We start from the raw sequence: 41244 nt of genomic DNA, 5'->3' as shown, positions 1-41244 counted from the left end.
ACATTTCTTCATGTTATTTGTACCTGTAACTGGTTTGTGGATGAGTTCTATTGGTATCGTTGGTTTAGCTTTTAACCTCCGTGCTTACGATTTCGTATCACAAGAGTTAAGAGCGGCAGAAGATCCTGAATTTGAAACTTTTTATACCAAAAACATCCTATTAAACGAAGGGTTGCGCGCATGGATGGCGCCTCAAGATCAACCCCATGAAAAATTTGTATTCCCTGAGGAGGTACTTCCACGTGGTAACGCTCTCTAATTCTATTGGCGGTCGTGACCTAGAGTCAACTGGATTTGCTTGGTGGTCTGGTAATGCTAGACTAATCAACTTATCAGGTAAACTATTAGGTGCTCACGTTGCGCACGCAGGTTTGATCGTGTTCTGGGCAGGAGCAATGACTATATTTGAAACTGCTCACTTCATACCTGAAAAGCCCATGTATGAACAAGGCTTCATCCTTTTACCTCACATTGCAACTTTAGGTTGGGGTGTTGGTGCAGGTGGTGAAGTAACAGATACTTTTCCTTTCTTTGTAGTAGGTGTTTTACACATCATCTCTTCTGCCGTTCTTGGATTGGGTGGACTTTATCATGCTTTGCGTGGCCCTGAAGTTTTAGAAGAATATTCTAGTTTCTTTGGCTATGACTGGAAAGATAAAAACCAAATGACTAATATTATTGGTTATCACTTAATCCTTTTAGGAATTGGTGCTTTATTGCTCGTATTTAAAGCCATGTTTTTTGGTGGTGTTTACGATACTTGGGCTCCGGGTGGTGGTGATGTTCGTGTCATTACTAACCCAACTTTAAACCCTGCCATTATCTTTGGTTATTTAATCAAAGCTCCCTTTGGTGGTGAAGGCTGGATCGTTAGTGTCAACAATATGGAAGACATTATCGGCGGTCATATTTGGGTTGGTTTAACCTGTATTTTCGGTGGTATTTGGCACATCTTAACCAAACCTTTCGCTTGGGCTCGTCGAGCTTTAATTTGGTCTGGTGAAGCATATCTTTCTTATAGTTTAGGTGCTTTATCCTTAATGGGATTCATTGCTTCTACTATGGTTTGGTACAATAACACTGCATACCCTAGTGAATTTTATGGTCCTACTGGTGCGGAAGCATCTCAAGCTCAAGCCTTAACTTATTTAATCCGTGACCAACGCTTAGGTGCGAACGTAGGTACTGCTCAAGGGCCTACTGGTTTAGGTAAATACTTAATGCGTTCTCCTACTGGTGAAATCATCTTCGGTGGTGAAACCATGCGTTTTTGGGATTTCAGAGGTCCTTGGTTAGAGCCTCTCCGTGGTCCTAATGGTTTAGATTTAGATAAAGTCAGAAACGATATTCAACCTTGGCAAGTACGTCGTGCTGCTGAATACATGACTCATGCTCCTTTAGGTTCTTTAAACTCTGTAGGTGGCGTTATCACTGACGTAAACTCTTTTAACTATGTATCACCTCGTGCATGGTTAGCAACTTCTCACTTCACTTTAGGTTTCTTCTTCTTAGTCGGTCATTTATGGCACGCTGGAAGAGCTCGTGCTGCTGCTGGTGGTTTCGAGAAAGGAATTGATCGTGAAACTGAGCCAACTTTATCAATGCCTGATTTAGACTAATATTTTAGCTTCTTTGGTTATGTATTGATAAATAATAAGCCTCTGCCTTAATTGGTGGGGGCTTTATTTTGTTTCTATCCTTAATGAATAAGTCACAATTGCTCCTAATAAACAACAAAAAGCGAGAATATATAATAGGTTAGAAACTCCTAAATCATCTTTGATTATCGGTAACAAAAATGTTCCTAAAACCGCACCTAATTTAGCAACTGCTGCCGCAAAACCAGCACCACTAGCACGAATAGAAGAGGGGAAAACTTCTCCTGAAAGTAAAAAAGTAGTAGAATTAGGACCAGCATTCATCAATAAATTATAGATAAAAAAACCACTTAAAACTAAAATAAAATTAGGATGTTGATTAATGTTTGGATCGCCAGAAATTGCTAATAATGATAAACCCAAAGCCATTCCGATAAAACCAGTAATTTGTAAAGAAATTCTCCCGACTTTATCTACTAATAAAACAGCGATAATAAATCCGATAATTAAGAATATATCAACTATAGCCGAACCCTGAGCAGATTGTATTTGACGGGGAATAAAATTATCTTCATTATTAAAGGCTAAAAGAGCGATAATTGTAGGAGTAAAAATACCAATACCATAGGTAGCAATATCTTGTAAAAACCAAGGAAAAGATGCAAATAAAGTATTTTTTAAATATTGTTTTGAAAATAAAGAACCATAATTAAGAGTATTTATAGAAGATTTTTGTTCACTTTCTGAAGTAATAATTATATCCGATTCTAACAGTTCTCTAGCGGCTAATTCAGCATTTTTATAATCTTCTTTAGCAATATAATAAACTGGACTTTCTAATAAAAATTGTAACCGTAAAAAGCCCACAAAAATAGCTAAAATCAAGCCAATTCCTAACATTAAACGCCAACTATATTGAGTAACAATAAAATCAGAATTCGGGAAAGCATTTGTTAAACCACTAATTACCGCAATACCTGTTAAAGCACCCAATAAAGCACCAAATCCTTGAAAAGCAAATGCACCGATGACCATTTTTCCTCGTAATCGAGAAGGAACATTTTCGGTGATATATGCCACGCTGATGGGATAATCTGCACCGATGGCAACACCCACTAAAAAGCGGAAAAAAATTAATGATGTGACATTCCAAGCTAAAGCAGTTCCAGCACTAGAAATTACAAAAAGAATTATATCAACTAATAACATCTTCTGTCGTCCGATTTTATCCGTAATTGCACCTAAAGTTAATGAACCTATCAAAGAACCTACAATAGCAGCTACAGCGATCGCACCGATTTGAGGAGAAGTTAAATTAAAATCTTTTTCCAAGAAAGGTAAAGCGATACCAATAATAAAAAAATCGAAACCATCAAGGGCAATTAATCCTGCGGATAATATCCATAATAAACCCATAGAGCGAGTTAATTTTGAGTTGTCTAATTGATTTTGAAAATTACTCATTTTTAAATTAATACTAAATTTTAATCCCTAATTATTGTGTTTTCTTTCATCTAATTTTAAACGAATTTCAGCGTAATATTCTCTAGTAATCGGATAGAAATAAGCTAGAATTATTCCAGCAAATAAAATAACCGCAGGTAAAGGTGCAACAACCAGACGAATTGCCCATAATGCACTTTCTGGTTGAATGGGAATAGCCTCTCCTTCTATGGGTTTTATAAATCCAGAAGCCTCTAAAGCAATACCTACTAAAAATAAACCAAATGCTAAACCAAATTTTTGTAATAACACCATAAATCCATAAAAAAGTCCTTCTCGTCTTTCCCCAGTATTTAATTCATCTAAATCGATAACATCTGGAATCATTGACCAAGGAATTAAATAAGCAACAGAAACACCACATCCAGCTAACATTGCTAAAGCATAGAGTAAAAAAGTTTGTCCAGGTTGTACTAAAAATAAACCAATTTGAGCTATAATCCAAATAGTTGAACCAAGAAAATAAACAATTTTTTTATCTAGTTTATTACTAATTTTTTGCCACACAAATAACATTATTAATGCTGTACCTTGCACGGCGATCGCAACTCTAGGAAACTGAGCATCAGGTAATCCCATCCAATTAACTACAAAGTAAAGAAGAATAGAAGCCGTTAATTGTACTGCTAACCATGAACATAAATAAATACCTACTACATAAAGAAAAGGTTTATTCTGAAAAACAATTTTTAACTGTTCAAAAAAAGGAATAGTAGATGAAGAATTATCGTCAGGATTTATAGTTAATTCTTGTAATAAATGAGGTTCAGTTTTAGCAATAATTAAACTTATTGAAATGATAGAAATAAATAAAGCAACTAATAGATACATTGCGGCGGAAAAAGTATCTTCTCCTGAAGTTGAGTTTACTAAATTTATTAAACCAAATATAACTAAAATCGTAGCAATAGTAATTAAAATATAGGCGGTATTTTTTCGTTGTTTATAGTTTAATAAAGGTTGATAACCTCTCTCTTTAACAATTAAAGGACACCAGAATAATGGTAAAGTAGAAAAGATGGTAGATATTATGCCTAAAACTAAATATTTTTCTTGATTATTTCCTTGATAAACTTGAAAAATTGCTCCAGCTAAAATTAAAGATAAAATACTTGCACCAATGGAAAAACTAAAGCGAAAACTATTTAAGCTAGTACGTTCATTATAATTCTGAGTTAACTCTGGTGTTAAGGCTTGATAAGGTAAATTTACGGCTGTATAAAAAAGATTAAAAACGATGCCAATAATGAGATAATAAATAAATAAAAGAGTATTATTTAAAGAAGAATTATCACTAAAATTAGGTACAATCCACTGTAAAAAAAACGTGACTCCAAAAGGTATCGCCGCTATGATTATCCAAGGAATTCGCCTTCCCCATTTAGTTTGAGTGCGATCGCTAAAAACCCCTATAAGAGGATCATTAATGGCATCAGCAATTTTACCTACAAATAAAATACTACCAGCAACTGCAGGGCTTAAACCAGCAACATTAGTAAAAAAAGGCATGAGGAAGAATACTAAGATATTAGCAGTTAAAGCAGGGCCAATATCTCCAGCACCAAAAGCCAGTTTTGTGGTTAAATTCAGTTTTTCAGAAAGTTGATTTGATGACATAGAAAAATTTTATCTAATTGGTAATGTTTTAATTTATTATTTAAAAATATAGAATTAACTATAGCAATCCTAGGGCGTGTCATCAATTAAGCCAGATTACCATTAAAGCTAAATAAATACCTCCTAGAAAATTTTTTTCTTTTATCGCCCTATATTGTTTTTATCTGACAAAAAGTTCTCAATTAGATGTCTTGTCTGATATAAATGTTTATGATATTGTCGCTGGTGTTTTTTATTCTTTTTCAGAATTATAACTATTGCTTTACTTTCTTTTTCTAGTTTTCTAATTACTTACTCATCAGCATGATAACCTTAATTCTCTAATAAAGTAGCTCTTTTGACATGATAAGATAGATCCTAATGAAGATCCACTTTATCTAGTATTTCTGTTTATGCCTAGTGAGTATTACATTCTCCATTGTTAATTATTCGATGAATTTTTCTCATTTTAGTTACCGATATTTTCTGCACATTACTATTCTTTTCCTCTTCACTATTACCCTTACTTTTATTGGCGATGGCCTAAATTTTCCTCTCCCTTGGCTTTTAATTCCCGTATTGGTAGGTATAGCATGGACTTTGATTAATCAAAAACATCAATGTTTACCAAAATCTTTCAGCTTAATAGGACAAGCTATACTAGCCATTCTTACCGCAAGTCGTTTCTCTTTTGACACTTTTACCACCGCACAAAGTTATTTTTTTCCGTTACTAATGTGTATCGTAGTTACTGCTAGTTTTAGCGTCTTAAATGGTTATTTAATCTACAAATTCGCCGATATTGACTTATCTAGTAGCTTTTTAGGCTCAATTCCGGGAGCTGGGGCAAGTTTCGTTGCCATGAGTGAAGATATGGGAGGAGACACCATGGCTGTAGCGGTTCTACAATATTCAAGAATTTTAATTGTCTCGGTCATTGTACCAATTATTGCCCATTTTTATAAAACACCAACTCCATTAATTCCCGTTAATATTGCGACTCAAAGTCTTAACTTATTACCATCTCTACCCCTGCCTATAAATTTAATTATCATCAGTTTATGTGCTTATATTGGTATTCAAATCGGAAAAATTATTAAATTACCATCAAACTTGTTTTTAGCACCTTTCTTGAGCTGTTTACTACTATTTTGTTTTTTTCCTTATGAAATTACTCTACCCACATCAATTTTTCAAGGGGGCTTACTTTTATTAGGATTATCCATCGGCGTTAAATTTGAAATTCAAGCCTTACAAAAATTACTAAAAGCTGTATTATTACAAATAGTCTTAGTCTTAATTTTGATTGCGGTTTGTTTCTTTTGTGGTTATGGTTTTCATTTAATTACTCAAGTAGATACATTGACAGCTTTTTTAGGTTCAACACCAGGGGGATTAAGTTCTGTAATGGCTACGGTAATTCAGTTAGAGGGCAATTTCAGCTTTGTTTTAGCAATGCAAATGACAAGGATGTTATTAATTTTAATGTTAAGTCCTTTTTTTGCGACATCATTACTGAAAAAGGAAGAAAATCAGCATATTTAAAACCCTAAAAAAGTGAAACCTGCCATGGATGTTTAGGCAGGGTATTTAGGATTTATTGAATTTAGATTCAAGAATTTATTTGACTTACTAATTGTTGACAAATAACCAAAATGGAATGGTTAAGATTGAATAGAGCAAGGCGGTACAGACTCTAATCTTGACTTTGAGAAGAGGTGTTTTTTGCCCCTTTTGTACCTATATCAACAATATAAATTATCTTTTTTATTTTGCCTACTAAAAATTTAATTTCGTAATATTTGTTAATTTTAGTTAATAATTAGTAATAATCTAAGAAAAAATTGTTAAATATTAATTGTACATTGTTACTGATTAAATGAATTATTCTCAAAATCCTTTATTTTTAATTGTTGATGGACATTCTTTGGCTTATCGTGCATATTATGCTTTAGGTAAGGCTAAAAAAGGCCCTTTACGCACATCGAAAGGTATTCCCACCAGTGTTTGTTTTGGTTTTCTCAATTCTTTATTACAAATTATTACGGATTATCAACCTCAATTAATTGCCATTGCTTTTGATTTAAAACAGCCAACTTTTCGTCATGATGCTGATAGTAATTATAAATCTGACAGACAGGAAACTCCTTCGGATTTTATCGAAGATGTCTATAATTTACAGGAATTACTTACGAGTTTAAATATTAAAATTGTTACCGCTATAGGATATGAAGCGGATGATGTTATCGGCACGTTAGCAACTCAAGCAGTTACAGAAAATTATCAAGTTAAGATTTTGAGTGGAGATAGAGATTTATTTCAACTTGTTAATGATGAGCAACAAGTCACAGTTTTATATTTAGAAAGAAGTTTAGGTAAATATGAAATTTATGATGAGGAAGCAGTATTTACAAAAATGAAAGTAAAACCTCATCAAATTGTTGATTATAAAGCCTTATGTGGAGATAAATCTGACTGTATTCCGGGTGTTTTGGGTATTGGGGAAAAAATAGCTAGTAATTTGTTTGCTGAATATGATAGTTTAACGGATATTTATAATAACTTAGATAAAATAAAAGGGGGGATTCAAAATAAGTTAATTAAAGGAAAACAAGAGGCTTTACATTCTCAATATTTAGCTCAAATTATTACAGATATTGGCTTAAATATATCTTTAGAAGATTTTAAATTAACAGGTTTTAATAATCAAAAAGTTATTCCTTTATTAGAAAACTTAGAATTACATAGTTTTGTTAAACAACTGAATAAAATTCAAGAAAAGTTAGGCGGAAACTTATTAACTATACCTATAGAAAATAATGAAAATAATGATCAACAGTTATCTTTATTTTCTGCCATTATCAATAATAATAAAATCACTCCTTTTATTGTAGATACTATAACTAAATTAGAGGAATTTATTAAGATTATTAAACAAGTAAAAATAACTGCTTGGGATACAGAAACAGATTCTTTAAATACTCAACAAGCTAATTTAATTGGTATTGGTTGTGCTTGGGGAAAAAATAGAGATAATGTTGCTTATATTCCTATAAAACATTCTCAAGGAAAACAACTAAGTTTAGAAGAAATTAAACTAAAGTTACAACCAATATTAGAAAATTCAGGGTATCCAAAAACTTTACAAAATGCTAAATTTGATCGTCTAGTTTTATTAACTCATGGTATTAATCTTCAAGGAGTTGTATTTGATACAATGTTGGCTAGTTATGTTTTACAACCAGAAGAAAGTCATAAGTTAAGCAGTTTATGTTATCAATATTCTACTAATTTTATTGCTCAAGATTATGACGATTTAAACTTAGATAAAAAAGAAAGTATCGATGATTTAACCATAGAAAAAGTCGCCGAATATTGTGGTTTAGATGTTTTAGCAACTTTCGAGTTAACAAAAATTTTAAGCAAAAAGTTAGGGGAAATTCCCGCTTTAAAATCAGTATTTGAATTAGAATTAAAACTAGAGCCTATTTTAGCAAAAATGCAAGAAAAAGGGGTAATAATTGATCAAGAATATTTACAACAATTAGCCAAAGAAATTGATAATGAATTGATTAATATTGAAAAAAGTGTTTATGAAGAGGTAGGGGAATTTAATCTGGCTTCTCCTAAACAATTAAGTGAGTTATTATTTGAGGAATTAGGATTAGACAAAAGAAAATCTACTAAGACAAAAACTGGTTATTCGACTAATCAAAATATTTTAGAAAAACTTAAAGGAGATCATCCCATAATTGAATCTATTTTACAACATCGAACGTTAGCAAAATTAAAGTCAACTTATGTAGATTCTTTACCAACTTTAATTAATCCTAAAACTAATAGAATTCATACTAATTATAATCAAACTGTCACCGCAACTGGGAGGCTTTCTTCCTCTAATCCTAACTTACAAAATATACCTATTCGCACGGCATTTTCTCGACAAATTCGTAAAGGTTTTATTCCTCAAAAAAATTGGCAATTTTTAGCCGCAGATTATTCTCAAATAGAGTTAAGAATCTTAGCACATTTAAGTCAAGAGCCTATTTTAATTTCTGCTTATCAAAATCATCAAGATATTCATACTGTCACCGCTCAATTATTATTAAATAAACAAGACGTTACCGCCGAAGAAAGAAATTTAGGTAAGACTATTAATTTCGGTATAATTTACGGTATGGGAGCACAAAAATTTGCTAGAGAAAGTAACCTAAGTGTGGCAGAAGCTCAAAAATTTATTAGTATTTATCGAGAAAAATATGCTCAGGTTTTTAATTATTTAGAAACCATGAAAAAAGAAGCCTTAGTTAATACTTATGTCACCACAATTTTAGGTAGAAGACGTTATTTTAATTTTAATGATCATAATTTAGATAAACTTAAAGGTGAGGATATTAATAGTATTGATTTATCTAGTTTAAAATTTAATAATTATACTTCACAGTTATTAAGAGCGGCTGCTAATGCACCAATTCAAGGCTCAAGTGCAGATATTATTAAATTAGCAATGATAAAAGTAGATGAAATTTTAACTAATTATCAAGGTAAATTATTAATGCAAGTGCATGATGAATTAGTGTTTGAATTACCCTTAGAAGAAATTGCTGAATTAAGCAGTAAAATTAAAGAAATAATGGAAAATATTATCACATTAAAAGTACCTTTAATTGTTGACATTCACTCAGGTAATAACTGGATGGAAGCAAAATAATATAATTTTACTTAAGTATTAAAAAATTGCTATTTTTTCACATTAAAACCCAGAGTATTTTATTTACTCAAAAAAATGTAGGCAAGCGCTATTTTAAAGCATTTTAAATCTGGTTTTTTGATGAATATTATAATTATAAAACAAATTATAAACTATTAACCTTCCTTTCTCTCCCCCAGAATTGGGGGCAGGGGGGCGATTTTCTCCATAGAAGGCAGAGGGGATTTTCTCCATAGAAGGTAGGAGGGCAATTTTCTCACTAGAAGGTAGAGGGGATTCGGTATAACGAGAAAAAATTGAAAGATATATTAACATTAAATTCTCTCGCCATAGAAATGCCTTTATCTGAAATTTACGAAAGTGTTTTGTCTTAGTCTTAGTTTCAAAAATCTATCTTTAATAATTGATAATTACTTAATCTTTAATGATGCAAAAATTTTGATAAGTTAGATACAACGCCAAAAATTAACTAAAAAACGAGGCATAATTTATGAATCAACCTAAAGATGTACAAATTGGCAGTATTGGTTTAAATACAAGAGTTTTTCGCTCTCGTACATGGGATCGCTTAAAATTTGAGGTAGAATATGGTTTAAGTAGAGGTACTACGGCTAATTCTTTTATTATTGAAGGTGATAAAATAGCTTTAATTGATCCTCCGGGGGAATCTTTTACTGATATTTTCCTTAGTGCATTAGATCAAAGAATTCCTTTAAATAAAATTGATTATGTTATTTTAGGTCATGTTAATCCTAATCGTTGTACTACTATAAATAGTTTATTAAAAAAAGCTCCAAATATAACTTTTATTACCTCTAATACTGGGGCAAAATCTTTACAAACAATCTTTAATAATACTTATTTTGAAACAATTACAACAAATAGTTTAAATATTATTTCAGTCAAAAATGACTATGAATTAGATTTAGGAAAAGGACATATTTTAGAATTAATTACAACACCTAATCCTCGTTATCCTGATCAACTTTTAACCTTTGATAATAATAGTAAAATTTTCTATACTGATAAGTTATTTTCTGCCCATGTTTGTGGTGATCAAATATTAGATGAAGGTTGGAAAATTTATCAAGAAGATAGACGTTATTATTTTGATTGCGTTATTGCACCCTATGGCACACAAATTGTTAAAGCTATAGAAAAAATCCAACCAAAAAATGCTCATATTTATGCTACTTCCCATGGCCCTTTGGTAAGATATGGTTTAACAGAATTAACGGGTTTATATAGTCAATGGTTAGAAACGGTGGCAAATCAAAGCCTCAATGTTGCCTTAATTTACGCCTCAGCTTACGGTAATACCGCTATTTTAGCTAATGCCATCGCTCGTGGTATAACGAAAGCAGGAGTTAGGATAGAATCTATTAACGCTGAATTTGCCAAGAGTGAAGAAATTAAAACAGCAATTCAACAATGTGATGGCTTTATATTCGGATCACCGACATTAGGAGGACACGCCCCCACTCAAATTCAAAGTGCTTTGGGAATCGCTTTAGCCAACGCCGATAGTAACAAATTAGCTGGAGTTTTCGGTTCATTTGGTTGGAGTGGAGAAGCCATAGATCTGTTAGAATCTAAATTCAAAGATGGTGGTTATCGCTTCGGTTTTGATACCATCAGAGTTAAATTTAAGCCCACTGAGGAGATATTAAAGACTTGTGAGGAAGCAGGTACAGATTTTGCTCAAGCCTTGAAAAAACGTAAAAAAGCCCTTAAACCAAAAGAATCTGCGGATAATTCTTTAAGCGCTCGCACAGAACAAGCATTAGGTCGTATTGTAGGTTCTCTATGTATTGTCACCACTAAACGACATGATTTAAAAGGCGCAATGGTGGCTTCTTGGGTTTCTCAAGCAACCTTTAATCCTCCCGGTTTTACTGTGGCAGTGGCGAAAGAAAGAGCCATTGAATCTTTGTTACCTATAGGTAGTCAATTTGTCTTAAATATCCTCGAAGAAGGTAAACACATCGAATTAATGAAACATTTTCTTAAACCTTTTGCCCCGGGGGAAGATCGTTTTGCTAATATTGAATCTCAATCTTCTGAAAATGGTTGCCCTATTTTATCCTCTGCTTTGGCTTATATTGAATGTGAAGTCAGTAAACGTCTTGAATGTGGTGATCATTGGGTAATTTATGCGATCGCCAAAAATGGGAAACTATTATCAGATAATGGGATAACCGCCGTACATTATCGTAAATCAGGCACTCATTATTAATCGAGAGGGAAAAATAAATACTTTTATACTGTCATAGAAAACAGTGAATAAATTATGAATAATAAATAGATAAAAGATAATGTTCGCTTTTGTAACAAATAAAAGAATGGGGAACTTTACCCAGATTTATGATTAAAGAAAGAGGTGTTTAACCCTTATCGTCAGAATTAGATATTGGAGATAATAAAAGAAAATTGAAGATTATTACGATAAAAATGATTTAAGATTGGCAAAACTTGTTAATTTGTTATCGATATTCCGTATTAATCCTCAATTTGTCATTATTTTTGAGTAGGAATAAATCAAAATGGAATATGTCTATTTTCTCTCTAATGCTAGTGTTACTTTGAGGATTGTAAATTATTTTGAAACAATGCCATTTCTTTCTTCTGCTTCGTTGACGGTTATTCATCAAATTAATGGTTGGATAGTAAGAATAAGAATACCTTTCTTTTTGTCATGTCAAGAAGATGCTAACGTTAAAGCCTTTTTATCAGAATTAGGCACAAAATTTAATGTTCACATGAAGCTACAAATGGTATTTTGGAATTTAGATATGGGTGAATCAGTGATAAATGTAATGAGAAATTATCAAGTAGTTATTGTTTCTTACGGAAAACCTAATTTTAATCGCATTCAGAATTTTCGAGAAGAATTTAGTCGTGGTTTAGGATACCAGCCTGAAACTTTAGCTTAATTTTGTGTTGATTTATCGTCATAATAAAACTAAGTTAACTTTTTAAATCTTTTTATTATCGTGAGAAATATTAGTCTTCATCCAGATACTATCGCCGAAATTAAAGATAAGGTTGAATTAGTTGATGTAGTCTCCGACTATGTGGTATTGCAAAAAAAAGGTCAGGATTTATTAGGGTTATGTCCTTTCCACGATGAAAAAACCCCTAGCTTTAGCGTAAGTCCAAGCAAACAACTTTACTATTGCTTTGGTTGCGGTGCAGGGGGTGGGGCAATCAAATTTTTAATGGAAATAAACAAACAATCCTTTAAAGACGTGGTATTAGATTTAGCTTCACGCTATCAAGTACCCATCAAAACCTTAGCCGAGGAAGATCAACAAAAAATCCAAAAACAAATTTCAACGGGGGAACAACTCTATGAAATTTTAGCCGTTGCCACCAGCTTTTATCAACACAGCCTAGCTCAAGAAGAAGGTACTAACGCCCTAAAATACCTCAAAGACCAGCGCAACCTATCCTCTGACAATATAGAAAAATTTAAACTTGGTTATGCCCCTGATGGGTGGGATACCCTATATCATTACTTAGTAGAAGTCAAACATTATCCCGTCACCCTAGTTGAACAAACAGGATTAATCAGAAAAAGAACCAAAGGAGAGGGCTATATTGATTATTTCCGTAATCGCTTAATGATACCCATCCAAGATGCTAATGGTAAAATTATCGCTTTTGGTGCTAGAAGTTTAGATGGGAATGAACCCAAATACTTAAATTCCCCCGATACCCCCTTATTCTCCAAAAGTCAAACTTTGTATGGCTTAAATTTTGCCAAAAAAACTATTGCTCAAGAAGATAAAGTTATCGTAGTTGAAGGTTACTTTGATGCGATCGCCCTTCACGAGAATGGGGTAAGTAATGCAGTAGCGGTGTTGGGAACGGCATTGACGCAGAAACATATAAAATTATTATCTCGCTATAGTGAATCAAAAACAATAATAGTAAACTTTGATGCAGACATAGCGGGGGTAAAAGCCACAGAAAGAGTAATAAAAGAAGTAGAAAGTTTAGTATATAGTGGACAAATAAATCTAAAAGTTTTAACGATTCCTAATGGGAAAGATGCCGATGAATTTCTTAAATCATCCCCAGATTCCATAACCAAATATAGAGAGTTAATAAAAAATTCACCCCTGTGGTTAGACTGGGAAATTGAACAAATCATCAATAATAGAAACTTACAAAATAGTAGTGATTATAATTTAGCTTTTCAATCAATTTTAAAATTACTAACTAAAATCAGTAACGAGTCAACCAAAGACTTTTATCTAACACGGTGTGCTGAAACTCTAAGTACTAAAAGAAGTCAGTACTCAGGGCTAAATTCTCAAGAGTTTAAATCTATTCGTCAGAATTTACAATTTTCCCTTAAAAAAAATTATCATAATCCATATAATAATAAAAAATCTTCTAAAGTTGATGGTAAATCATCCCAAAATAAAGAAGTAGAAAAAGCTGAATTTTTGTTATTATTAATTTATCTTCATTGTCCTGATTATCGAGAAATTATTGTTAATGAGTTAGATGATAAAGATTTAGTTTTTAGTATTAAATATTATCGTTTTCTATGGCAAGAAATTAATTTAGTATTAGAGAATTTAACGGAAAATAACACTCATAATAATTTGTTAATAACGGTACAAGAAAATATAGTTAGTCATCCTGATTTAGCGGAAAAATTAACTAATATCTTTCATCTTAGTGAAAATGATGAACAAATTTTATTTCAACCAGCAGATTATATTCAAAGACAAATTGCCCTTTTACAGACAATTAAACTAGAAAAATATAATCAATATTGTCAACAACAAATGTCACAATTAAATCAAGAAAAAGACTTGATAAAAATGACTTATTACTATGAAGAATTTAAAGCAACAGAGGCAAAATTATACGAACTTAATCCCCAAAGAATACAGTAATAATTAAGTAGGTAAAATTAATTGTATATTTACTGTATCAAAGGCAATAGTTAAGAGTTTGAGACTATTTTTTTAGATCAAACTCAGATGATTTAAGTTAGTTTATGATAGCCTTTTTACTTACAGAAAATCTTTTAATGTAGAATTAGACTTAGGAGTAATGATTATATAAAAATTCTAACATGAGTACAGTAACAGATAACGATTTAAGAGAGTTAAAAGATTTAATTAACTCCAAATTTGAGCAAGTCAATGACAAGTTAAACGACTTAAAAGTAGAGGTAGCCATATTAAAAGAAGGGCAAAACGGTATAAATAAGACACTAGATAATTTAAACTTTATTGCTAGAACTGTAATTGGCGGAGTTGTTCTAGCGTTACTAGCTGGTTTAGGAAAAATACTTTATCCTAATCTTCTCAATTAACTTATTCTTAATCAAACCTCATACTAATATCTAACCAAGGAGATCTTGTTATAGTAGCACTTGTTGAAATATAATCAACTCCTGTTGCGGCAATTTCCTGAATGTTCTCAAGGGTAACATTACCAGAGGCTTCTATTTTAATCAAAGGATTTTCTTTTCTAATCAATTCCACTGCCTTCCTCATGGCTTTTATATCCATGTTATCTAACATAATAATCTCTATGTGATTGGCGATCGCTTCTTTAACTTCCTTTAAGTTAGTAGTTTCTACTTCGATAGTTAAAGGATAAGGCATTGTTTGGCGAATTAATTTGACGGCTTGAGAAATACCTCCTGCGCCTTGAATGTGATTATCTTTTATCATTACTGCATCATCTAAACCCAGACGATGATTAATGGCGCCACCTACTTGAGAAGCATATTTTTCTAAAATTCTTAATCCGGGAGTTGTTTTACGAGTATCAACCAATTTAGCAGGATAATCTTCTATGGCTTCCACATATTTTCTTGCCATAGTTGCAATGCCACTTAAACGCATCACCAAATTAAGTGCAACTCTTTCCCCTGTGAGTAAAGCTGATATTTTGCCTTCTATTTCCATAATTTTGGTATTTTTTGGCAATTTTTCTCCTTCTAAAGCCAAATTATGCCATTTTATCTGATTATCTAATAACTTAAATACTCTTTCAGCTATGGATAATCCTGCCATAACTCCTTCTTCTTTTATCAACCAATAGGCTTTTCCTTTTTGGCTATCTTCAGGAAAAATACAGTCCGTAGTGCGATCGCCTCTACCAATATCTTCTAAAAGCCAATCACGCAATAAATTATCTAAAATTAATGGAGAAGGAAGAGGAATTTTTATCATCAGTAAATTAAGTTAAAAAGAAAATTTTTAGAAGTAAAAAAGGACAAAAATTATAAGTTTTTATGTGTAGAAAAAAGATAAAAAAAAGTCCCCAAAGTTGGGGATTTAAAGCATAAATTTAGAAAACAGTAATTAAACAACTACGGTTTTTTTGTTGGTAGAACTTAATTCACCTTTAGCATATTTTTTCGCAAAATCATCAAGACTAACTTGTTTAATTTTACTAGCATTTCCAGCAGTCCAGAATTGTTGATAACGCTCTAAACATACTTGTTTCATGTATTTGATAGAGGGTTTCAAGAAGTGACGAGGATCGAAGTTAGAAGTATCTTTAAATGCCGCTTCACGAATAGCTGCGGTAATAGCTAAACGGTTATCAGTATCAATGTTTACTTTACGAACACCACTTTTAATGCCTTTTTGGATTTCTTCTACAGGTACGCCGTAGGTTTCACGAATAGTTCCACCGTATTTATTGATCATTTCTAACCATTCTTGAGGTACAGAAGAAGAACCGTGCATTACCAAGTGAGTATTAGGTAATTTAGCGTGGATTTCTTCGATACGACTAATAGCAAGAATTTCACCTGTAGGCTTACGAGTAAATTTATAAGCACCATGACTTGTACCAATAGCAACAGCTAGAGCATCAACTTGAGTTCTTTCTACAAATTCTACCGCTTCATCAGGATCTGTTAAAAGCTGAGAATGATCTAGTTTACCTTCAAAACCGTGACCATCTTCGGCTTCACCCATACCAGTTTCGAGAGAACCTAAACACCCTAATTCACCTTCAACACTAGCACCTACAGCGTGAGCGACTTCCACTACTTTTGCAGTAACGTTAACGTTATATTCAAAGGTAGCAGGGCTTTTAGCATCTTCTTGTAATGAACCATCCATCATAACGCTAGTAAAACCGTTACGGATAGCTGAATAACAAGTAGCAGGGCTATTACCATGATCTTGGTGCATAGCAATGGGGATATGAGGATAGGTTTCTGCTGCTGCTAAAATAAGGTGACGGAGGAAGTTTTCTCCTGCATAACTACGAGCGCCACGAGATGCTTGTAAAATTACGGGGCTATCGGTTTCGTTAGCCGCATCCATAATGGACAAAATTTGTTCTAAGTTATTGACGTTAAATGCTGGGATACCGTAATCATGTTCTGCGGCATGATCTAACAATAACCTCATGGGAACTAAAGCCATAAATATCTCCTTGATTCTTGATTTATTTTAAAATTTTCTTTGTTAAGAATCTTAACTCATTATGGTTCAATATTGGGATATTTTTTATGTCTTGATTCAAGATTAAATTACTTTTTATTTTTGTTTTCTTTCTTTGTTACCTCTTCTTCCATCCATATTTTCTGAAAATTGTTGTCTTTGTTGTGGTGTTAAAATTTCTCTTGCTTCTAACATACTTTCAAAGCGTAAATTATTCATTTTTTCTTGCATAGTACTAATTTTCTGATGTTGCGATCTCAAGTTATTTTGTGAGTCATTATTTTTGAGCATCGTTGACATCTTATCTCTTTCCACCGTAATTTGTTCTCTAAGACTGGTCATTTGAGGTTGATATTTATTACAGATAGATTCCATTTGCTTTTGTTGTTCAGCAGTAAGATTGAGTCTTTCCATAAGGCGATCGCCATTACCTCTTCCTCTTCCTTCTCCTCGTGGTTGTCTTGGACTTGGAGTCGTATTATTTTGAGAGATTTCTGTGGGAAAAGAAACAGAATTAATTTGAGGTTTTTCGGTGGCTAGAGCATTAAAACTAATACCGACAGTGGTTAAAGTAGCGAAAGCGAGAAGGTATTTCATGATGGATTTTCTCCTAATATTTTTAAAAATGAATTGAAAATAAGTTTGATAGTTAATTGTTTTCATCTCCAACAGTAGTAACATACTGAAACTCGATTTCTTGAGCCATTGAACCATACCAACTATTAACCATAAAGGTTTCTAAGTCTTCGGTTTTTGTAGCTATTTGGGGAGATGATTTTTGATTGACATTAAATACATAAGCACTGATAATCAATAAACTGGTAATCAGAGTGCTAGGTAATAACCAACCCCAAGAAAGAAACCTTAAGGATGATCTAAATCTTGCTTTGTGGGAAGAATATATTAAGGGTGTAGCAATTACTCTCATAATCAATTCTTCACAAGGTTTTGTTTCTTTTGGAGTCTTGGGGCAATAAGTTTTCAAAAAATCCACTAATTCTTCATCTTCATTAGAGGTAGTTTTCTTCATAAATTAACTCCTTGTAATTCCAAAAATTGACGTAAACTTTTTCGGGCGGTAAATAATCTTGATTTAACTGTACCTAGGGGAATAGAAAGAATTTCGGCAACTTCCTTTTGAGGCATATCTTCCAAATCATGTAATACTACTACTGCACGATGTTCGAGATTTAGATTTTGCAAAGCTGATTGTATCAACTCCTGATAATGCAATTGTAATAAATCTGTTTGATGGTGATTGCGAGATTTCTGCTTTACTAGATCTGTTTGAGCTACTTGACGATGATGATCTCGCTTACGAGCTAAACTATGATCTGAAGCCACATTCCAACAAATACGATAAAGCCATGTGGAAAAGTATTTTGCCTCCCGTAACTTAGGTAATGCTTTCCAAGTTTTTTAAAATACCTCCTGTTGTAAATCATCGAGTAATTCGCTACCGCATAATTGATATAAAGTAGCCCTAACTTTGTGTTGATACCGTTGGTAAAGTAAACGAAAAGAATTTTCATCGCCCTTTTGGCATTTTCGCACTAACTCCAAATCAGTCATCTCACCATGATTATTAGCTAAGACTTTCATCACCTTTATTTTTTGCTGATACACTCTTTTAGACGTTGAAGGGGTGCAAAAGGTTCATTTTTTAGAAAAAGTAAAGTTTTTCTAAATTCTAGTATTAAGCTTTTTAATAGGGAATAACTGGCGAATGATTAGTTTTTTCATCCCTGATACCTAATACCTCAAATTAACAATTAATTCTATTGCTATGTAGTAGTAATTAATGCTTATGATTTCATTAAAACACTTTTATATTTGAGATAAATTTCTAATCCAGAGATAGATTGTTTAAATTCTGAAGGAGCTTCAAATTGTGATTCAGGATAATGCTCTCGAAGATCTTGAATAATTAAATAAAAATGAAACCATTGAGTTAATATTTCTAAAAGCCTTTGGAATTGTAAATAAGAATTTTGATGTTTTTGTTTAAGAGCGATATATTGAAGCATTCTAGCATAATCTTCATAGCTAGTTTTTTCTATGGGTAATTCGATAATTTTTCCTAGTTGCTGAAATTTTTTTTCATTAGCTTTTACTAAAATTACAATATCTTGAAAATCTCTTAAATCTCTACCTAGTAAATATTCTACCATATCAGAAATAACTCGTAAAAGAGAAAAATCTTCAAGTTGATATTTTTTAAATAAGAAAATTAGTCTTAATCCTAACTCATCTTGACGGGCAACAGTTTTTAATGTATCAGCATAAATATTAATAGCATTTTTTCCTTCTTCAGTAGAAATATCAGGTAAAATTTGTGCTAATTTCGCTTCTAATAAAGTGATAAATTTTGCTGGAGATAATTGTTTTTCGAGAAGAGTTAAAACATAATTATAAAATTCTTGTTGCTTACTACTACGATAAGATAATTCTATTTGTTCGATAGTTAGAAAACTATTTTTTGCTTCTACTGCCACACGAAATAAAGCGACATAATTTCTTAAACCCTTATATTCTCCTACTTCCTTAGCGAATAAGTTACTAACTTTGACAAAATCGAGAAAGTCTGATTCTGTAAATTTATCACTATCTAATGCTCTTGCAATGGGTGCTAATAATTTGATTTCTGCCAATACTGCTTGATGATGATCTATCACTTCTTGAGGTATTTTATCATGTTCTTTATGAATGATAGATTCAATTTTTTCTAACATACTTCTGTCACCCCATAGTGGTTTATTCCACCAAGGTTCAAGATTTTTTTGTGATTTACTATTTTCCATCACACTCTAATTATTGATATTTACATTGCTTATTATCTCAATTATAAGTCAAAAAGACCAATTATAATGATTCAGTTATTCTTATATAATCTTGATATTTAAAGTAGATAGATTCTCCGGGTATATTTTCAATAAATTTAGGAGAAACTCGATATTTATGACTAGGATATTCGTGTCTAATTTCTAAGATTGTTAAATAATGTTTATGCCACTTATTAACATTTTCTATTAATTGCTGAAAACGATAAATATTATTTTCATAGCGAGATAATAAAGCAATATATTGAATAATTTTTGCATAGGTAATAAATTGGGTTTCAGTATGAGGAATTCCAATTAATTGCCCTAATTTATCTAATTCTTCATAATTAACTTTTACCATCAAAACTAAGGCTTTTAAGTTACTTAAGTCTTGTTTTTTTAGTTGTTTAAGAATAATATTAATGGTATTAAAAATTGTATAATCAGAAATGTGATATTTTTTAAATAAAAGTAATAAACTTAATCCTATAGGATCTTCTTCAATGGCATTTAAAGCACTTTGATATGATAATAGAGCTTTTTTTGTAGGCTCATTATGAATTATTTTACAAAGTTTTTCAATTTCTATGGTCACAAGTTGTTTAAAAAGTATCGGATCTGAATTAGTATTTAATTGTTCTTCAATTAAGTTATATAAATCTACTTGAGTTTTCCCTTGAAAATCTAACTCAATTCTATTAATAGTCCTAAAATGATGAATATTTTTACTGGCAAAAATAAAAATTTTAATGAATGTTTGTAAACCTTTATAGTCATCTAAATTATTGTCTATTTTATGTTTAATACTCATAAATAATAGAAATTCAGCAGAATATTGCTCATTATCTAGCATTCGTAAAGTTGGTACAATTCTCTCTAATTCTTCTAATTCTGTATCATGTAATGACAATGCTAATTCAGGCACTTGTTGTGGATTTAATACCCCTAAAATTCGTTCGATAAAACTTACTCCTCCGAAAAGAGGGCGATTCCACCAAGGTTTTGATTCAGAAGGAAAATTATTGATCATTACTAAATTATAAGGACGATACAAGACATTGCTTAAATTAAGATGAAATTATAACATTTTCAGGAAATGGAAGATAGTTAATATATTTCTTCTTTTTGGGCAATGCCATTCAACCGATAATTATTTATGCACCAACAGCTTCTTTAGCGGCGTACATAACTTCAAGAGTAATTTCATTGAAACCTCTTTCTCTAGCAAATTTTTCTGTATTTCGTTTAACCTTACCACGAACAAAACCGGGTACTTTATTTAATTCTCCCTGTGCTTCTTTCTGCCAATTTAAGCCAGAATCCGCCGATATACCTTTGGTTATAACTTCTTTTGTGTCGTGACCGCCGAAGATTTCTAATAAATGATCTTCCATACCTAAAGTAAAGGAATTATACACTAAATCAGTGATTTGGTTCGTACCTTCATAGCCTAAAAATGGTTTATAACCGATGGGGAAGTTTTGAATATGAATCGGTGCCGCAATTACTCCGCAGGGAATACTTAAACGTTTGCCTACATGACGCTCCATCTGTGTTCCAAATATTGCTCCCGGTTCAAGTTTGGCGATCGCATCGGCAATTTCACCGTTATCTTCACTAATTAAAACGTTGTCGCAATATTCGCTAACTTCTTGTTTAAACCAATCAGCATCATATTTACAATAAGTACCAGCTAAGACGACATGAATACCCATTTCTCTCGTCAAAATTTTTGTCATAGCGGCAGCGTGAGTATTATCACCAAAAACTACAGCTTTTTTACCTGTTAAATTCTGACAGTCGATGGAGCGAGAAAACCATGCAGCTTCGGATACATAAAGGGTTTGATGTTCGATAATAGCTTCATAATCAACATTACCACCTTGAGAGTTAATAACTTCCTGAATTTTACGAATACAACGGGCGGTTTCTACGACACCCATAGGAGTTATATCCACATAATCCATAGCAAATTCTTTTTGTAGATACTTAGCCGTCATTAAACCTAATTCACGGTAAGGAACAAGGTTAAACCATGCTTGAGGAATTTTTTTCAAGTCATGAACCGAAGCACCATCAGGAATGATAAGGTTAATTTCAATACCTAAATCTGCCATTAATTTTTTTAACTCTCGGCAGTCGTGATTATTATGAAAACCTAAAGTAGAAATACCGATAATATTCACCGAGGGATTCTGAGTTTTTTGTGTAACGATGTCACCTTTTTTTTGAGCTTTGGCAATATAGTATTGTATAATCTGCTCTAAAGTACGATCAGCGGCTTGTAATTCATTAACACGATAATGGTTAACATCAGCTAATAAAACATCTCCTTGAGAATCAATTTGAGCTCTTGCGACAAAATTTTCTAAATCTTCCTGTAAAATACTAGATGTACAAGTAGGGGTAAGTACAATTAAATCTGGATTTTCTTCCTTATCCTTTCTTACAATATTATCAACAACTTTCTCTTGAGAGCCTCTTGCCAATACATTGCGATCAACTACACTGGTAGTAACAGGGGTAAAATTTCTTTCTCTTTCCAACATTGAGCGCATCACGTTAAAATAATCATCCCCTAGGGGTGCGTGCATAATAGCATGAACATTTTTGAAAGAACTAGCAATTCTGAGAGTGCCAATATGTGCGGGGCCAGCATACATCCAGTAAGCTAATTTCATAGAATCATATCTCCGTAAGTGAGCAAAAAAAATCTTCTTTTTTCTAGTGTGCTATTTTCTTTGACTTCCAGAGATTTTCAGTTACAAATATTCACTTTACAAAACTTAAAATAGTCAGGTTTCAGGCTTTAAAGAATGAGTTTATAGACTATTCAATAAATTTCTTGCAGAAGTCGAGTAATGAGTAATGAGTAATAAGTAATAAGTAATAAGTAATAAGTAATAAGTAAAGTTTTCCATCCTAAAATAGATTTTACTTTTTATTTTGCAAGAGGTATAAATATTCCTAATTACTATCTCACCAAAAATTTTATAGTCACTGAGTTTAGTTATTTGGTTGCTTCTAAATAAATATATTCTAAAGTAATATTCTTTTTTGTAATAGAAGTTAAATTGATGTCACTAAAAAGGTTAATAATTTCTCCTAATTCTAATGATTTATCTATTAAAAATACTAATTCTCCTTGATAATAACGATGATTAAAACCTAGTTTTTTTCCTTGTAAAATTGCTTTTTCTTTTTCATCTGTTTCGATAAAAACAAGCTCTTTCGCAGGGATTATTTGTTTTAATTGACTTAAACTACCTTCTAAGATGATTTTTCCATCTTTTATTATTCCTATGCAATCGCACAACTTTTCAGCTTCATCGAGGAAATGAGTAGTTAATAAAATAGTAATTCCTTGATGTTTTAAACTTAAAATTAATTGCCAAATTTCGTAACGAGATTCGATGTCTAAACCTGTACTGGGTTCATCTAAAATAAGTAATAAAGGAGAATGTATTAAAGCCATGGCAATATTAAGCCTTCTTTGCATACCACCACTTAAATTTGCCACAGTTACGTCTTTTTTTTCTAATAAGTTAACAGCCTTTAAATTTTGATAAATAGCAGTTTTTAAAAGAGTACTTTTTAAGCCATAAATTTTACCAAAAAAATCTAAATTTTCCGCACAAGTAAGCTGATTATAAAGTAAATTTTCTTGAGGTGCAACTCCTAATAAATATTTTGATTTTTGACTTAGTTTATAATTATTAATTAATATTTCCCCTGAATCATAAGTTAATAAACCACAAATAAGATTAATCGTCGTAGTTTTTCCTGCACCATTACTTCCTAATAAACCATAAATTTCTCCTGAATTAATGTTTAAATTAAAGTCATTTAAAACCTTATTTTTGCCATAAAATTTAGTCAAGTTATTTATATTTAACATAATTCCTGATATTATCTATATTTATCCTAATTTATTACTAGATAATTGAAGATTAAAAAATAAATTTGTAAATGTTACCATAGTTGAATAGTAAAAACTGACTATTAATATTACATAAAACCTCTTATTAAGATTGTTTAAGAAGTCTAATTTCTTCTGTTAACTCTACAATGCGTTTAGCTTGACTTCGTAAAGTTAATTGCGTGGCTACCCTTGTTAATAATTCTGGTTTTTTAAAAGGTTTAGTGACGTAATCAGAAGCACCAAGACTATACCCTTGTTTTAAGTGATGTTCTTCTTGACTAGCAGTAAGGAAAATAACGGGAATACCTTGATAATCAGGATTGGATTTGATTTTTTCACATACTTCTAAACCACTCATATCAGGCATCATCAAGTCTAAGAGAATTAAATCAGGGGTTAAGACATTTAATTTTTCTAAAGCATCTTTTCCGCTTAAAGCGACACTGGTTTGATAATTTTCAGCTTGTAAAATATAGGATAATAATTTTAAATTTTGTTTCAAGTCATCTACGATTAAGATAACTGATTCTTTTGTCTTAATTAATTCTGATGAATACATATCTATGTTAGATTTTAATTTATATACTCTTAGAAATCTTCAAAAAAATCATCTGTAGCAGTATTTAATAAATTTTCTCTGATTTCCTGCCAATGGATTTTAGTAATGATGGAGTCTTGTTTAATTTTACCTTGATTAAGCCAGACAATTCTAGTGGCAAAATCTTTTAACCAGTTTAAATCATGATTTACTACAATCATTGTTATGGCTAAATTTTCACTGAGATTAATTAATTTTTCCTTTAACCAATTAGCTTTACCCGTATCTAAAGCTGACGTTGGTTCATCTAATAGTAATATTAAAGGTTGCATTATTATACCACGAGCGATGGCGACTAACTGTCTTTGTCCGAGAGAAAGTTCTAACTCTTGACGTTGTAACCATGAATCAGGAATAGATAATTCATTTAAACACCATGATAATCGTTGAGTAATTTCTGTAGCAGCTAATTTTTGCAATTGTAAAGGATAAGTTAAAGCACATTGTACCGTCATTCCGAGTAATTTAGGTTCTTGAGGTACTAAAACTATTTTTGTTCTTAATTCTAAGGGATTGATGACATTAATGGATTTTTGTTGAAAAAAAAATTTACCTTGATTAGGAGAATGTAAATAATTCAATAATTTTAATAAAGTCGTTTTTCCTGCACCACTACTGCCAAGAATGCCTAATCTTTCTCCTTTTGACATTGAAAGAGAAATATTTTCAAGTAATGGGATTTGATGGTTATGAGTCCATAAACTGACATTTTCTAATCTTAAAATAGTCTGAGAATCTAAATTTGAGTTTAGCATCTTATAGATTAATATATAATTATTTTGATTTCGGTAATTTTCGCCGAATTTGTTATTATAAAAACTTTAAGGTAAGAGTGAGTTTATCATGGGATATGTAAATGTTTTTTCTAAACTAGATCAAGATATATCAATTCAAATAAAAAGTTTACAAGCAAAACAACAAGAATTAATTGAAAAGAAAAAAAACTTATTAGCTACTAAACAAAAAATTCAAGGTTTTCTTTCCGATGCCCAAGAAATTAAAAAAACTTTAGAATTTGAGCCAGATTTAATTAAGTCTTTACATATGGAATTAAATAAGATTTTTACCTCTAATATACCTATCAAGAAAGAAGAAAATATTGCAGCTAATCTTGAATATTCTAACGAAAACATTAACAATAATAAAGTAGTAAATAACTCCAGTAATCTTCCTCCTGAAGAAGAATCTCTTAAAATTTTTAAATTTATTGACTCCCAAGGTAAAAATACTTCATTTTAAATAATTTGACAGTTGACAATTTTGACCTTTTTATGGTTATTTTTTCTATTATCTATTATTTTTTTATTGTTGATATTTTATTTATGAATCAAGAAAATTTAATTCCCGTTGTGGTTAATGGTGCGGCGGGAAAAATGGGCAAAGAAGTTATTAAAGCCATCGCCTCTTGTGATGATATGATATTAGTCGGTGCAGTAGATCAAAATCCTGCTTTATTAGGGGAAGATATAGGATTAGTGGCTGGTTGTGGAGAGTTAGAAATTCCTATCCTTAATGATTTACAAAGCGTGTTAGTGTTGGCTACTCAACATAAAATACAAGGGGTTATGGTAGATTTTACTCATCCTGATAGTGTTTACGAAAACGTCAGAAGTGCCATTGCTTATGGAATACGACCTGTAGTCGGTACAACTGGACTATCATCTGAGCAAATTCAAGACTTAGCTGATTTTGCTGATAAAGCCACTACTGGAGTATTAATTATTCCTAACTTTTCTATTGGTATGGTGTTGATGCAACAAGCGGCTATTCAAGCTGCCCAATATTTTGATCATGTAGAGATACTTGAATTACATCATAATCAAAAAGCTGATGCCCCTAGTGGCACTGCCATTAAAACCGCTCAGATGTTATCAGATTTAGGTAAAAGTTACAATCCTCCCTTAGTAAAAGAAACGGAAAATTTAGCAGGTGCTAGAGGAAGTATTTGCGGTGATAACATTCGTATTCATAGTGTACGTTTACCCGGTTTAATTGCCCATCAAGAAGTGATTTTTGGGGCACAAGGAGAAATTTATACCTTACGTCATGATACCAGTGATCGCTCTTGTTATATGCAAGGAGTATTGTTGTCTATTCGTAAAATTGTGGAATTAAAATCCTTGGTTTACGGCTTAGAAAAAATACTGTAAAATAGTTGGGATTCTTAATTTCTAATTCCTCCTTTCTTTTCTAATTATTAATTTTTAATTTCTATCCACCATTCTCCTAAATTCATAACATCTTGATGAATATCTTTTAATTGTTTCAAATATTCATCAGGGGAAAGAAAAGGTTTATTTTCCTCTAGTTTTTTAAGTCTTATTTGTGCTAATAACCAAGGTTTAGAAATCCCATCAATGCTTTCAATATATTTTGCTAAATTTTCACTATTTGTCATAGAAAATGTTTATTTAATTCTTTTTAATTAATTAGTTTATGTTAGATATTCTATCTTTTTTTATTCCTCTAAATTTACCTATTGTTTATAGTCAAAATATCACTCAAAATAGTGAGATAATTAGTGAAGATAATAATACTTTACGCCCTTTACAAGGAAAATTAAATAAAATACCAGTATTTAACAGTAATAGTCCAGAATTAGTATTAGGAGAAGGAATCTTACTTTCTACTTTTCCTCAAGATAACAAAACTTATCCCGAAGCACACTTAAATTTTGCTTTTCAAGGAAGATTTGATATTTTTGCCCATCATGTAGCAAAACCACCGACAGAAGATGATCAAAGAACTTTATATTTAGGAATCATTATACATAATCCTAACGCCGAAACTGTAACTATTAAAACTTTTGAAGCGGCAAGTTATTTAAGTCAACCCGATGCACCTTTTATCACTTTACCCTCGAAAATAGAAGGAAGTAATATATATGCAGGGCCAGGTAGTCGAGTTATGGGAGATATTTTGCAAGGAAAACGTCAAGAAATTTTCCCTCCGGAAATCATAATTGGGGCAGGGGAAAGTAAAATGTTACTAAATTTGCCAATTCCAGTACAAACTTTAACACCGCCTATTAACGGACGTTCTACTTATATGAGATTATATAGTAGCGGTAAAGTATATTTAGCTAGTTTAGCGATGTATCAAGACACCGAAAACAATCCCCCTACTCTGTCTCAATGGCAACAACTTTTAGAAAATCAACCGTTATCATTTCCCCGTGACAAGGCGCCAACTCCACCAGAAGCATCAGGAAACAGAATTTATGGTAGAGTCGCAGGAGTTTCTGAGGGTAATTTATGGAAAACTGACTTAACGGATTCTTCTTCAAAGGAAATTCTAACTATTCCTAACTCTGGGGAGGCTTTTTCTTACGGTTTGAGTACTTTAATTGGTGGTACACTAGGAATAAATCAAATTCAAACAGCACCTATGTTAGTAAGATACCCAGATACTGCTTACAGTGCCCACGGTAATTATGGAGTACAATATAGCTTAACTTTACCTTTGTTTAATTCTAGTAAGGATAGTAAAACTGTTAATATAGCCATTTCTACTCCCATAAAACAAGATACCCTCGGAGTAAATTTTTTCAATCCACTGCCTACACAAACTTTTTTTCGAGGTTTAGTACAAGTAAAATATAATGGTGAAAATAATATTCCTCGTCTAAAATATTTTCATTTAGTGCAAAAAAGAGGAGAAAAAGGCGAAAATTTAGTTAGTATAATCATGCCTTCTCAGTCAAAAAAATTAATATCTGTTGATTTTCTTTATCCTCCCGATGCCACTCCTCCACAAATTTTGACAGTTACTACTGAATAACTTACTTTTAATTTAAGGTATTAGGTGTCGAGGATGTTTAATTCTTCAAAAGGTTGTTTAATCCAATAATCTTTCGAGGTTATACTGTGATAAAAAGTAGCTTGATATTGACTATGAGATTTTTGCCATATCACTGCGGTATCAACTTTTACTTTCCATGTGTCTTCTAACATTTTTTTGATGATTGTCATCGTTACTCCCGTATCTAATAAATCATCTACTAATAAAACGGTATTTTCAGGAGAGTTAATATAAGATAAATTTCCCGATAAAAATTGTTGTTGTTGATTATCTTTTGAATAACTTTGAGTCACTATTACAGATAAAGGTAATTGTAATCTTCGAGAGAGATAATCTCCTAAATAAAACCCCCCTCTAGCAATGGCAATTATCTGAGAATAAGATTTTTGATTTTTAATAATAGCAGTAGCAACTACTTCACAATATTCTCGAAATTGTTGCCATGTAAATTTTAACTCTTTTTTATTTTCATCAATTTCTGTCATAATCAAATAGTTATCATTTTTTTAGTATAAACTAAAGTTTAAAGGTAATAATGATATTAAAATAGTTTTTTGTCAATAACTACTTAATTTTTAAAACTTATATCTTTTGTAAAGTTTTCTTTATCTTTTAACTTTTTTCTTCTTTTTATTAATCATAAACTTTAATGGATATTATTAACGAATGAAAACAACAGAAAAGTCTCAATTAGTCAAAAATAATAATAATGTCAAACTAATTTTGATAATCATAGGTTTATTAATATCTGTTTACTTAGGTTTAATAATAGTTAGTAAAATTAATGTCAATATTTTATGGTTTAAAGAAGTTAATTACTTAGAAATTTTTTGGAAAACTTCTTTTACTAAGTTATTTTTATGGCTAATTACTTTTCTTATTTGTATTTCTTTTTTATCTGTTAATTTTATAATTGCTAATCAACAAAAAAAACAACAGAAAAACTTTAGAGTTAATGATAAATTATTAAAAGATAAACAATATTCTCAATCCCCTGAATTAAAATTAAAATATTTATTCCCAATTATTATTAGTTTTTCCCTCTTAATTAGTATTAGTATTATTTACTATACGAAAATAATTAATAAAATTTATTATGTTTCCCTTGATTTACCAAATTTAGCATCGAATATTCCTAAACCTTTTCAATTAAATAATTTACCTGAGATAACTAATAATATTTTTCAAGAAAGTTGGGTAATTATTGTAATTATTATTTTTGTTACTTTATTAATCTTGAAAACTGAGTTATGGTTAAAAATTATTGCTGTTTATTATAGTTTTTTATTTGCTTTTATTTTATCTGGATATTGGGGAACTTTTTTACAATATATTCATAGTATTCCTTTTAATGATCAAGATCCCATTTTTTACAAAGATTTAAGTTTTTATATTTTTAAGATACCTTTTTTACAAATAATTAGTTTATTATTACAAGGTTTATTTATTTATACTATTGTCGCTGTAACATTAATTTATTTGTTATCTAATAATAGTATTTCTGACGGTAAATTTAAAGGATTTTCTCGTTATCAATTACAACATTTATATGGTTTAGCTGCATTATTAATGATCATTTTAGCAGCGATTCATTGGTTAAATCGTTATCTACTTTTATTATCTCCTGAAGGAGTAGTTTATGGTGCAAGTTTTACGGATATTTATATTAGTTTACCCAGAGAAACCATCGCTAGTATTTATGCTTTAATAATGGCAATTTGGTTATTAATTAAGTCAATTACTGGTTCAGGAAAAAAAAACAGATATAATTTTAAAAATAATAATAAAACTATTTTATCTTTTTCAGTTATCCCTTTTATTTTATATTTTAGTTTATATTCTTTAGGACTTTTATTAGGTGTTTTGGTGCAAACAATGATTGTACAACCTAACGAATTAGCTTTAGAGAAACCTTATATTATTCATAATATCAAAGAAACGAGAACAGCTTTTAATTTAGACAAAATTGAAGTAAAAACCTTTAACCCTGAAGGTAATTTAACCATTGAAGATATAGAAAAAAATTATCTTACTATTAATAATATTCGTCTTTGGGATACTCGCCCCATTTTACAGGCTAACCGTCAATTACAACAAATTCGCCCTTATTATGTATTCTTTGATGCTGACATTGATCGCTATAATATCGAAATTAAAAGAGATTCAGGAGAAAGTCAAGGAATAAATAAACAAGTAATTATTGCAGGAAGGGAATTAGATTCTCAATTATTACCATCTCAAGCACAAACTTGGGTAAACCAACATTTAGTTTATACTCATGGTTATGGTTTCACCATGTCTCCCGTTAACCGTGTGGCAGAAGGTGGCTTACCCTACTATTTTATCAAAGATATTGGCACACCAGAAGATCCAGGGGCATTAAAAACTACTTCCGAAGGAGTAAGAAATAGTATTCCTATTTATCGCCCTCGAATTTATTATGGAGAGGTTACAAATGATTATGTGATGACAAATACAAAAGTTTCTGAGTTTGATTTTCCTAGCGGAGAAGAAAATGTTTATCACACCTATGACGGAGAAGGTGGTATTTATCTTAATTCTTTTGGGCGTAAATTGTTATTTTCTCTGTATTTAAAAGATTGGCGAATGTTGTTAACTAATAACTTTACTTCAGAAAGTCGTATTTTATTCCGTCGCAATCTTAGAGAAAGATTAAGTGCCATAACACCTTTTTTATATTACGACAGGGATGCTTATTTAGTGGCAGCAAAAGGGAGTAACGAAGAATCGAATCATTTATATTGGTTAATAGATGGTTATACTATATCAGATCATTTTCCTTATTCAGATTCCGGTGATAATAATTTTAACTATATCCGTAACTCTGTCAAAGCGTTAATTAATGCCGAAGATGGTGACGTTACCTTTTATATTAGCGATGAAAATGATCCTATCATCAAGGTATGGAAAAAAATCTTCCCCAATTTATTCCAGCCATTAAATGCGATGCCCAAAGATATTAAACAACATATTCGCTATCCTGTAGATTTTTTTAATACTCAATCCGAGAGACTATTAACTTATCATGTAACTGATCCTCAAGTATTATACAACAGAGAAGATCAATGGCAAGTACCAGAAGAAATATTGGGAAATGAAATACTTTCTATGCAACCCTATTATTTAATTATGAAATTGCCTATTGCACAGCAAGAAGAGTTTATCTTATTACACCCTTATACTCCCGTATCTCGCCCGAATTTAATTGCATGGTTAGCGGCAAGATCTGATGATGAAAATTATGGCAAACTGTTGTTGTATCAATTTCCTAAACAAAGATTAGTTTATGGTCCTGATCAAATACAAGCCTTAATTAATCAAGATCCTATCATATCAGGTCAAATCTCTTTGTGGGATCGCCAAGGTTCAAAAGCAATACAAGGGCATTTATTAGTGATACCGATAGAAGAATCTTTATTATATGTAGAGCCAGTATATATTGAAGCCGATAAAAATAGTGTACCAACTTTAGCAAGGGTAATCGTGGTTTATGAAAATAAAATTGTCATGGCAGAAACTTTAAGAAAAGCCTTGGATAATATTTTTAGTGATGGTAAACCTGATGATTCTCCGATTATTCGTTTTTTGGAAAATTCTTCCATTAATTAGGTTTAAAATAGATAATTTATTTTAGTGAGGTTAATTTTATGATGGGTTTAAGTTTAAGATTTCAGTCAGTTGCTTCTAAACTTCGGATACTTAATTTTAATGCTAAGGATTTAAACGAAGAGTATTTATTTCAAGTCATTAAACAATATTTACCTAAAGAGTTAGACAAAGCCATTCAAAAACGCTGTGATTTGACGGATTCTGCTACTTTATGGGAAATTCTTGGTATTGATGGGGTTATTCTTTTAGAAAATCAAGAAGGTAATTTAATTCGTGTGGGTGTTTCTTTAGTAGATAATGAAAATAAAGCTAGAAACCTTCTCTATGATACAAAAAGAAAAGAAGGGGTTTTAATTCGTCAGGCTTTAAACATCTCACAATATTGGATTTTTCTTGTCAAATGGAAAGATTTTCCTGAAGAGGAGGAATGGATTGATATTCTTTATGATGAAATTGATAATTCTGCCAATCCTTCCGATTGTCGCTTAATTATCCTTTAAATGTTTAATTCTTCACCTAAACAATTTGGATTTATGAGTACTGCTATACCATCGGAATAAGGCTTTACCTAATAATTGAGAATCATGACGCACATAACTACTGTCTAAATCTTGACTCATGACATTACCTTGTACTATTCTTCTACCTAGTTTAACTACTTCTTCTCGATCAAGATATACTGGATGACAGTGTTTTGCTGCATATTTTCTTAATATCTCTTGTGATGGCGATCGCCCTTGTACTAAAATAGCATCAAATATTTTACCACCACAAACATGATCAATAGCGCGAATATGATCACTAACAGTAAAACCATCGGTTTCGCCTTTTTGAGTCATAATATTACAAACATAAATTTTAGGAGCAGAACTTTTAATAATAGCTTCTCGAATTTCAGGAATTAATAAATTAGGAATAATGCTAGTATAAAGGCTACCCGGTCCTAAGATGATATATTGTGCTTGTTGAATAGCTTTAATTACCGCAGGAGTAGCTGGAGGATTAGGGGGATTGCAACCAACCTCAATAATTTTTCCGCCGACTTCAGGAATATTAGACTCTCCCTCAACAATTTTTCCGTCGGCAAATTTTGCCCATAAACTGACATCAGAAAGAGTAGCAGGTAAAACTTTACCTTTAATAGCTAATACTTTTGAACTAGCATCGATAGCACCTTCTAAACTTCCTGTAATGTCATTTAAAGCCGTTAAAAATAAATTACCAAAACTATGGCCATTTAAGCCTTCTCCTGCGGTAAAACGATATTGGAATAATTCCGTTAATAACTTTTCTTCATCAGCCAAAGCAGCGATACAATTACGAATATCTCCCGGAGGTAACATTCCCATTTCTCGGCGTATTCTACCTGAAGAACCACCGTCATCGGCTACAGTAACTACAGCAGTAATATTAGCACTATAATATTTAATTCCTCGTAATAAAGTTGATAAACCTGTGCCACCGCCGATGGCAACTACTTTTGTACCACGATTGAGACGACGATAATTCCAAAGAACGTCAATAAGTTCTTCTTCATTATCAGGCTTTAAAACTTCAGTAATTGAGCCAAAAGTGCGAGTTTGTCCCCAATATAATAAAAATAAACCTAAAATGATCACCACAGGACCAGAAATATAATTAGGGATATTGTTAGTAATTTTATTCAGAAGAGCAATAATAAAATCCAGAAAACGGTAAATAGGAGTCAATTTAGTCCAAATAGCGATACCTAAAACCGTAAATATAATGCCAATCACGCTAGTCAGTAACCATCTTTTAACGAGAATACCAGGGGATAACCATTTATATAAGTGATTGACTCTTTTTCGACCTTTTGGATTGTTAACCATAGTTTAAGGATTATAACTATTAATTCCTGATATGCTAATAGATTATAATTTATCTTCACTCATATCTAACCTCAGTGAATCATAAAATTTTTAGTGGAATAGGGAGATAGGAGACAGGAGAAAGGGGATAATAGAAAGAATTGTTTTAAACATTAGTTAAATTGATTCTCAGGAATATTTTACTAAATTTAATTTTTGAGGATGAATAAAATTTTGTTAGCTATAACGATACAAACCCTTTCAAAATAAGATTTTTTACAGTTTACTAAGGGAAATTTAGCACAAAGAAAAGAGAAAATAGTTTAAGAATTAATTACTCCCTTGACGGTATCGACAAAAAGTTGATGATCAACTATGGGTTTAGAAATGTAACCATCAGCGCCACTTTCCGCTAAAAAATTTTCTTTATCTCCTTGCATAGCATGAGCAGTTACAAGGAAAATTGGAATATGTTTAGTTTTGTTATCAGCTTTTAAAAGTTGAGTGATTTTGATACCATCAACGGCTTTTCCTTCGTAGTAGCTATTACCTAAAGAAACATCCATTAAAATAACATTAACATTACCAGATTGTGCGATGGTGATTACTTCATCAACGTTTTCTGTACCTTTTACCTCAAATCCTCCCCTTTTTGTGAGAATTTTAGAAAAAACTTTCATATTAATAGGATCATCTTCAACAATTAAAACTGTACTCATGTATGGCTTAAATAAACTTTCTCATTATGTTTGATAGACTGAAAAAAGTCAACTATAGGACGAGGATAATTAACCCCTAATTGTATTTTAAGTTGTTTTTGTTCTTGGGGTGATAATTTCCAAGGTTGGTGAATTTTCTCTCCTTTGATAGCTGAAATTTCGGGCAACCAATGACGCAAATAATCCCCGTGATAGTCATAATCTAAAGATTGTTTAGGGATATTAAAATAACGAAAACCTCTGGCATCATTACCAATTCCTGCGGTATAATTCCAATTTCCCCAGTTGCTACACACATCATAGTCGATTAATAAAGATTCAAACCATTGTGCCCCCATTTGCCAATTTATGCCTAAATTTTTGGTTAAAAAACTAGCTACATTTTGTCTGCCACGATTAGACATAAAACCTGTGGTTTTTAATTCTCTCATGTTAGCATCTATTAAAGGATAACCTGTTTGTCGCTCGCACCATGTTTCAAATATTGACCAATTTTCTTGCCAAGGTAAAGAAATATTTTGTAAACCAGATTTATAAAAAATTTTATTGCCGTATTTAACTGCGATAAAACGGAAAAAATCTCGCCATAATAACTCAAAAATTAACCAATAAGTGGAGTCATTTTTAACTCTTTCTTGTTCATATTTTTTTACTTCTTCATAAATATAACGAGGAGATAAACAACCATGGGCTAACCAAGGAGAAAACTTAGAAGAATAGTCACTACCTAACATTCCATTACGGGTTTTTTTATATTCTTTTAAACAGTCTTTTTCCCAAAAATAATTTTTTAATCTATTAATACCTTCTATTTCTCCACCTTTAAAATTTAAAACCGATTTTTGACTAGCTTCATATTCTTCTAAACCTAAGTTTTGCAGAGTAGGAATATCTCCTATATTAATATTAGGAATAGAGGGTAATTTTTCAGGAGTTTTTAATGTAGAATATACCTCACTTTTTTTTTCAATTTCTTTTCTAAAGTTAGTAAATAAGTCAGGAATTTCTGCTATTTCGTAAGGCAATTGTTGAGGGTGATATAAAGTTGACTGCCACACAGATTTTACTTTAATTTTTGCTTGAGTTAATGCTTTAACTAACTTTCTCTCAACCTTAATTTCTTCGGCGGTAGCTTCTTGGGAAAAACAAACTAAATCAATTTGATAGTTAATAGCAATATCAGGGATAATTTCTTCAGGTATTCCTTTTCTAAGGATTAAATTACTACCTATTGTTTGCAAAGATTTCCTTAAATCTGTTACTGCTTCTAATAAAAATTTTGCTCTAAATTTACCTGTTTTTGGAAAGCCGAAAGATGTAGTTTGAAATTGTCTTTCATCAAAACAATAAATTGGTATAATCATCTCAGGATTTTCCTCTATCGCATCAATTAAAATTTCTTGATCATGAATTCTTAAATCATTACGAAACCAGATTAAAATTTTAGTCATTTTACTTTGTAATTCTTTTTAATAACGATTTTTTCTTTTTTATTATAATCTACTCAAAACCGCTTTGTGATAAGATTATTTTTATTTATATTATTTTGTTAGACTATTTTTAATAAAAGTTTAGCAACTTAATTTATTTTTTCATTAATCCTTATTTGTTTATTTTGTGAACAATGTTCACTTTATTTTTATGTTAGAAAAAACCATAGATTTTTTTCATGAATCAGTTTTGCCCCAAGAAATTATTAATAGTTTAAGTATTGTTGATAATGGTCATTATTTAGATGCAACTTTAGGTGGAGGAGGTCACACTAATCTTATTTTAGCTCATAATAATACTATTAAAGTTACTGCTATTGATCTTGATATTCAAGCCATTAATTTTACTCAAAAAAAGTTAAAAAATTATGAAGATAGAATCAATTTTTGGCGAGGAAATTTTGCAGATTATCAACCTTTAAATATCGAATTTGACGGTATTATAGCAGATTTAGGTGTTAGTTCACCTCAATTAGATCAGGCAGAAAGAGGTTTCAGTTTTCGTCATGATGGTGATTTAGATATGCGCATGGATACCAGTCAATCTCTGATGGCAAAAGATATTGTTAATCGTTGGCAAGAAAAACCTCTAGCTGATTTAATTTATCTTTACGGTGAAGAAAGGTTATCCCGTCGCATCGCTAAAATTATCATTGAAAAACGTCCTTTTTCTACTACTCGTCAATTAGCTGAAGCTATTGCATCTTGTGTACCTAGTAAGTATCGTCATGGTAAAATACATTCTGCTACTCGAACTTTTCAGGCGTTACGAATTAAAGTTAACGAAGAATTAGCTTCTTTAGAAAAATTTTTACAAATAGCTCCGAATTGGCTAAAATCAGAGGGCAAAATTGCGGTAATTAGTTTTCATAGTTTAGAAGATCGTATCGTTAAAAATCAATTTCGAGATCATCCTAATCTAAAAATTATCACGAAAAAACCTATTATACCTAGTATAGAAGAACAAAGATTAAATCCTCGCTCAAGATCAGCAAAATTAAGAGTTGCAGAAAAAATTTGAGAAAATTAATCAGAATATTAACATTATTATAAATTGACTTTAGGCTGTATAAACTAATTTATTAGAATAAAAAGTTGTTAAGTTTTAAGTATTAGGGATTAGGGTGAAAATTATCAATCAAGATTAAATCTTGAAACAAATTAAAATCTCTATTCAAATTAAGTAATAAAAATATTAAACTTTCTAAAAATTAACTAAAAAAAACCGAAGTAATTTGATGTTTATTTAAAATCACTTAACCTAAATTTTAATACATAATAACTTCAATGTTTTTTGATCATCTTTTCCTTATCTAACATTCAAATTACTATAGGAAATTATGATTATTTTAATTGTAACTGTTTATATTATTGAGAAAAGTAAACAATTATAAATTAAATTGATCAACTTAAAATTTATGATAGATAATTAACAGTAAATAATTTACTACTTTTTTATGATTTTCTCTTTTTTATCGGTTAAAAAATTAACTGCTTTAGGTTTAAGTCTTTTTACTTTAACTGCTTTAGATATTCCTAAAGTATATTCTGCGGAAAATATTTTTGCTGTTTATACTCCTTTCATTGCCTCCTTGAGAGTTGAATCTTTAGAACAATTTGTCAAAGATGGTACAGTAAATCAAAATTTAGGGCGTTATTTATCTTTTGCTAAAGTTAATGATGAGCAAAAAGCGGAATTTAGAAAAGTCTTAAGTACGCCTGTAACTGTCGATCCTGTATTACTTTCCAGAGTTCTCAACACAGAAGAAGCCGTAAGATTACTTAACTATTTTGGCAGTGTAATTAACATTAGAGGAGGAAGTAATGGGAAATATATATTGCGTGGTGCATTGATTAAGGCGGCAATGGAAAAAGATGGTTTAAGTTTAATGAATGTAATTCGTAACTTAGCTGTAGATGTACAAATTAATATTCCCCAAGCACTTAAGTATAGTGAGCAAATTGCTTTAGTAGTGGAAGCTAGTGAGTTATTTGCCCAAGAAATAGCCAATTTAGCTACAAAAGAAGCAAAAAGTGCTGAAGCGGTTGGTTTTTCTCAATTAGCGGATATTCGACAAACAGGAAAAATTGCTGTTACTAATACGACTTTAAATTTATATGATACTAAAAGAAACAGACGATTTTACGTTAAAATATATCATCCAAAAGAGTTACAACAAAATAATCCTGTAATTATACTTTCTCATGGTTTGAGTTCCCGTCCTGAAGATTTTGCTAATATAGCTAACCATTTAGCTTCTTATGGTTATTTGGTGGCAATGCCTCAACATATTGGCAGTGATATTATACAAACGGAAAATTTTATTGCTGGTATGAGTCGTCAGATTTTTTATGTGGAAGAATTTATTAATCGCCCTTTAGATATTACATTCACGTTGGATGAATTAACTCGTTTAAATCCTAGTCAATTTGGGGGAAAACTGAATTTAGATAGTGTGGGAGTTGCAGGACATTCTTTTGGAGGTTATGCAGCTTTAGCGGTAGGTGGTGCTAAGATTGACTTCAATAATTTAGAAAGAAACTGTAATTTAGCAGTAGGAAATCTTAATACGGCACTTCTACTACAATGTCGCGCTTTAAATTTACCTAGAAAAGATTATGATTTCCGTGATGCCCGTGTCAAAGCGGTTTATACTGTTAACCCCGTTAATGCTTCTATTTTTGGTGCAAACGGTTTAAATGAAGTTAAAATACCAACTTTTTTCGCTGCTGGTAGTTACGATCCAGCTACGCCTTTTGTCTTTGAACAAGCTCGTACATTTCCTTATCTTAATAGTCAAAATACTTATTTTCAGCTACAAGAAGGACAAGCTCACGTTGATTTTTCTCAATTAGATGCTGGTATTAGTGATATGATTCAAACCGTAGGAAATTTAACTTTACCTTCTCCTTATCTATTAGAAGATTATACTAACTCTATGGCATTGGCTTTTTTCAAAGTTCATCTCAGTAATGATGAGAATTATCGAGTTTATCTTCAATCTAGTTTCGGAAAATATTTAAGTGAAGGACAAGAATTTAAAACTCATGTTATTACTTATAAATCTGTACCTGAATTAAGAGAAAAATATGAGGACTTTATTCGACGCAATTATAGTCTTCTTTTTGACCAAATACTCTCTAAAAATTAAAATTATTATGGGCTATATTTAGCCCTTTCAAGTATTTTTAATCTTAAATCGTAATAATTTCTTCTTCTCGAAAATGGGTTTTAAATTTTTTACTAAATTGTACTAAATAAGGAAAATTCGCACTTAACGGCCTTCCTTCCCATTCTGTGATGATTTCAATTAATTCTCCTTCTAAACCCTTTATATCAAAGGCTTCTTTTTTGTGTTCTGGGTGATGATAAACTATTACAGATTCTTCTACTTTAATGCGATCGCCAACTTTCATAGTTAAAATTAATAAGTTTTTATAAAAATACGATATAAGCCCAAAGGCAACTTTATTATTTTTGCATATAGAGTCATATCTGCAAACTATTAACTTTAATAATATTTGTGTCAAATTTTGTTTTGAAGAATTTTAAAGTTAAATTAAGAGTTTTTTTGTTCTTATAACTAATTAGTCATTTAAGAATTAATCAAAGATTTTTCTTGTCGGCGATAATTATTTAATTGTTTTTGATATTGCCAATAAGGATTTATAAGTATCAAAATTAAAGGGAAACCAGTACTTATAATTAGTAATAAAAGAAAAGAATTAGTATTTATAAAACTGAAATTAATCCCTAAACTAATACCAAAAATAGCCGTTAATAACGCTAAGATAAAAGTAGTGATTTTTGAACAATTTTTTTCACCATAAAACTTGATCATCATTCCTGCAATACAAGTTATTATTAAACTAGCTATAAAACCGATAATTAGATCTAAATCTGTACTTAAACCGACAAATCCCACAATTATAATCAGTGAAGATATTGCACCAACAGCTTTTATAAACCAGTCTATTTTAGCAAAACTTGCACCATATCCGCCAATACTTCCAACGATTAATCCTAAAATAAAAGTTAACCAATTAATGATATTAGGGGTAAAATTAACCATAATTCCACTTAACCAACCGCAAATTAATGCAGTAAAAAAAAGTAAAATTAAAGAACCATATAATAAGTTTTTACTCTTAATAGAAGCCGTTTCAAGTCTTAAAGGTAAAATATGATTTTTTTCACCAGAATTAGCTTTGATAACTAATTTTCTTTTATAAATTTTATGGGCTTTTAACTTGTTAGTATTTATGATTATTTGACATTCAATCTGATTTCCTTCAAATTTTTTAGGTTTAAAGGTAATCCAAGGATGATTATGGTCTAACATAATATCATATTTAGAAGGTAAAACTTCCCATTTTCCTAATAAATTTGTGTCCGTAATGGGGTTAATAATAGTAATATTTTGAGTTATTATTTCTCCATAATTATGAGCTTTTAAATCTAATAAATTAGGCGTAAATTTAACATCTGGATTTCTAATAATATCAATATTTTTAATGACATCTAAGGCAGTAATAGCGTCAAGATAACGATGTTGAGGGTTAATTGCTACTATATTTTCTAGCCATTCAATCCATGTTAAACTCATTTGATTAGAAATCAATCCTAATAAATTAAAAGTGCCATCTTGACCTATTAAATTATTAATTTGATCATTTTTTGTGTCAGTAATTAAACAAGCTAAAGTTACTCCAAAACTATAAAGATCACTATTTTTTGTCGGATCTTTTCCTCGTTTTTGTTCTGGGGGAATAAATCCTTTATTTATATTCATTTGTGAGTAAAAAGGACAATTAAGATTTTCTAATTTTGCAAATCCAAAGTTAATTAAATAAACTTGAAAGTTACTATCAATTAATAAATTATTTAAACAAATTTGATTATGAAAAATAGGAAAATTTTGTTCTTGTAAATAAATAAAAATATCAAGAGTAGAAATAACAATTTTTTTGATTTCTTCCCAAGTCAATTTATTAATTAAAGTAACAGGTTGAGTTTGAGGATATTCTTGTACTAAACAAAAACCATTTATAGACTCAAAACAATCTAAATGACGTGGAATTCCCTCATGATTTAAAGATTGTAATAAAGTTAATATTTGTTGATAATCTATATTTTTAGTAGTTTCAGAAAAAGGTAAAGGTGAAATTAAATCCGTTAAAATAACCTGTTGATTGTTGAAATTATTTTGAGCAAGATAATTAATATAAATACCTTCTTCATGGCTTCCTAATTCTTTGATAATATGATATTTTTCTAATAAATTAGAGCTTTGATAATTTTTCATAAAATTTGTACAATACTTAATTTAAAATTAATTCTTATTTTCTGATTATAGGTTTGATTTAAAATCCTTGATACTTTCTTCTTTTTTTCTACAAAAATCTCTTATGAGTTTATCCAATTTTCGGTGGATTTAAAATAAGACTTCTGGCGTTGCTGAATTAAAGTATGATTTTTAGATAAGGTGATGCCGAAGGCACGCTACGCGCACGTATCTTTATTACTCTCTTAAATTATCACAGAGGCGTGCTGTGTACCAGAGCCGACGAGCGATCGCTCGTAACTTG

The 41244-nt window shown here is 30.9% G+C and carries 35 protein-coding genes and 2 pseudogenes; 15 read left to right on the top strand and 22 right to left on the bottom strand.

All coding sequences use genetic code 11. The features are described 5' to 3' along the window. Positions 1-259 (top strand): annotated as a pseudogene (locus tag ACEW8E_RS05925) (photosystem II D2 protein (photosystem q(a) protein)); the annotation flags it as partial. After that, positions 243-1619: a photosystem II reaction center protein CP43 gene (gene psbC / locus ACEW8E_RS05920; protein WP_373479412.1), complete on the top strand. Its 1377-nt coding sequence runs from the start codon at positions 243-245 to the stop codon at positions 1617-1619. The pseudogene ACEW8E_RS05925 and the gene psbC, both read left to right, overlap by 17 nt. Positions 1620-1682: 63 nt before the next feature. Here the strand turns inward: psbC and ACEW8E_RS05915 are convergent, their stop codons facing one another. Together ACEW8E_RS05915 and ACEW8E_RS05910 are read right to left on the bottom strand one after the other, a co-directional pair. Continuing rightward, positions 1683-3062: an MFS transporter gene (locus ACEW8E_RS05915; protein WP_373479411.1), complete on the bottom strand. Its 1380-nt coding sequence runs from the start codon at positions 3060-3062 to the stop codon at positions 1683-1685. Positions 3063-3089: 27 nt separating this feature from the next. Next, the gene (locus ACEW8E_RS05910; protein WP_373479410.1) at positions 3090-4718 is read right to left on the bottom strand and encodes an MFS transporter; all 1629 of its coding nucleotides are present in this window, start codon (positions 4716-4718) and stop codon (positions 3090-3092) included. Between the two features lie 432 nt (positions 4719-5150). Between ACEW8E_RS05910 and ACEW8E_RS05905 the strand changes: the two genes are divergently transcribed. Then, entirely contained in the window at positions 5151-6242 is a 1092-nt protein-coding gene (locus ACEW8E_RS05905; protein ID WP_373479409.1) for an AbrB family transcriptional regulator, read from the top strand. A gap of 334 nt (positions 6243-6576) precedes the next feature. Then, positions 6577-9408: a DNA polymerase I gene (gene polA / locus ACEW8E_RS05900; protein WP_373479408.1), complete on the top strand. Its 2832-nt coding sequence runs from the start codon at positions 6577-6579 to the stop codon at positions 9406-9408. A 93-nt stretch (positions 9409-9501) separates the two neighbouring features. On the opposite strand, the gene ACEW8E_RS05895 is transcribed toward polA, so the two are convergent. Beyond that, positions 9502-9723, bottom strand: a complete 222-nt coding sequence (locus ACEW8E_RS05895; protein ID WP_373479407.1) for a hypothetical protein — start codon at positions 9721-9723, stop codon at positions 9502-9504. Positions 9724-9898: 175 nt separating this feature from the next. Between ACEW8E_RS05895 and ACEW8E_RS05890 the strand changes: the two genes are divergently transcribed. The 4 genes from ACEW8E_RS05890 (at position 9899) to ACEW8E_RS05875 (ending at position 14746) form a co-directional block, all read left to right on the top strand. Beyond that, the gene (locus ACEW8E_RS05890; protein WP_373479406.1) at positions 9899-11644 is read left to right on the top strand and encodes a diflavin flavoprotein; all 1746 of its coding nucleotides are present in this window, start codon (positions 9899-9901) and stop codon (positions 11642-11644) included. 307 nt (positions 11645-11951) lie between these two features. Further along, on the top strand, positions 11952-12341 hold the full coding sequence (locus ACEW8E_RS05885; protein ID WP_373479405.1) for a hypothetical protein: 390 nt from the start codon (positions 11952-11954) through the stop codon (positions 12339-12341). Positions 12342-12401: 60 nt separating this feature from the next. Then, positions 12402-14321 (top strand): DNA primase, encoded by a 1920-nt coding sequence (gene dnaG / locus ACEW8E_RS05880; protein WP_373479404.1) that lies wholly within the window; start codon positions 12402-12404, stop codon positions 14319-14321. Between the two features lie 182 nt (positions 14322-14503). Next, on the top strand, positions 14504-14746 hold the full coding sequence (locus ACEW8E_RS05875) for a hypothetical protein (protein WP_373479403.1): 243 nt from the start codon (positions 14504-14506) through the stop codon (positions 14744-14746). Positions 14747-14753: 7 nt separating this feature from the next. On the opposite strand, the gene nadC is transcribed toward ACEW8E_RS05875, so the two are convergent. The 12 genes and pseudogenes from nadC to ACEW8E_RS05815 form a co-directional block, all read right to left on the bottom strand. Beyond that, positions 14754-15614, bottom strand: coding sequence for a carboxylating nicotinate-nucleotide diphosphorylase (nadC, locus tag ACEW8E_RS05870; protein ID WP_373479402.1), 861 nt, complete (start codon positions 15612-15614; stop codon positions 14754-14756). A 132-nt stretch (positions 15615-15746) separates the two neighbouring features. Continuing rightward, on the bottom strand, positions 15747-16826 hold the full coding sequence (fba, locus tag ACEW8E_RS05865) for a class II fructose-bisphosphate aldolase (RefSeq protein WP_373479401.1): 1080 nt from the start codon (positions 16824-16826) through the stop codon (positions 15747-15749). Positions 16827-16940: 114 nt separating this feature from the next. Beyond that, positions 16941-17441 (bottom strand): Spy/CpxP family protein refolding chaperone, encoded by a 501-nt coding sequence (locus tag ACEW8E_RS05860; RefSeq protein ID WP_373479400.1) that lies wholly within the window; start codon positions 17439-17441, stop codon positions 16941-16943. A gap of 52 nt (positions 17442-17493) precedes the next feature. Beyond that, positions 17494-17874, bottom strand: coding sequence for a hypothetical protein (locus tag ACEW8E_RS05855; RefSeq protein WP_373479399.1), 381 nt, complete (start codon positions 17872-17874; stop codon positions 17494-17496). Then, positions 17871-18200: a sigma-70 family RNA polymerase sigma factor gene (locus ACEW8E_RS05850; RefSeq protein WP_373479413.1), complete on the bottom strand. Its 330-nt coding sequence runs from the start codon at positions 18198-18200 to the stop codon at positions 17871-17873. The genes ACEW8E_RS05855 and ACEW8E_RS05850 overlap by 4 nt, the downstream gene beginning before the upstream one ends. Then, positions 18176-18446: pseudogene (locus ACEW8E_RS05845) on the bottom strand (sigma factor); the annotation flags it as partial. The pseudogene ACEW8E_RS05845 and the gene ACEW8E_RS05850, both read right to left, overlap by 25 nt. 203 nt (positions 18447-18649) lie before the next feature. Continuing rightward, the gene (locus tag ACEW8E_RS05840; RefSeq protein WP_373479398.1) at positions 18650-19645 is read right to left on the bottom strand and encodes a hypothetical protein; all 996 of its coding nucleotides are present in this window, start codon (positions 19643-19645) and stop codon (positions 18650-18652) included. Between the two features lie 61 nt (positions 19646-19706). Beyond that, positions 19707-20696, bottom strand: coding sequence for a hypothetical protein (locus ACEW8E_RS05835; RefSeq protein WP_373479397.1), 990 nt, complete (start codon positions 20694-20696; stop codon positions 19707-19709). 124 nt (positions 20697-20820) lie between these two features. Then, positions 20821-22347 (bottom strand): ferredoxin:protochlorophyllide reductase (ATP-dependent) subunit B, encoded by a 1527-nt coding sequence (gene bchB / locus ACEW8E_RS05830; RefSeq protein ID WP_373479396.1) that lies wholly within the window; start codon positions 22345-22347, stop codon positions 20821-20823. 329 nt (positions 22348-22676) lie between these two features. Beyond that, the gene (locus ACEW8E_RS05825) at positions 22677-23564 is read right to left on the bottom strand and encodes an ABC transporter ATP-binding protein (protein WP_373479395.1); all 888 of its coding nucleotides are present in this window, start codon (positions 23562-23564) and stop codon (positions 22677-22679) included. A gap of 127 nt (positions 23565-23691) precedes the next feature. Continuing rightward, a complete protein-coding gene (locus ACEW8E_RS05820) occupies positions 23692-24147 on the bottom strand; it encodes a response regulator (protein WP_373479394.1) in 456 nt (151 codons plus the stop codon). 29 nt (positions 24148-24176) lie between these two features. Beyond that, positions 24177-24941, bottom strand: a complete 765-nt coding sequence (locus tag ACEW8E_RS05815) for an ATP-binding cassette domain-containing protein (RefSeq protein WP_373479393.1) — start codon at positions 24939-24941, stop codon at positions 24177-24179. Between the two features lie 88 nt (positions 24942-25029). Between ACEW8E_RS05815 and ACEW8E_RS05810 the strand changes: the two genes are divergently transcribed. Together ACEW8E_RS05810 and dapB are read left to right on the top strand one after the other, a co-directional pair. Further along, positions 25030-25425, top strand: a complete 396-nt coding sequence (locus ACEW8E_RS05810) for a hypothetical protein (protein WP_373479392.1) — start codon at positions 25030-25032, stop codon at positions 25423-25425. An 83-nt stretch (positions 25426-25508) separates the two neighbouring features. After that, positions 25509-26336 carry a 4-hydroxy-tetrahydrodipicolinate reductase gene (gene dapB / locus ACEW8E_RS05805; protein ID WP_373479391.1) on the top strand — a complete coding sequence of 276 codons (828 nt, stop codon included), beginning with the start codon at positions 25509-25511 and terminating at the stop codon, positions 26334-26336. A gap of 47 nt (positions 26337-26383) precedes the next feature. On the opposite strand, the gene ACEW8E_RS05800 is transcribed toward dapB, so the two are convergent. Next, positions 26384-26584: a hypothetical protein gene (locus ACEW8E_RS05800; protein ID WP_373479390.1), complete on the bottom strand. Its 201-nt coding sequence runs from the start codon at positions 26582-26584 to the stop codon at positions 26384-26386. 38 nt (positions 26585-26622) lie between these two features. On the opposite strand from ACEW8E_RS05800, the gene ACEW8E_RS05795 reads away from it, so the two are divergent. Then, positions 26623-27966 carry a DUF3370 domain-containing protein gene (locus tag ACEW8E_RS05795; protein ID WP_373479389.1) on the top strand — a complete coding sequence of 448 codons (1344 nt, stop codon included), beginning with the start codon at positions 26623-26625 and terminating at the stop codon, positions 27964-27966. 20 nt (positions 27967-27986) lie between these two features. Here the strand turns inward: ACEW8E_RS05795 and ACEW8E_RS05790 are convergent, their stop codons facing one another. Further along, complete coding sequence (locus ACEW8E_RS05790; protein ID WP_373479388.1) at positions 27987-28472, bottom strand: phosphoribosyltransferase; 486 nt, start codon at positions 28470-28472, stop codon at positions 27987-27989. 181 nt (positions 28473-28653) lie between these two features. Between ACEW8E_RS05790 and ACEW8E_RS05785 the strand changes: the two genes are divergently transcribed. Together ACEW8E_RS05785 and ACEW8E_RS05780 are read left to right on the top strand one after the other, a co-directional pair. After that, the gene (locus ACEW8E_RS05785; RefSeq protein ID WP_373479387.1) at positions 28654-31617 is read left to right on the top strand and encodes a UPF0182 family protein; all 2964 of its coding nucleotides are present in this window, start codon (positions 28654-28656) and stop codon (positions 31615-31617) included. A 38-nt stretch (positions 31618-31655) separates the two neighbouring features. Beyond that, positions 31656-32117: a hypothetical protein gene (locus ACEW8E_RS05780; RefSeq protein WP_373479386.1), complete on the top strand. Its 462-nt coding sequence runs from the start codon at positions 31656-31658 to the stop codon at positions 32115-32117. Between the two features lie 12 nt (positions 32118-32129). Here ACEW8E_RS05780 and yvcK read toward each other — a convergent pair whose 3' ends face one another. The 3 genes from yvcK to ACEW8E_RS05765 form a co-directional block, all read right to left on the bottom strand. Next, positions 32130-33467, bottom strand: coding sequence for a uridine diphosphate-N-acetylglucosamine-binding protein YvcK (gene yvcK / locus ACEW8E_RS05775; RefSeq protein WP_373479385.1), 1338 nt, complete (start codon positions 33465-33467; stop codon positions 32130-32132). A 302-nt stretch (positions 33468-33769) separates the two neighbouring features. Next, on the bottom strand, positions 33770-34165 hold the full coding sequence (locus tag ACEW8E_RS05770; RefSeq protein WP_373479384.1) for a response regulator: 396 nt from the start codon (positions 34163-34165) through the stop codon (positions 33770-33772). Next, positions 34162-35616 carry a DASH family cryptochrome gene (locus ACEW8E_RS05765; protein WP_373479383.1) on the bottom strand — a complete coding sequence of 485 codons (1455 nt, stop codon included), beginning with the start codon at positions 35614-35616 and terminating at the stop codon, positions 34162-34164. Before ACEW8E_RS05765 ends, ACEW8E_RS05770 begins: the two co-directional genes overlap by 4 nt. Positions 35617-35806: 190 nt before the next feature. On the opposite strand from ACEW8E_RS05765, the gene rsmH reads away from it, so the two are divergent. Further along, on the top strand, positions 35807-36676 hold the full coding sequence (rsmH, locus tag ACEW8E_RS05760) for a 16S rRNA (cytosine(1402)-N(4))-methyltransferase RsmH (RefSeq protein ID WP_373479382.1): 870 nt from the start codon (positions 35807-35809) through the stop codon (positions 36674-36676). 436 nt (positions 36677-37112) lie between these two features. Beyond that, positions 37113-38807 (top strand): alpha/beta hydrolase, encoded by a 1695-nt coding sequence (locus ACEW8E_RS05755; protein ID WP_373479381.1) that lies wholly within the window; start codon positions 37113-37115, stop codon positions 38805-38807. 43 nt (positions 38808-38850) lie between these two features. On the opposite strand, the gene ACEW8E_RS05750 is transcribed toward ACEW8E_RS05755, so the two are convergent. Together ACEW8E_RS05750 and ACEW8E_RS05745 are read right to left on the bottom strand one after the other, a co-directional pair. Further along, positions 38851-39072 (bottom strand): ferredoxin-thioredoxin reductase variable chain, encoded by a 222-nt coding sequence (locus tag ACEW8E_RS05750; RefSeq protein ID WP_373479380.1) that lies wholly within the window; start codon positions 39070-39072, stop codon positions 38851-38853. Between the two features lie 179 nt (positions 39073-39251). Then, on the bottom strand, positions 39252-40961 hold the full coding sequence (locus ACEW8E_RS05745) for a protein kinase (RefSeq protein WP_373479379.1): 1710 nt from the start codon (positions 40959-40961) through the stop codon (positions 39252-39254). Between the last annotated feature and the right edge of the window lie 283 nt (positions 40962-41244).

Source organism: Geminocystis sp. (assembly GCF_041753295.1).
Lineage (GTDB): Bacteria > Cyanobacteriota > Cyanobacteriia > Cyanobacteriales > Cyanobacteriaceae > Geminocystis.
The sequence above is the reverse complement of the archived record's forward strand: the minus strand, read 5'-3'. Positions and strand labels throughout refer to the sequence as shown.

Excerpts from the sequence above, each read along its gene's own strand:
- ACEW8E_RS05770 (WP_373479384.1), bottom strand. The coding sequence starts at position 34,165 with ATGAGTACAGTTTTAATTGTTGAAGATGATCCTATTAATATGAAAGTT.
- fba (WP_373479401.1), bottom strand. The coding sequence starts at position 16,826 with ATGGCTTTAGTTCCCATGAGGTTATTGTTAGATCATGCCGCAGAACAT.
- ACEW8E_RS05885 (WP_373479405.1), top strand. The coding sequence starts at position 11,952 with ATGGAATATGTCTATTTTCTCTCTAATGCTAGTGTTACTTTGAGGATT.
- ACEW8E_RS05785 (WP_373479387.1), top strand. The coding sequence starts at position 28,654 with ATGAAAACAACAGAAAAGTCTCAATTAGTCAAAAATAATAATAATGTC.
- rsmH (WP_373479382.1), top strand. The coding sequence starts at position 35,807 with ATGTTAGAAAAAACCATAGATTTTTTTCATGAATCAGTTTTGCCCCAA.
- ACEW8E_RS05905 (WP_373479409.1), top strand. The coding sequence starts at position 5,151 with ATGAATTTTTCTCATTTTAGTTACCGATATTTTCTGCACATTACTATT.
- bchB (WP_373479396.1), bottom strand. The coding sequence starts at position 22,347 with ATGAAATTAGCTTACTGGATGTATGCTGGCCCCGCACATATTGGCACT.
- ACEW8E_RS05780 (WP_373479386.1), top strand. The coding sequence starts at position 31,656 with ATGATGGGTTTAAGTTTAAGATTTCAGTCAGTTGCTTCTAAACTTCGG.
- dapB (WP_373479391.1), top strand. The coding sequence starts at position 25,509 with ATGAATCAAGAAAATTTAATTCCCGTTGTGGTTAATGGTGCGGCGGGA.
- ACEW8E_RS05795 (WP_373479389.1), top strand. The coding sequence starts at position 26,623 with ATGTTAGATATTCTATCTTTTTTTATTCCTCTAAATTTACCTATTGTT.
- ACEW8E_RS05910 (WP_373479410.1), bottom strand. The coding sequence starts at position 4,718 with ATGTCATCAAATCAACTTTCTGAAAAACTGAATTTAACCACAAAACTG.
- ACEW8E_RS05790 (WP_373479388.1), bottom strand. The coding sequence starts at position 28,472 with ATGACAGAAATTGATGAAAATAAAAAAGAGTTAAAATTTACATGGCAA.
- nadC (WP_373479402.1), bottom strand. The coding sequence starts at position 15,614 with ATGATAAAAATTCCTCTTCCTTCTCCATTAATTTTAGATAATTTATTG.
- ACEW8E_RS05810 (WP_373479392.1), top strand. The coding sequence starts at position 25,030 with ATGGGATATGTAAATGTTTTTTCTAAACTAGATCAAGATATATCAATT.
- ACEW8E_RS05755 (WP_373479381.1), top strand. The coding sequence starts at position 37,113 with ATGATTTTCTCTTTTTTATCGGTTAAAAAATTAACTGCTTTAGGTTTA.
- ACEW8E_RS05800 (WP_373479390.1), bottom strand. The coding sequence starts at position 26,584 with ATGACAAATAGTGAAAATTTAGCAAAATATATTGAAAGCATTGATGGG.
- yvcK (WP_373479385.1), bottom strand. The coding sequence starts at position 33,467 with ATGGTTAACAATCCAAAAGGTCGAAAAAGAGTCAATCACTTATATAAA.
- ACEW8E_RS05820 (WP_373479394.1), bottom strand. The coding sequence starts at position 24,147 with ATGTATTCATCAGAATTAATTAAGACAAAAGAATCAGTTATCTTAATC.
- ACEW8E_RS05750 (WP_373479380.1), bottom strand. The coding sequence starts at position 39,072 with ATGAAAGTTGGCGATCGCATTAAAGTAGAAGAATCTGTAATAGTTTAT.
- ACEW8E_RS05860 (WP_373479400.1), bottom strand. The coding sequence starts at position 17,441 with ATGAAATACCTTCTCGCTTTCGCTACTTTAACCACTGTCGGTATTAGT.
- ACEW8E_RS05840 (WP_373479398.1), bottom strand. The coding sequence starts at position 19,645 with ATGGAAAATAGTAAATCACAAAAAAATCTTGAACCTTGGTGGAATAAA.
- ACEW8E_RS05915 (WP_373479411.1), bottom strand. The coding sequence starts at position 3,062 with ATGAGTAATTTTCAAAATCAATTAGACAACTCAAAATTAACTCGCTCT.
- ACEW8E_RS05825 (WP_373479395.1), bottom strand. The coding sequence starts at position 23,564 with ATGTTAAATATAAATAACTTGACTAAATTTTATGGCAAAAATAAGGTT.
- ACEW8E_RS05815 (WP_373479393.1), bottom strand. The coding sequence starts at position 24,941 with ATGCTAAACTCAAATTTAGATTCTCAGACTATTTTAAGATTAGAAAAT.
- polA (WP_373479408.1), top strand. The coding sequence starts at position 6,577 with ATGAATTATTCTCAAAATCCTTTATTTTTAATTGTTGATGGACATTCT.
- ACEW8E_RS05835 (WP_373479397.1), bottom strand. The coding sequence starts at position 20,696 with ATGATCAATAATTTTCCTTCTGAATCAAAACCTTGGTGGAATCGCCCT.
- ACEW8E_RS05875 (WP_373479403.1), top strand. The coding sequence starts at position 14,504 with ATGAGTACAGTAACAGATAACGATTTAAGAGAGTTAAAAGATTTAATT.
- ACEW8E_RS05855 (WP_373479399.1), bottom strand. The coding sequence starts at position 17,874 with ATGAAGAAAACTACCTCTAATGAAGATGAAGAATTAGTGGATTTTTTG.
- ACEW8E_RS05765 (WP_373479383.1), bottom strand. The coding sequence starts at position 35,616 with ATGACTAAAATTTTAATCTGGTTTCGTAATGATTTAAGAATTCATGAT.
- ACEW8E_RS05890 (WP_373479406.1), top strand. The coding sequence starts at position 9,899 with ATGAATCAACCTAAAGATGTACAAATTGGCAGTATTGGTTTAAATACA.
- ACEW8E_RS05895 (WP_373479407.1), bottom strand. The coding sequence starts at position 9,723 with ATGTTAATATATCTTTCAATTTTTTCTCGTTATACCGAATCCCCTCTA.
- ACEW8E_RS05745 (WP_373479379.1), bottom strand. The coding sequence starts at position 40,961 with ATGAAAAATTATCAAAGCTCTAATTTATTAGAAAAATATCATATTATC.